The sequence below is a fragment of the Blastococcus sp. OS1-29 genome (assembly GCF_057628075.1).
Genome location: NZ_JBXXJK010000005.1, coordinates 1 through 54,882 on the forward strand (window position 1 = coordinate 1; position 54,882 = coordinate 54,882).

The following is a 54,882-nucleotide window of genomic DNA, read 5'->3' on the forward strand; positions in this document are numbered from 1 at the left end:
CGCCAGCGTTCGTCCTGAGCCAGGATCAAACTCTCCGTAGATGATTTGATCGCGGCTGAGAACCAAGAGTTGGCACTCTCGATTTCAATCAACCAAAGGAATCCCCACCCCAACCACAAGTGACCAGGGCGCGGGGTTATTACTTGGCACTGACTTTCGGCACGCTGTTGAGTTCTCAAAGAGCGGACGCGCAGAAAACCCACCCTCACGGGCTTCGTCCCTGGCTGGATGTCCAACACTACGCCGGTTTCCAGCACCACCCGCAGGCGATGTGGTCCGGCGACCCTCCCGGGCCGCGCGGCGCATGGAGAACCATACACGATCCGGAGGGGGTCGTGCAGGGGGGTCCGTCAGAGCCCCAGGAAGCCCTCGATCCCCACCGTGAGGCCCGGGCGCCGACCGATCTCCCGGACGGCCAGCAGCACCCCCGGCATGAAGGAGGCACGGTCGAAGGAGTCGTGCCGCAGGGTGAGGGTCTCCCCCGCGGCCCCCATCAGCACCTCCTGGTGCGCCACGAGACCGGTGAGCCGGACGGCGTGCACCGGGACGCCTTCGACGTCCGCACCGCGGGCGCCGGGCAGCGCGTCCGTCGTCGCGTCCGGCGCCGGCGGCATGCCGGCGGCGCGTCGGGAAGCCGCCACCAGCCGCGCGGTGCGCGCGGCAGTGCCCGACGGGGCGTCGACCTTGTTGGGATGGTGCAGCTCGACGATCTCCACCGATGGGAAGAAGCGGGCCGCCTCCTGCGCGAACTTCATCAGCAGCACAGCGCCGATGCCGAAGTTGGGCGCGATCACCACGCCGACGTCGGGCTTGGGCTCCAGCCACTCGGCGATGGTGGCGAGCTTCGCCTCGTCGAACCCCGTCGTCCCGACGACGCAGTCGATGTTGTTGTCGATGCAGAAGCGGATGTTCTCCATGACGACGTCGGGCCGGGTGAAGTCGACGACGACCTGGGCCCCCGCGTTCGCGAGGTCGAAGAGCCAGTCCCCGTCGTCCACCATCGCGACCAGCTCGAGGTCGTCGGCCGCGTTGACCGCCTTGACCACCTCGGTGCCCATGCGTCCGCGGGCGCCGAGCACCCCGACGTTGAGAAGCGCGGGCGCCGGCTGCTGGCCAGGGACGGAGGTGCTGGTCACCCGGTCAGGCTAGGCGGTCGGGACGGCGGGGGACGCGGCGGGCGAGCCACTGCCACACGAGCAGGCCGACCAGCACCCCCACCATGTCGGCGAGCCAGTCGCCGATGGCGGCGTCCCGGCCGATCAGGCCCTGGATCACCTCGCTGGCAGCGGCGTAGAGCACCAGGACCGTTGCCAGCACGCCACGGCCGACCCCGGCCCAGCGCCCGGTGAGCGCCAGGGCGGCGAACAGCGAGGCGTGCACCAGCTTGTCGATCCCGTACGGCGCCGGCGGCACGTCCGAGGCCGGCGCGAACAGCACGGCGAAAGACACCAGGACGGCGACGGCGAACGCGCCTCGCGAGAACGGCGCATGCACCCCGAGATCCGGTCGCACGTCAGAGCCGATCGAGGTCGGACTCGCGATACGGCCCGACGACGGCGAGGCAGAACTCCTGCGCGAACAGCTCGGTGGCCACCGCGCGCACCTGGTCCTCGTCGACGGCGTCCAGCCGGCGCAGCACCTCGCGCACCGGCTCGTACGTGCCGAACGACAGCTCGCTCTTGCCCAGCCGGCTCATCCGGGACCCGGTGTCCTCGAGCCCGAGCACCATCCCGCCCTTGAGCTGCCCGCGGCCGCGGGCCACCTCCTCGGCGGTGATGCCGTCGGCGGCCACGCGGGCCAGCTCCTCGCGAATCAGTCGCAGGACCTCGGGAACCCGCTTCTTGGAGCAACCTGCGTACACGGAGAAGGCACCGGCACCGGCGTAGTGGGACAGCGCCGAGCCGACGCTGTAGACGAGGCCGCGCTTCTCCCGGATCTCCTGGAACAGCCGCGAGCTCATCCCGCCGCCGACGGCGGTGTCGAGCACCGCCGCCGCATACCGCCGCTCGTCCAGGCGGCCCATCGCCGGAGTGCCCAGCAGCAGGTGCGTCTGCTCCGTACGCCGCGAGATCAGGCCGGCCGGACGGGCGGGACGCTGCGGCGCGCCGTCCCCCAGCCGGAGCGGTGCGGGGCGGCCCTCGCCGTCCAGGCGATCGCCGAAGGCGGCGGTGACGAAGTCGAGCACCTGGGCGTGGTCGACGCGTCCGGCCGCGGTGACCACGATGGAGGGCATCGCGTAGCGGCTGCGGTACCAGCCGTCGACGTCGTCACGGGTGAGCGATTCGATCGACTCGACGGTCCCGAGCACGGACCGGCCGAGGGGGGTGTTCCCGAAGAGCGTCTCGGAGAACAGGTCGTGCACGGCGTCCGAGGGCTCGTCGTCGCGCATCGCGATCTCCTCGAGCACCACCGTCCGCTCGGACTCGAGATCGGCCGGGGTGTTGCACGCCTCGGTCACCAGGTCCGACAGCAGCGTCACCGCGAGCGGGAGGTCGCTGGCGAGCACGTTGGCGTAGTAGCAGGTGTGCTCCTTGGCGGTGAAGGCGTTCATCTCACCGCCGACCGCGTCCATCGCCGTCGCGATCTCGAGCGCGCTGCGGGTCGTCGTCCCCTTGAACAGCAGGTGCTCGAGGAAGTGCGACGACCCGGCCACGGCCGGGTGCTCGTCGCGCGAGCCGACCCCCACCCAGATGCCGAGGGTCGCCGAGAGGACGCCGGGCATTGTCTCGGTCAGGACGCGGAGGCCACCGGGGAGTTCGGTGCGTTCGACCCGGCCGCCGACCTCGTCGAGGTCGAGCAGCTGGGTGGTCCCGACGGGAACCGGGGCGGGTGCATCAGCACCCGCCCCGGCTCCCGTGATGTCAGGCGTTGTCACTCACCAGCGGGAGCATCAGCGGCCTCGGCCGGAGCGGCCGCGGCGGCGTCACCCTCGGCGACGGGGACGAGGCTGATCTTGCCGCGGGCGTCGATGTCGGTGATCTCCACCTGCATCTTGTCGCCGACGTTGGCCACGTCCTCGACCTTGCCGATGCGCTTGCCGCCACCGAGCTTGCTGATGTGCACCAGGCCGTCGCGGCCGGGCAGCAGGGAGACGAAGGCGCCGAACGGCGTGGTCTTGACGACCGTGCCGAGGAAGCGCTCGCCGACCTTCGGCAGCGTCGGGTTGGCGATGGCGTTGATCCGGTCCACCGCGGCCTGGGCCGAGGGGCCGTCGGAGGCGCCGACGTAGATCGTGCCGTCGTCCTCGATGGTGATGTCCGCGCCGGTCTCGTCCTGGATCGCGTTGATCATCTGGCCCTTGGGGCCGATGACCGCGCCGATCTTGTCGACCGGGATGCGCACCGTGGTCACGCGCGGGGCGTAGGGGCTCATCTCGTCGGGGCCGTCGATGGCCTCGCCCATGACGTCGAGGATGTGCAGCCGGGCCGCGCGGGCCTGGGTCAGCGCACCGGCGAGCACGTCGGAGGGGATGCCGTCGAGCTTCGTGTCCAGCTGGAGGGCCGTGACGAAGTCCTTGGTGCCGGCGACCTTGAAGTCCATGTCACCGAACGCGTCCTCGGCGCCGAGGATGTCCGTGAGGGCGACGTACTCGGTCTTGCCGTCGACCTCGTCGGACACCAGGCCCATGGCGATGCCGGCGACGGGCGCCTTCAGCGGCACACCGGCGTTGAGCAGGGCCAGCGTCGAGGCGCAGACCGAACCCATGGACGTCGAGCCGTTGGAGCCCAGCGCCTCCGACACCTGGCGGATCGCGTAGGGGAACTCCTCGCGGTTGGGCAGCACCGGCACGAGCGCCCGCTCGGCGAGCGCGCCGTGGCCGATCTCGCGGCGCTTGGGCGAACCCACGCGGCCGGTCTCACCGGTGGAGTACGGCGGGAAGTTGTAGTTGTGCATGTAGCGCTTGCGCGTCACCGGCGACAGCGTGTCCAGCTGCTGCTCCATGCGCAGCATGTTCAGCGTGGTGACACCCAGGATCTGGGTCTCGCCGCGCTCGAACAGCGCCGAGCCGTGCACGCGCGGGACGACCTCGACCTCGGCCGACAGCGGCCGGATGTCGGTCAGGCCGCGGCCGTCGATGCGGACCTTGTCGCGCAGGATCCGCTGGCGGACGACCTTCTTGGTCAGCGCGCGGAAGGCACCGGAGATCTCCTTCTCGCGGCCCTCGAACTGGCCGGCCAGGGCGGCCTTGACCTCGTCCTTGAGCGCGTCCGTGGCGTCCTCGCGCTCGTGCTTGCCGGCGATCTGCTGCGCCTGGGCCAGCTTGTCGCCGACCTGGGCCTCGACGGCGGCATAGACGTCGTCCTGGTAGTCGAGGAAGCGGGGGAACTCGGCGACCGGCTTGGCGGCCTTCGCAGCCAGCGCGGCCTGGGCGTCGCACAGCGCCTTGATGAAGGGCTTGGCGGCCTCGAGACCCTGGGCCACGACCTCCTCGGTCGGCGCGGTCGCGCCGCCGGCGATGAGCTCGATGGTCTTCTCGGTGGCCTCGGCCTCGACCATCATGATCGCGACGTCGCCGTCGGGCAGGACCCGGCCGGCCACGACCATGTCGAAGACGGCGTCCTCGAGCTCGGACTCGGTCGGGAAGCCGACCCACTGGCCGTTGATCAGCGCCACGCGGGTGCCGCCGACCGGGCCCGAGAACGGCAGGCCCGACAGCTGGGTGGACGCCGAGGCGCCGTTGATGGCCAGCACGTCGTAGAGGTGCTGCGGGTCCAGCGACATGACCGTGATGACCACCTGCACCTCGTTGCGCAGGCCCTTGGCGAAGGTCGGGCGCAGCGGGCGGTCGATCAGGCGGCAGGTGAGGATCGCGTCCTCCGACGGCCGGCCCTCGCGGCGGAAGAACGAGCCGGGGATGCGCCCGGCGGCGTACATCCGCTCCTCGACGTCCACGGTGAGCGGGAAGAAGTCGAACTGCTCCTTGGGCTGGCGGCCGGCCGTGGTGGCCGACAGCAGCATGGTGTCGCCGTGGGTGACGACGACGGAGCCGGCGGCCTGCTTGGCGAGGCGGCCGGTCTCGAAGGTGATCGAACGGCTGCCGAAGCTGCCGTTGTCGATGACCGCGGTGGCGGTGGTGACGCCGTCCTCGGGGTCGTACTCGGCCGTGATCGGGCCGGTGGTGGTGGGTGCGGACATGTGTCCTTCTCTCTTCTTTGTCGCATCGGCCTCGTGCCGGTCTGCGACTCCTCTGACGGCTTCCTGCCGTCCTGCGTCCGGGGCGACCGGTGCTCGATCGAAGCCCTCGGGACGCCGATGCTGCCCGAGGGCCACTACCGAGGACCGGCCCTCGAGGGACGCGTCCGGCGGCGGGCCGGTCTCGCGCGACGGGTGCCGCACGAGGAAGGGGACCGGCCCCGGGATGTCCCGGGAGCGGCCCCCTCGACGTACTAGCGGCGCAGGCCGAGTCGCTCGATGAGCGAGCGGTACCGAGTGATGTCGGTCTTCGCCAGGTAGTTCAGCAGGCGGCGACGACGCCCGACCAGCAGGAGCAGGCCCCGCCGGCTGTGGTGGTCGTGCTTGTGCATCTTGAGGTGCTCGGTCAGGTCGCTGATCCGACGGGTCAGCATCGCGACCTGCACCTCGGGCGAGCCGGTGTCGTTCTCGACCGTGGCGTACTCGGTCATGATCTGCTTCTTGAGAGCGCTTTCGAGCGCCATGGTTCGCCTCCGGGGCGGGTCACGTGTGGCCCCCGGTTTGAACCACGGGGGCAGCCTGCACACACGTCGGTTCCCCGACGTCGGGATCAAGGTTACATGCCCAGGATCACGCGGGTGTCGGAGACGTCCTTCCCCATCGCCTCGAGCAGCCCGTCCAGGTTCGCGAACGCTGCCATCGGGCGCAGCCGCCGGACGAACTCCACGCCCACGTGCTCGCCGTAGAGGTCACCGTCGTAGTCGAGGACGAACGCCTCCACGGTCCGCCGGCTGCCGCCGAAGGTCGGGTTGCTGCCGACGGAGATCGCCGCGGGGAACCGCTCCCGGCTCGCCCCGCTCCGCGGGTCGCGGGTGACCAGGCGCCCGGCGTAGACGCCGTCGGCCGGGATCGCGGTGAACGGAGGGCTCTCGACGTTCGCCGTCGGATAGCCCATCTCCCGGCCCCGACGGTCACCACGGACGACGATGCCGTCGACGCGGTGCGGTCGGCCCAGCGCGCGGGCCGCCGAGTCCATGTCACCGGCCGCCACGCAGGCGCGCACGTAGGTCGACGAGATGGTCACGTCGCCGCCGTCCGCGGCGTCCTCGGCCAGCGCGATCCCCTCGACGGCGAAGCCGAACCGCCGCCCCTCCGAGCGGAGAGTCTCGACCGTGCCGGCCGCCTTGTGCCCGTAGGTGAAGTTCTCCCCGACCACGACCTGCGCGGCGTGCAACTGCTCGACCAGGACCGAGTGGGTGAACGTCTCCGGGGAGAGCCGGCTGAACTCCTCGGTGAACGGCAGCACGCACATGGCGTCCACGCCGAGCTCGGCGACCAGTTCGGCCTTGCGGTCCAGCGAGGTGAGGATCGCGGGATGCGAACCCGGCCGCACGACCTCCGCCGGGTGCGGGTCGAAGGTGAGCAGCAGACACGGACGGCGCATCGCCCGGGCCCGCGAGACAGCCGTGCCGATCAGCTGCTGGTGCCCGCGGTGGACGCCGTCGTACATGCCGACGGTGACCACCGTCCGCCCGAGGTCCCCCGGGGTGGCCTCCAGCCCCCGCCAGCGCAGCACGGATCGCTCAGACGACCTGGTGCAGCCAGCCGTGGGCATCGGCGACCCGCCCGTGCTGGATGTCCAGGAGCGACTCCCGGAGCTTCATCGTCAGCTCGCCGGGCGTGCCGTCGCCGACGACGAAGTTCCCCGTGCGGGCCTTCACCTCGCCGACCGGGGTGATGACCGCAGCGGTGCCGCAGGCGAACGTCTCGGTGACCGTGCCGTCGGCGACCCCGGCCCGCCACTCGTCGACGCTGAACAGCCGCTCGGTGACGATGTGCCCCATCTCGCGGGCCATGGCGATCAGCGAGTCGCGGGTGATGCCGGGGAGCAGGGTGCCGGTCAGCGCGGGGGTGACCAGCTCGGCGTCGTCACCGGAGCCGAGCACGAAGAACAGGTTCATCCCGCCCATCTCCTCGACGTAGCGCTTCTCCACCGCGTCGAGCCAGACGACCTGGTCGCAGCCGGCCGCGATGGCCTGCTCCTGCGCGAGCAGGCTGGCGGCGTAGTTGCCCGCGCACTTGATGTCGCCGGTGCCGCCGGGGGCCGCCCGGATGTAGTCCTCGGACAGGTAGACCGAGACCGGCTGGACGCCGCGCGGGAAGTAGGCCCCGGCGGGGCTCGCGATGATCAGGAACAGGTACTCGTGCGCCGGCCGGACGCCGAGGAACGGCTCGCTGGCCAACTGGTACGGGCGGATGTAGAGCGTCTGGTCGGGACCGGTCGGCACCCAGTCGCGGTCGGCGTCGACCAGCGCGTCGACTGCGGCCAGGAACGCCTCCTCCGGCACCGGCGGCATGGCCAGCCGCTTGGCCCCCCGGGCGAAGCGGGCCGCGTTGGCCTCGGGCCGGAAGGTCGCGACGCTGCCGTCTGGCTGCGCGTAGGCCTTGAGACCCTCGAAGATCGACTGCGCGTAGTGCAGCGTCGCGGTGCTGGGGTCCAGCTGCAGCGGGGCGTAGGCGGTCAGCCGGGCGTCGTACCAGCCCTCCCCGGCCCGGTAGCGCGCCACGAACATGTGGTCGGTGAAGTACCGGCCGAAGCCGGGGTCGGCCAGCATCTCGGCGCGCTCGGCCCCGGAGCGACCGGTGACGTCCTCCACCACGAGCGGCACACCCTCGGTGAACATCCGGGAGGAGGTACGGCTGTCGGCGAGCGTGTCGGTCATGGCTCCCACCTGCGAGTGCGACGAACCGGCCCCGGGCGCGGGGCCGCTGCCCGCCACAGTAGCCGCCGTTCGTAGGACGTCCTGCTAACCGGTGTGCGGTCCGGCGGACTCGAGCACCTCGTAGGACCAGAGATGGGTCGACGGCGCGGCCGCGGGCGCCAGGGTGTCCCCTCCCCCCTCGTGGGCGCGGTCGAAGTCCTGCCCGGACTGCCACGACCGGTAGGCGCCCTCGCTGCTCCAGCGCGTGTAGACGAGGTACTGATCGGTGCCCTCCAGCGGGCGGAGCAGCTCGAACCACTCGAAGCCCGGGGTCTTCTCGACGGCGCCGGCGCGCCCCCGGAAGCGCTCCTCGAAGCGGGCCTGCTGCTCCGGGGGGACCGACACGGCGTTGATCTTGACGACACTCATGCCGGTGCCGTGCCCGGCACGGGCGCGGGTCAATCACGCGATGGGGCACGCTGGAGGCGTGAGCACGCACCGCACCGCCGATCTCGGCTTCGCCCGGCTGGATCTCGACCGCGCCCGGCGCACGGGTACGCCGGAGGTCGTCTACGCCGCCGGGAAGACGCCCCAGCAGACCGTGGCGTGCCTCGAGGCGCTGCGCGAGGGTGGGTCCGCGCTCGCCTGGGCGACCCGCGTGGACGAGGCGACTGCGGCGGCGATCCAGGACCGGTGGCCCGACGCCGTCCTCGATGCCGAGGCCCGCTGCGCCTTCGTGGGCGCGATCCCCGCGCCCGTCGGCAGCGTCCTGGTGCTCACCGCGGGCACGTCGGACGGCGCGGTCGCCGCGGAGGTCGCCGCCACGCTGGCGGCCAGCGGTGTCGGCTGCCGGCGGGTGGACGACGTCGGCGTCGCGGGCGTGCACCGCGTGCTGGCCGTCGCCCCCGACATCGCCGACGCCGACGTGGTGGTGGTCGTCGCCGGGATGGACGGCGCGCTGCCGAGCGTCGTCGCCGGCCTCACCGACCGGCTGGTCGTGGCCGTGCCGACGTCGGTCGGCTACGGCGCCGCGTTCGAGGGGCTGGCCGCCCTGCTGACCATGCTGACCGCCTGCGCGCCCGGCGTGCTCGTGGTGAACATCGACAACGGGTTCGGCGCGGGCGTGGCCGCGGCCCGGATCGTCCGGTCCGCCGCGGACTAGCGGCTGGTGGTCGGCGGCTACCGCCGGCGCACCTTCACGTCGTCCATGCAGGTCGCCGTCGACCGCAGGTTGCGGTAGCTCAGCCCGGCACCCTCCAGGTACTCGACCGCCGCCAGCTCGCCCGCCGTGCGCGCGACGTCCTCCTCACCGGCCCCCTCGTCCACGCGGACGACCACCCTGTGCTGGAAGGCGTCGAGCCGCTGGTCGTAGGTCAGCGTCCCCTCGTCGACGAAGGTCGCGACGAGCATGTCGTGCTCCGCCGCCTCGCTCCGCAGCCGCGCGCGGGTGCTGTCGTCCAGCCCGTCGAAGCGGCCACGGACGGTCACGCGGTACGTGCGGTCTGCCATGCCGAGCAGCGTAGGGATCCCCGGCGTCGGCGACCAGCGAATTGCGTCAGCGGTAGCGGACGGGGTCGGGCAGCAGCTCGTTCATCGATCCGGACCGGAAACCGCGCGCGTCCACCTCGACGCGCGCGAAGCCCGCCACGGCCTCGAGCAGCTCCGGCCGGGCGACCAGATCGGCGACCAGGGACACGTCGACCTCCACCCGCGCGGTGTCACCGCCCAGGTCGCGGACGCGGAGGTTGCGCACCGGCAGCCCGGCGGCGGTCATCGCGGTCCGCAGTCCGGCCTCCGCCTGCTCGACCCGGGCCAGGCCCTCGGCGGACACCGGGACGCCGTAGGCGATCCGGCTGGCCAGGCAGGCGGCGGCCGGCTTGTCGGCCAGGGGCAGATCCCAGCGGCGGGCCGCGGCGCGGACGTCGTCCTTCGTCATCCCGGCGCGGGCCAGTGGCGCCCAGGCGCCCCTCGCCGCGGCGGCCGCGATACCGGGCCGGAAGCCGGCGCGCAGGTCGTCGGCGTTGGTGCCGGTGACGACGTCGGCGATGCCGAGCCGGGCGGCCAGCGGGGTCAGGACGTCGACCAGCTCGGTCTTGCAGAACGCGCACCGGTTGCCGGCGTTGGCGACGTAGCCCGGGCGGGACAGCTCGTCAGTGCGCGGGAACTCGTGGCGCACCCCGAGCGCGGATCCGAACACCGCCGCACCGTCGCGCTCGGACGCCGGCAGGCTGGGCGAGACCGCCGTCGCGGCCACGACCCGCTCGGCACCCATCGCCCGCACCGCGGCGGCGAGCACCACGCCGGAGTCCACGCCCCCGGAGAACGCGACGAGCACCCCCGGGAGCGCCGCGAACTGCCCCGCCAGGGCGTCGAGTCGGTCGTCCAGCGTGCTCATGTAGGGCAGGCTCTCACGCCGCCGGGAAACCGACGGCGACCCGTGCGGTGCTGCCGGCGTCCTCGAGGAGCGCGACCAACCGGCCGGCGCTGTCCAGCGCGGCGTGCGGCCCCGGGGCGCCCGACGCCGGGATGCGCTGCCCGTAGAAGAGCGCGCGGGCCTCCTCGTCGGTGACCGCGCGCGTCGGGAAGACCGTGGCGGCCGCCTCGGCCAGGGGCAGGAAGCCGGTGCCGCCGTCGGCCAGCAGGGCCGCCCCGGCCTCCTCGACGGGTGCCGCCCGGGCGACCGCGAAGGGGCCGGACGTCGTCCGCCGGAGTGCGGTGAGGTGACCGCCGACGCCGAGGGCGGCGCCGGCGTCGCGGGCGATGGCACGGATGTACGTGCCGGCGGTGCAGGCCACGGTGACGTCGACGTCGACCAGGTCCGGCGTCGGTCGCTCGATCCGGTGGACGTCGAGCCGGTGCACGGTGACCGACCGCGGCGCCAGCGCCACCGCCTCGCCGGCCCGCACGCGGTCGTAGGAGCGCCGTCCGTCGACCTTGACCGCGCTCACGGACGAGGGCACCTGCTGCAGCGCGCCGGTCTGGGCGGCGAGCCCCATGCGGATCGCGTCGTCGCCCAGGTGCGCGGTAGAAGTGGTGGTCAGCACCTCGCCCTCGCGGTCGTCGGTGACCGTGGACTGCCCGAACCGGATGGTCGCCTCGTAGGTCTTGTCGTGCCCGCCCACGTAGCCCAGCAGCCGAGTGGCCGCGCCGACGCCCAGGATCAGCAGCCCGGTGGCCATCGGGTCGAGGGTGCCGGCGTGGCCGACCTTGCGCACCGACAGCACCCGGCGGGCGCGGGCCACGACGTCGTGCGAGGTCATGCCGCCGGGCTTGTCGACCAGCAGCAGACCGGGCGGGACGTCGGCGTCGGGCTTGCGGGGGCTCACCCGGTAACTGTCACAGGCGCCGCGAGCCAGCGATCACCCGCCACCCGGACGAGCGTGCCGACCAGGCGCAGCCCGATGAACAGGCACAGCCCCGTCCACACGCCTTCCAGTCCCCAGTGCAACGGCCCGGCCAGCAACGACAGGGGCAGGAAGCCGACGACGGCCGCCCCGATCGTGAGCGTGCGCAGGTAGCCGACGTCCCCGGCGCCCATGAGGACGCCGTCGAGCGCGAAGACCACGCCGGCGAGCGGCTGCATGCCGGCCAGGAACCACCAGACCACCTCGGCCTGGCCGAGGACGACGGCGTCGCTGGTGAACACCGGCAGCAGCACGTCGCGGAACGCGAGCAGGGCCCCCGCCACCACCAGCCCGGTGCCCAGCCCCCAGAGGGCGACCCGGCGGGCGGTGGCCCGGGCCTGGTCCGCGTGGCCCGCACCCAGGGCATGGCCGACCAGGGTCTGGGCGGCGATCGCGTAGGCGTCGAGCACCAGCGCCAGAAAGAAGAACAACTGCAGGGCGATCTGGTGGGCGCCGCGCGACGCGGTGCCGGCTCGCGCGGCGACCCCGGCCGCCACCAGGAAGGACAGCTGCAGCACCGCGGCGCGCAGCAGCAGGTCGCGGCCGATGACGAGCTGGGTGCGGACGGCGGCCCAGCGCGGCCGCCACGCGACGTCCTCGCGGGCCAGGGCACGGACGAACAGGGCCGCGGTCACCCCCTGACCGGCCACGTTCGCGACGGCCGACCCCGCCAGGCCGAGTCCCGCGGGGAACACCAGCAGCGGGCACAGCACGAGGCTGACCACGCTGCCGGCCAGCACGTACCGCACCGGTCGCCGCAGCTCCTGCACCCCGCGCAGCCAGCCGTTCCCGGCAAGTGACACGAGCAGCAGCGGCGCGCCGCAGCCGGCGATCCGCAGCCACTGTTCCCCCGCCGCGGCGACCGGTCCGGCGCCACCGGCGAGGAGGCGGGTGAGCGGGCCGGCGAGCAGCTGGAAGAAGACCAGGACGACGAGCCCGAGACCGACCGCCAGCCAGGTGGCCTGCACGCCCTCGGCGACCGCCCCCGCGCGGTCACCGGCGCCGGCCCGCCGGGCGGCACGCGCCGTCGTCCCGTAGGCCAGGAAGTTCAGCAGGGCCGCGGCCCAGGCCAGCAGCCCGCCCCCGACGGCGAGTCCACCGAGGGCGACGGTGCCGAGGTGGCCCACCACGGCGGTGTCGACCAGCAGGTACAGCGGCTCCGCTGCAAGGACGACGAGCGCCGGCACGGCCAGCGCGAGGACGGAGGGCGCGCGGGTCACTCGCTCAACGCTGCGCGCAGGGCCTCGATCGTCTTCTCCCGGTCGAGGTAGGAGCTGTAACCGGCGGCCAGGGTGTGCCCACCGCCGCCGAGCGTCATGGCGACCCGGGCGAGGTCGCTGCCGCCGCGGGAGCGCAGGGACACCGACCAGGACCCGTCGTCCTGGCCCTTGAGCACGCACGCGACGTCGGCCTCCTGCGTCGAGCGGACGACGTCGACCAGGGCCTCGAGCTGCTCGCCGGGCAGCCCGTACTCCGCCGCCTCGGCGGTGCTCGACCAGGTCCAGACCAGGCCGCCGTCGCCGACCTCGGGCTCGAGGACGGCGCGACCCGTGACCGCCGAGAGCAGGCCGAGCCAGCCGAACGGTGCGGTGTCGAACAGGCGGCGACTGATCTGGGAGTGGTCGATGCCGGTCGAGAGCAGCCGGGCGGCGAGTTCGTGGGTCTCGGGCCGGGTGTTGCCGAAGCGGAAGGAGCCGGTGTCGGCGGAGAGTCCCGCGTAGAGGCAGGTGGCCAGCTGCTCGTCGATGCCCACGCCGAGATCGTCCAGCAGCCCCGCGACCAGGGTGACGGTCGCCGGGGCCGCACCGTCGATCAGCTGGACGTCGCCGAAGCCGGGGTTGCTGGCGTGGTGGTCGACGACGACCGACACGCCGGCGTCGTCGAGCAATGCCGCGAGCTCGCCGAGCCGGCCCGCCGAGGCGGCGTCCAGGCTGACGAACACGTCCGGGGACGACGGCACCTCCGACGAGGGCACCAGCCCCTCGGCCCCCGGCAGCCAGCCGAGCGACGCCGGGAGGGTGAACGGGTTCGGGAACGTGGTCAGCACGCGGGCGCCCCGGCGCCGGAGACCCTCGGCGAGTGCCAGCGTGCTGCCGAGCGCGTCGGCGTCGGGCTGCACGTGCCCGGACAGGACGACCGTGGCGCGGGCGTCGGCCGCCTCGGCCAGCACCGAGGCGGCCGTGCGGGACCGGGGCGCGATGCCGCGCCGCGACGAGACGGTCACGGAGCCGGCGGAGCGTCGCGCTCCTCCGTCACGCTCCCTCCGCCGACCGGGAACGTCGTTCCGTCCGACGGCTCGTCGGCGGCGACGCTGGGCGCCTCGCCGATCTCGCCGTCCTTGCCGCCGTGGGTCGGGTCGCCGGCGTCGGGTGCGGCGTGGCCGCCCAGCTGGGGCAGCCCCGGCTCGTTCGGATCCGGGTCGACTTCAGTCACAGTGCACTCCTGCTCCGGACGGCGGTGTCGTCAGCACTGTCATCGGCAGGATGGGGCACAACCGTGTCGAGGTCCGCCAGATCGTCGTCCCCGTCGTCCTCGGCCGGCTTGCGGTACGGGTCGGCCTCGCCGGCGTACTGCGCGCCCTCTCGGGCCCGGGCGAGCTCCGCGTCGGCGTGCCGGGCCCGCTCGAGGGCCTCCTCGAGCTCCCGCGCGGTGTCCGGGACGATGTCGGCGATGAAGGTCAGCGTGGGCACGAACTTGATGCCGGTCTGCTTGCCGACCGTGGCCCGGAGGATGCCGGTCGCACTGGCCAGCGCGGCCGCCGAGTCGGCGATCTGGGTCTCGTCCCCGTAGACGGTGTAGAAGACGGTCGCCTCGCGGAGGTCACCGGTGACCTTGGCGTCGGTCACGGTGACCATGCCCAGCCGGGGGTCCTTGATCTGCATCTCGATCGCCTCGGAGACGATCTGCCGGATGCGCACCGCCAGCTTGCGTGCGCGGGCCGGGTCAGCCATGGGACCTCCTCGATAGGGCGTCCGAAGACGCCAGGTGGACAGTGGTCGGTACTAGTCGTCGCTGTCGCTGAAGAGCTGACGATGCGTCGACAGCAGCGTCACCTCCGGTCGCTCGGCCAGCAACCGCTCGCAGGCATTCAGGATGTCGCCCACCTGTCCGGCGTCGCCGGCGACCGCGGCGACGCCGACCACCGCGCGCCGGTGCAGGTCCTGGTCACCGACCTCGGCCGCGGACACCGCGAAGCGGCGCCGGAGCTCGGCCACGATCGGCCGGACGAGGGCCCGCTTGCCCTTGAGCGAGTGGACGTCGCCCAGCAACAGGTCGGCGGTGAGCGTGCCCGTGAACACAGCCCTCCGTCCCCGTTCGGTCGACGTCCTCCCTCACCGTTCGGGGTCCTCCCTCACCGTCGACGGCGAGGGAGGACCCCTGATGATCAGGGAACCTGATCATCAGGGGACCCCGGCGGCGATCAGGTGCGCGGGATCTCGCGCATCTCGAAGGTCTCGATCACGTCGTCGACCTTGATGTCGTTGAACGACCCCAGTCCGATACCGCACTCGTAGCCCTCGCGGACCTCGGTCGCGTCGTCCTTGAAGCGGCGGAGGGACTCCACCGTCAGGTTGTCTGCGACCACGGCACCGTCACGCATGAGCCGTGCCTTCGAGTTGCGGACGATCGTGCCGCTGCGGACCAGCGAACCGGCGACGTTGCCGATCTTCGGCACCCGGAAGACCTCGCGGACCTCCGCCGTGCCGAGCTGGACCTCCTCGTAGACGGGCTTGAGCATGCCCTTGAGGGCGGCCTCGATCTCGTCGATGGCCTGGTAGAGGACCGTGTAGTACCGGACGTCCACCCCCTCGCGGTTGGCGAGCTCGGTGGCCTGCCCCTCGGCCCGGACGTTGAAGCCCAGGACGATGACGTCGTCGGCCAGCGCCAGGTCGATGTCGCTCTTGGTGATGCCACCGACGCCGCGGTGGATGACCCGCAGCGAGATGTCGTCGCTCACCTCGATCTTCATCAGCGCCTCTTCGAGCGCCTCGACGGTGCCCGAGTTGTCGCCCTTGATGATCAGGTTGAGCTGGCGGGTCTCCTTGAGCGCGGCGTCGAGGTCCTCGAGGCTGATCCGCTTGCGCATGGAGGCGTTCTGCGCGCTGCGGATACGGGCCTGGCGGCGGTCGGCGATCTGCCGGGCCACCCGGTCCTCCTCGACGACCAGGAAGGTGTCGCCGGCACGCGGCACCGAGGTGAGGCCGACGACCTGGACCGGCCGCGACGGCAGGGCCTCCTTGAGCTTGTTGCCGTGCTCGTCGAGCAGCGACCGGACGCGTCCGTAGGCGTCGCCGGCCACGAGCGAGTCGCCCTGGCGCAGCGTGCCGCGCTGGACGAGCACCGTGGCGACGGGGCCCCGGCCCTTGTCCAGCTTGGCGTCGATGACCACACCCTGCGGGTCCTGCTCGGTGTTCGCGCGCAGGTCCAGCGAGGCGTCCGCGGTCAGCAGGATCGCCGTGAGGAGCTCGTCGAGACCCTGGCGCGTGGTCGCGGAGACGTCGACGAACATCGTGTCGCCGCCGTACTCCTCGGCCACCAGCCCGTACTCGGTGAGCTGCTGCCGGATCTTGGCGGGGTTGGCCCCCTCCTTGTCGATCTTGTTGACCGCCACCACGATCGGCACCTCGGCGGCCTGGGCGTGGTTGAGCGCCTCGACCGTCTGGGGCATGACGCCGTCGTCGGCCGCGACGACCAGGACGACGATGTCGGTGACCTTCGCGCCTCGGGCCCGCATCGCGGTGAACGACTCGTGACCCGGGGTGTCGATGAAGGTGATCGGACGCTCGTTGTGCTCCAGCTCGGTGACGATCTGGTAGGCGCCGATGTGCTGGGTGATGCCGCCGGCCTCGCGTGACACGACGTTCGTGTGCCGCAGCGCGTCCAACAGCTTCGTCTTGCCGTGGTCGACGTGACCCATGACGGTCACCACCGGCGGACGGGACTCCCAGTCGCCCTCCTCGCCCTCTTCGTCGCCGAAGGTGAGGTCGAAGTCCTCGAGCAGCTCGCGGTCCTCGTCCTCCGGGCTCACCACCTGGATGACCCAGCCGATCTCGGCACCGAGCAACTGCAACGTCTCGTCGTTGACCGACTGCGTGGCGGTGACCATCTCGCCCAGGTGGAACAACGCCGTGACCAGCGCCGCCGGCTGTGCGTTGATGCGCTCGGCGAGGTCGGTCAGCGAGGCGCCACGCGGGAGCCGGACGGTCTGCCCGTTGCCGCGGGGCAGCTGCACGCCGCCCATCGACGGCGCCGCCATGGAGTCGAACTCCTGACGCCGCTGCTTCTTGCTCTTGCGGCCACGGACCGGGCCACGACCGCCGGGGCGGCCGAACGCGCCGGCAGTGCCGGCACCCGAGCCACCACGGCCACGGCCACGGCCACCGCCGCCACCACGGAAACCACCGCCGGCGGGCGCACCCGCACCGGGCGCTCCGCCACCGCCGCCGGGACGGAAACCACCGCCACCGCCGGCACCGCCGGGACCACCCGGACGGCCACGGCCACCGGGGCCACCGGGGCCGCCACCGGGACGACCGCCACCAGCCGGCCGCGGCGGCATCATGCCGGGCGACGGGCGCTGCGGCATCATGCCGGGGTTGGGACGCGGGCCGCCAGGACCGGCGGCCGGACGGGGACCGCCGGCACCGGGCGCCGGGCGGGGACCGCCGGGACCGGGACGGGGACCGCCGGCACCGGGCGCCGGACGCGGTGCACCCGGAGCCGGGCGCGCACCAGGGGCGGCCGGGCCCGGACGGGGACCGGTCCCGGCGCCGGGGGCGGCGGCAGCCGGAGGCGCGGCCGGACGCGGGGAGCTGAACGGGTTGTTACCCGGCCGCGGCGCGGGCCGGGGACCGGGACGCGGACCCGCGCCGGCAGGCGCGGAGCCACCGGCCGGACCCGGACGCGGGGCAGCTGGACGCGGGGTCGCGGGCTGCGCGGGCGCGACGGGCGCGCTCGCCGCCGGGGCCTGCGGAGCCGGGGCTACCGGCGCCGGAGCCGCGGGTGCCGGAGCCGCGGGTGCCGGAGCGGCGGGCGCCACCGGGGCGGCCGGCGCGGCGGCGACCGGCGCAGCCGGGGCCTCCGCGGCGGGAGCCGGCGCGCTGGGACGCGCGGGGGCCTTCGTGGCGGGGGCGGCCGCACCGTTACCGGCGGCGCCGAGAGCCTCCCGGAGCCGACGGGCCACGGGGGCCTCGACGGTCGAGGACGCGGACTTCACGAACTCGCCCTGCTCCTTGAGCGTGGCGAGCACGGTCTTGCTGTCGACACCGAACTCCTTGGCGAGTTCGTGTACGCGGGCTTTGCCTGGCACGGGTCTCCTCATGGGTGAGGCCGGCGGCTTGCCCGCTCGACCTCGTCGTTAGTTGTGCATGGTCATCGTGGGAACTTCACGGCTGACTCATCCGACGGTGTCCTGTCGACGTGCGGACCGGCCTCGTGCCGATCCGACTGGGAACTGCAGTTACTCGCCCTCCCCGGCCCGCGCTCCGGGTACCTCCGAGGAGATACCGAGGACGTGGTCCCGGAGCGGACCGACCTCCAGCGGGGCACCGCCGCCTCCAGGGAGACGCAGCGCCCGGACGAAGGCCCGGCGTCGCTCCGCAGCGTGCAGGCACTCCCGGGAGGGATGTACCGACGCCCCCCTTCCGGGGAGCCGCCGCCGAGGATCCGGGACCAGGGCCCCGGACCGGACGACGACACGCAGCAGATCGTTGACCGGAGCGCGCTTCCGGCACCCCACACAGGTGCGCACCGGAATAGACGTTTCGGCCACCCTGCACTCTAGCGCGTGGCAGGGCCGGGATGTTCCGCGCGTCGGGGTGGCGGTCGGTGGGACGGCGGCCGGCCCGGCTCGGATCCGGCCGGGAGACCGGACCGCAGGGGTGCCCGGCCGACCCCCGGTGAGGGCGTCGCGGCCTCGTCGTCGGCCTGCGCGTCGCTGCGGATGTCGATCCGGCACCCGGTGAGGCGCGCGGCCAGCCGTGCGTTCTGGCCTTCCTTCCCGATGGCCAGCGACAGCTGGTAGTCGGGGACGACGACCCGCACCGCCTTGGCCTGCGGGTCGACGACCGTGGCGCTCGTGACCCGGGCGGGACTGAGTGCCTGGGCGACGAAGGTGGCTGCGTCGTCGGACCAGTCGACGATGTCGATCTTCTCGCCGTGCAGCTCGCTCATGACGTTGCGCACGCGCTGTCCCATGGGCCCGATGCAGGAGCCCTTGGCGTTGAGCCCCGGCACGGAGGTGCGCACGGCGATCTTCGACCGGTGTCCGGCCTCGCGGGCGACCGCGACGATCTCGACGCTGCCGTCGGCGATCTCGGGCACTTCGAGCGCGAACAGCTTCCGGACCAGGTTCGGGTGGGTGCGCGAGACGGTGACCTGCGGGCCGCGGAAGGTGCGGGCGACCGAGACCACGTAGGCCTTGATCCGCCTGCCGTGCGTGTACTCCTCGCCGGGGACCTGCTCGGCCTGCGGGAGCACCGCCTCCACCTTGCCGATGTCGATGAGCACGGTGCCCTGGACGTTGCGGCGGTCGTGCGCCTGCACGATGCCGCTGACGATGTCGCCCTCCTTGCCCGCGTACTCGCCGAAGGTCTGCTCGTGCTCGGCGTCGCGCAGCCGCTGGACGATGACCTGCTTGGCGGTGCTGGCCGCGATCCGGCCGAAGTCGGTCGGGGTGTCGTCCCACTCGCGGACGACCTCGCCGTCGGGTCCCAGCTCCTGGGCGAGGACGGCGACCTCGCCGCTCTTCCGGTCGACGTGGACGCGCACGTGCTTGGCCGCGCCGTCGGCGTGCCGGTAGGCCGTGACGAGGGCGGACTCGATCGCCTCGAGCACGGTGTCGGCGGGGATGCCGCGCTCCCGTTCCACCGCCTTCAGCGCGGTGACGTCGATGTTCACTGTCCTCCTCCTGAGGGGATGGCCTCGTCGGCGTCGTCCGCGTGGTCGTCGTCGGGCAGGTCGTCGCCGGCCTCGGGCCGGCCGAACTCGACCTGGACCCGGCCCGGTCCGAGCTGCGCCCACGGGACGTGCCGCGGGGTCGGCGGCTTCTTCTTCGCGCCCGGCTTGCCCTTGGCCTCGACGGCGAGGACGACGCCGGCGTCGTCCACGTCCGTCACACGTCCGGTCACCTCGTCCCCGGCGACGGCGACCGTGACCAGCCGGCCCACGTTGCGCCGCCAGTGCCGATGCTCGGTCAGGGGACGGTCGACGCCGGGACTGGTCACCTCGAGCACGTAGGGGCGGCCCATGCCGTCGTCGTTCGCGTCGAGCACCTCGGAGACGGCCTTGCTCACCTCGGCGATGTCGTCGAGCGTGACGCCCTGGTCGCGGTCGACGACGACACGGACGACGCTGCGCCGGCCGGCCGGCGTGACGACGAGCTCCTCGAGGTCGTACCCGACCCGATCGACGACGGGCGCGATCCAGCCGGTCAGCCGCGCGGTGGCGGGGTCGGCCTTCTGGGTGCCGCGGGAGCCGGACACTGCTTCCTCCTCCAGCTCGATGCGGTGCGCATGCCCCTCTCAGCACGGCCTCCGTGCTGGTCCAGGGGAAGTGATCAGGCTACCGCGCACGGATGGGAGGACTGGCGACGGCCGGTGGGACGAACGAGGCGCACGTGCCGCGCCGCACGACGCGCTGGGACGACCGGGGCGCACATACGGCTCACCGCCGTCCGGGCTGCGAGGATGGGGGCGATGTCCCCCACGTCCCTCCCTCCCCCGCCCGGGTTCTCCCGGCGCACCCTCTTGGCGGCCTCCGCGGGGCTGGCGCTGCTGGTCGCCGGCTGCTCGTCCCCGCCGGCCGACGAGCGGGAGCAGGTCACCAGCAAGCAGGCGGACGAGCTCGCCGCCCAGGTCGCGGCGCAGCAGGCGCTGGTCGGCGCGTTCGCGGCCGCCGGTGCCGCGGACCCCGCCCTGGCCGCCGAGGTGGCCGAGCTCGCGTCCCAGGCCGACGCCCAGCTCACCCGGCTCAAGGCGGCCTCACCCGGCAGCACCCCCAGCGCCGCGGCGGTTCCGCCGCCGGCGGCCCCCGAGGCGCGGGGGTGGCTGCGCGCCCAGGTCGCCGCGACCGCGGACTCGCACGCGACCGCGGCCGTCGACCAGTCGGGGGCCCGCGCGGCGCTGCTCGGATCGATCGCCGCGGGCCTGCGCGGCCAGGACGGAAGACTGGCGTGACCCGAGATGGCTGACGACACCGCTCCGGGCGCCCTCGACCAGCGCACCGAGAACGCAGCGCTGAGCGACGCGCTGGCCGCCGAGCACGCTGCGGTCTGGGGGTACGGCGTGGTCGGGGCGGCGCTCGGCGAGCGCGCACGACCGCAGGCGGCCGCCGCGGAGGCGGCGCACCGCGGCGTCCGGGACCAGGTGAGCGCGCTGCTCGCCGGTCGCAAGGCGGACGTCGTCGACGCCAAGGGCGCCTACGCGCTGCCGTTCCCGGTGCTGTCGGAGGTCGACGCTGCCGCGCTGGCGGTCGTGCTCGAGGACGGCGTCGCGAAGGCGTGGGTCCGCGTGCTCGACCAGGCGGCCGAGCGCTCGACCCGAGAGCTGGCCGTCGGGACGCTGGGTGCCACCGAGGTCCGGGCCGTCGGCTGGCGGGTCGCCGCCGGCAAGACGCCGGTCACCACCCCCTTCCCCGGGCTGCCGGACTAGCAGGGTTCAGAGCGCGCCGAGGAACGCGCTGGTGACAGCGACCGCCGTGCTGCTGGACTGTCCGCCCTCGACGAGCACGGCGAACGCGATGTCGCCCTGCGTGCCGCCGAGCCGGTAGCCCATGAACCACCCGTGTGAGTCCGGCGGCGTCTTGCTGCCGAACTCCGCGGTCCCCGTCTTCCCGTAGACCTCTCCGCGGCCGGCGAGGGCCTTCGCGGTCCCGGAGAGCACGACCTCCCGCATCATCGACCGGAGCGGATCCAGCACCTGTGGCTGCGGACCCGTGGGGGCGGGGCCGGCCGGGTCGGCGCCGACCACCTCCACGGGCGCCGCCGGCTTCCCGCTCCCGATCCCGGCGGCCACCAGCGCGAGCTGCGCGGGGCTCATCAGCACCTCGCCCTGCCCGATCGCGTCAGCGGCCTTCGTCGTCCCGGTGCTGGTCTCGGGCACCTTCCCGCCGAAGATGCCGACCGGCAGCTTCCAGTCGCTGCCGACGCCGTAGGACTTCGCCGCCGCGCTGAGCGCGCCGTCGGGCAGGTCCATGGCCTGCTGGATGAAGGTCGTGTTGCAGGACTGGGCGAACGCCGTGCGCAGCGGCACCGTGCCGAGGTCGAACTGGTCCTCGTTCTCGAACTCCCGACCGTCGACGACCGTCGTCCCGGGGCAGGCCACCGGCGAATCGGGCGTGAGGGTGCCGGCCGTCAGCAGCGCCGTCGCCGTCATGGTCTTCATGCTCGAGCCCGGCGGGAACTGGCCGTGCAGGGCGTTCCCCGGGTCGGCCGCCAGGTTGGAGGACACGGCGAGGATCTCGCCGGTTCCCGGCCGGACCGCCACCAGGTGGGTGGGGAGGGTCTGGCCGGCGACCGCGGCATCGGCGGCGTTCTGCACGGCGGGGACCAGCGGGGTCTGCACCGGCGTGCCGGCCTTCGGGGCGACCGAGGCGATCTGCCGCCCGGCGTCCGCTGTCTTCTCGTCGGTGCTCGTGACGGTGACGGTGAAGCCCGGCGTCCCGGTCAGCTGCTCCTGGAAGGCCCGCTGCAGCCCCGACAGGCCGAGCTGGTCGCCCTCGGCGTACCGCGGCGAGCCGTTCTCCTCCGTCTCCTTGATGACCTCGGCGGTGGCGGCGCCGACCCGTCCCAGCAGGGCCACGGCGAACCGGGACGACGGCGCCAGCAGCCGGGCCGAGGTCGGGAAGACGGCGCCGGGGAGGTCGAAGACCTGGGCCCTGATCTTCTCGAAGTCCGGACGCCGCAGCGTGATCACCGGGACGAACTGGCCCGGCTTGGCCTTCTGCACGTCAGCGGTGATCTGGTCGGCGGCGACGTCGGTGGCGGCGGACAGCGCGCTCGCGAGCGCAGGGAGGTCGGTGACCTGTGCCGGGTCCACGCCCACGTTGACCACCTCGGTCGGCGTGAACAGGGGGGCACCCGATGCGTCGGTGATCGCGGCGCGGTCGGGAAGGCTGCGGTCGAGCACCAGGTGCTGACCCTTGCCCAGTTCCGGATGCACCAGGGTCGGTTCGGCGACGACCTGCCACCCGTTCTTGCCCTCGCGCAGGTCGAGGGTGGCGTCGTAGGTCCAGTCCGGGGCAGCCGCGAGGTCCCAGGTCGCCTTCCAGGCGACGGTGGCCTTCGCGTCCTGGACGGCGACCTTCCCGACCTTCGCCGACAGCGAGGCGTGCGGCAGGTCCTTCGCCGTCTGCTCCAGCAGCGCGGTGACCGCGCCGGGATCGGTGCTCGCCTTGGCCGCGGTCTGGGCATGACCGCCCGCCCAGTCGTGCAGGAAGGCCTGGGCGGCCGCCTTCACGTCGTCCTCGGCGCTGCCCGAGCACCCCGCGAGCAAGGGAACGGCGAGCAGGACGGATGTCAGCGCGGCGGCAGCCCGGCGAGAACGCACGGCGACAGGAGTACCAGAAAGAGGACCCCGTCCCTCGCACGCCTCGCTGCGCTCGCCGCGAGCCTCCGGACGGGGCCGTCAGAACAAGACGCTGGCGTAGCGCCCGACTTCCCGGAATCCGACCCGGCGATAGGCGGCGCGGGCGGTCTCGTTGAAGTCGTTGACGTAGAGGCTGACGACCGGGGCGACGGACGTGCGCGCGTACTCGACCACGGCGGCGGTGCCCGCCGTCCCGATACCCATGCCGCGGAACGCCGGGGCCACCCAGACCCCCTGGATCTGGCAGGCGGCGCGGGAGACGGCCCCGATCTCCGCCTTGAACCGCACCTCGCCGTCCTCGATCCAGGCCAGCGAGTGGCCGGCCCGCACCAGCTCGGTCACGCGGGCGCGGTACCCGGCACCGCCGTCGATCCGGAGCGGGCTGACCCCGACCTCCTCGGTGAACATCGCGATGGCGGCCGGCAGCAGGGTCTCCAGCTCGGCGGCCCGGACGGGGCGCACCCGCGGGTCGGGGGGGACCGACGGCGGCCCGGCGATGGCCATCAGCGGCTGCCGGGGCCGGTGGTCGCGGGCGGGGCCCCAGTGCGGGGCGAGGAGCTCCCAGAGGGGCGCGACGGAGGCGGCGGGCCCGACGATGGTGGAGCAGCGCCGGCCGGCACGGCGGGCCCGCTCGGCGAACGCGCCGGCCGCGGCACGCTCGGCACCCGGAGCGGCGAACGGGATCAGGTTCGCGCCCGCGAGGCACACCGCGTCCAGGTCGCGGCCGGCGCCGAATCCCCACAGGGGGGCGCCGAGCGCGGCCGCGGCGGAGCCGGCCGTCTCGACGCGGCCGGCGAGGACGCACGCCGCCACCGGATCGAGCGCCAGCAGCCGGTGCACGGCGGCCTCGTCGGTCTCGTCGAGGAGCCGCGCGGTCGGGGTTCGCAGCACGGAGGGCGCCCGCGGGTCAGCTGACGCTGACGACGGGCGACCCGCTCGGGGTACCTGCGGACACCTGCTCCTCGGCTATCCGCATGGCCTCCTCGATCAGCGTCTCGACGATCTGCGACTCCGGCACGGTCTTGATGACCTCCCCGCGGACGAAGATCTGGCCCTTGCCGTTGCCCGACGCGACGCCGAGGTCGGCCTCCCGCGCCTCCCCCGGGCCGTTGACGACGCAGCCCATCACGGCGACGCGCAGCGGCACCTCCATGCCCTCCAGGCCGGCGGTGACCTCCTCGGCGAGCTTGTAGACGTCGACCTGGGCGCGGCCGCACGACGGGCAGCTGACGATCTCCAGGCCACGCTGGCGCAGGTTCAGCGACTCGAGGATCTGGGTGCCGACCTTCACCTCCTCCACCGGGGGGGCGGAGAGGGAGACGCGGATCGTGTCGCCGATGCCCTGCGACAGCAGTGCGCCGAAGGCCACGGCGGACTTGATCGTGCCCTGGAACGCCGGTCCTGCCTCGGTGACACCGAGGTGCAGCGGGTAGTCGCACTGCGCCGCGAGCAGTTCGTAGGCGCGCACCATGACCACCGGGTCGTTGTGCTTGACCGAGATCTTGATGTCGCGGAAGTCGTGCTCCTCGAACAGCGAGCACTCCCAGAGCGCGGACTCGACCAGCGCCTCCGGTGTCGCCTTGCCGTACTTGGCCAGCAGTCGCTTGTCCAGCGAGCCGGCGTTCACGCCGATCCGGATCGGGATGCCGGCGCCCTTGGCCGCCTTCGCGATCTCGCCGACCTTGTCGTCGAACTTCTTGATGTTGCCCGGATTCACCCGGACGGCGGCGCAGCCGGCGTCGATCGCGGCGAACACGTAGCGCGGCTGGAAGTGGATGTCGGCGATCACCGGGATCTGCGACTTCCTGGCGATCGCCGGCAGCGCCTCGGCGTCGTCGGTGTCCGGAACGGCCACGCGCACGATCTGGCACCCGGCCGCGGTGAGTTCGGCGATCTGCTGCAGGGTGGCGTTGATGTCGGCGGTCTTGGTCGTCGTCATCGACTGGACGCTGACCGGGAAGTCGCTGCCGACCCCGACGCCGCCCACGTCGAGCTGACGGGTCTTCCGGCGGGGCGCGAGGACGGGTGGAGGTGCAGCCGGCATGCCGAGGCTGACGGGGATCGCCATGACAGCCAGTATCCCCCGCGGGGGCATCCGTGCCGGTGAGCTCCCTGTGTGCCTCCTCATCATGCGTAGGGGGCGGCCTCCTCGACCAGCGCGTCGAGCACCACCTGGACGGCGCGGCGGGCCGCCCGGTCGGGCCGCAGCAGCGCCTCCACGAAGCGGCCGGCGCGCAGGTCGGCGAGGGGGACGAGGGCCAGCCGCCCCTCGGCCCGCTCCCGCGTCGTGTGCCGGGGCAGCAGCGCGATGCCGTGGCCGCGGGCGACCAGCGTCTCCATCAGCGGGAGGTGCATGGTGCGCCGCACGACCCGCGCCGGCGATCCGGCCTGCGCCGCGATGGCCGACAGCACCCGGTCGATGGGATAGCCGGTCGGCGGCGTGATCCACTCCTCGCCGATGACGTCCTGCGGGGTCACTCGCGCCCGTCCGGCGAGCGGGTGGCCGAGCGGCAGGGCCACGTCGAGCGGCTCCCGCATCAGGGGCCGGACGACGATCCGCGGCCGGCTCGGTGCGACGACGTCGTCCGACCGGTGTGCCACGACCACGTCGTAGTCGTCGGTCAGCGCGGCGAAGTCGTCCTGCGAGACGTCCTCGTCGAACATCTCCAGGTCGACGCCGGGAAAGGCCGCGAGCCGGTCGAGCAGCCCGGGCACCAGCAGCTCCCCCGCGGAGGGGAACAAGGCCAGCCGGACGGTGCCGACGACGTCTCCTCGGTAGTTCTGCCATTCGGTCTCCGCGGCCGCCAGCGCAGTCGACACCGAGACGGCGATGGCGGCGAGCGCCTGACCCGCGTCGGTCAGGCGAACGCCCCGTCCCACGCGCTCCACCAGGACGACACCCAGCCGGCGCTGCAGGACCTTGAGCTGCTGCGACACGGCGGACGGCGTCAGGTTCGTCGCGCGGGCCACCGCCGTGACCGAGCCACGCTCGGCGAGTTCGCGGAGCACCGACAGGTGTCCGAGATCGACGCGGTCCCAGAGCGCCGGCGCCGGATCCATGAAGGAAAGCTACAAGATGCCTTCACGAGCTTGCGCTTGTCCTTCACGAAGCGGCGGCCGAGGCTGGGATCGTGCCCATGCGTGACCGGCTGCTCGCCTGCTTCGTCGCCGTCTGCTGGGGGCTCAACTTCCCCGCGACCGCGCTCGCGCTCGAGCACTTCCCCCCGCTGTTCATGGTCTTCCTGCGGTTCTCCCTGGTGTCGCTGCCCGCACTCCTGATCGTGCCGCGGCCGGCGGTGCGCCTGCGCTGGCTGGTCGGCGTCGGCGTCGGCATCGGGATCCTGCAGTTCGCCTTTCTCTACCTGGGCATGGCGGCGGGGATGCCGAGCGGCCTGGCGTCCCTGGTGCTCCAGGCATCGGCCCCGTTCACGGTGCTGCTCGGCGGGATCTGGCTGCACGAGCACCTCTCGCTCCGGCAGTTCGCCGGCGTCGCGATCGCGGTGGGCGGACTGGCCGTCATCGCCGTCCACCGTGCCCAGACGGCGGCCTGGCTGCCCGTCGTCCTGACGCTCTGCGGCGCCCTCGGCTGGGCGATCGGCAACGTCTGCAGCCGGCAGGCGAAGGCTTCGAACGCACTGCACCTCACGCTGTGGTCGGCGACCGTCCCGCCCCTGCCGATGCTCGCCCTCGCGCTCGGAGTCGAGGGGCCGCGGCGCATCGGGCACTCGCTCGCGACGGCGTTCACCGTCGACGCCCTGCCCGCCGTCCTCGGGCTGCTCTACGTGGTCGTCGTCGCGACGCTCATCGGCTACGGGATCTGGAACTCGCTGCTGGCCCGGCACCCCTCGAACGTGGTGGCGCCGTTCTCCATGCTCGTGCCGGTCGTAGGAGTGCTCGCCTCGTGGCTGGCGTTCGACGAGGCCCCGGACCTGGTCGAGTTGGTCGCCGGGGTCCTCGTGGTGTTCGGCGTGCTGTTCGCCGCCCGGAAGCCTCAGCCGAGGGTGATCGGGTTGACGATGTCGGCGATGAACAACAGCGCCGACAGCGCCAGGAACAGCCCCGCGACCACGTAGGCGACCGGCATCAGCCGGGCGATGTCGAACGGGCCGGGATCGGGCCGCCCGCGCACCCGGGCGACCGAGGCGCGCAGCCGCTCGTACAGCGCCCCTGCCACGTGGCCGCCGTCCAGCGGGTAGATCGGCAGCAGGTTGAACAGGAACAGCACCAGGTTCACGCCGGCGAGCAGCTGGAAGAAGTAGCTGACCTTCTCGGTGGTCGTGAACTTCGCGAAGGAGAACACCTCGCCGGAGATCCGGCTCACCCCGACCACGCCGATCGGACCCTGCGGGTCGCGTTGCTCACCGAGGAAGGCGGCGCCGAACAGCTGCGGCACCCGTTCGGGCATCTGCACGAGCTTGTCCACCGACCGGACGATCGTGGACCCGAGGAACCCGGGGACGGCGGTGACGGACTGCCGCACGTAGTCCTGCGCGGGACTGATCCCGACGAACCCGACGCTGATCGTCTTCGTGCCGTCGGGTCCGGCGTAGACCTTGTTCTCGATCGGGGTGACCGTGAGGTCCTGCCGCTGCCCCTTCCGTTCGATCGTGAACGTGACAGGGGTGTTGGCACTGCGCCGGATCGCCGCCTGCACCTGGTCCCAGCCGTCGGTGGGCCGCTGGGAGATCCGCTTGCCGTCCAGCGCCATGATCGTGTCGCCGGCCTTCAGCCCCGCCTTCGCGGCCGGGCTCTCCTCCGGCAGCGCGCAGCCGGCCGCGCCTGACTCGCAGCGCTGCCCGGCCGTGGTGATCGGCACCGAGCAGGGGTCGGGCGCGGTGGCGCTCTCCGCGCCCGCCGGGATCACGCAGCCCGGCACGGAGCCCAGCGTCGTCGTCGTCTCCGGGACACCGAAGCCGACGAGGACGACGGTGAAGAACACGACCGCGAGGACGAGATTGTGGAACGGCCCCGCGAACATCACGATGACCCGCTGCCACCACGGCTTCTTGTAGAAGACCCGGTCGCTGTCGGTGGGCAGGACGTCGTTGAGCGCCTGGCCGCGCACCTCGGCGATGAAGCTGCGCATGCGGGTCGCGCGCTTGCTCTCGCCCTCCTCCGCCGGCGGGATCATGCCGACGATGCGGATGTACCCGCCGAGCGGGATCGCCTTGATGCCGTACTCGGTCTCGCCGCGCTTGCGCGAGAACACCGTCGGTCCGAAGCCGACCATGAACTGCGGCACGCGCATCCCGAACCTGCGGGCCCACATGAAGTGCCCGAGCTCGTGGAAGCCGATCGAGAACAGCAGGCCGAGCGCGAAGGCGACGATCCCGAGGGTGGTGAGAAGGATCCCGCTCAGCTTCGGCCTCCGGAGATGGTGCCCCGGGCGTGCTCCCGGGCCCACTTCTCCGCGGCCAGCACGTCCTCGACACAGGTCGGTGCGCCGAGGTCCGGCGCGTCGTCGAGGGTACGCGCGACGAGATCCACGATGCCCCGGAACGACAGGCGACCCGCCACGAACGCGGCGACCGCTTCCTCGTTGGCCGCGTTGAACAGGGCCGGCACGACGCCCCCCGCCTCACCCGCCAGCCGGGCCAGCCGCACGGCGGGGAACGCGACGTCGTCCAGCGGCATGAACTCCCAGGTGCTGGCGGTCGTCCAGTCCAGCGCCGGCTGCACCACGGGGAGCCGATCGGGCCAGGCCAGCGCGAGGGCGATCGGCAGCCGCATGTCCGGCGGGCTGGCCTGGGCGATCGTCGCGCCGTCGACGAAGGTGACCATCGAGTGCACGATCGACTGCGGGTGCACCACCACGTCGATGTCGGCGTAGGGGACGTCGAAGAGCAGGTGCGCCTCGATCAGCTCCAGGCCCTTGTTCACCAGGGTGGCCGAGTTGATGGTGACGACCGGGCCCATGTCCCAGGTGGGGTGCGCCAGGGCGTCCGCGACCGTCACGTCGGCGAGGTCGTCGGCCGCGCGGCCCCGGAAGGGCCCGCCGCTCGCGGTGAGCACCAGGCGCGCCACCTCGCCGCGCGCCCCGCCGCGCAGGCACTGCGCCAGGGCCGAGTGCTCGGAGTCGACCGGCACCAGCTGCCCGGGAGCGGCGGCGGCCGTGACCAGGTCTCCGCCGGCGACGAGGGACTCCTTGTTCGCCAGCGCCACCGTCCGGCCGGCCTTCAGCGCCGACAACGTCGGCCCCAGCCCGATCGAGCCGGTGATGCCGTTGAGGACGACGTCCGCAGGGCGGGCGGCCAGCTCCTCGGCCGCGCGTGGACCCGCGAGGATCTCCGGCAGGGCGTACTCCCCCTTCGCCCAGCCGTGCTTCGTCGCCGCGGCGTAGAACGCGAGCTGGAGGTCCTGGGCGGCGGTGGCGCGGGCCACGGCCACCGTGCGGACGCCGAGCGCGAGCGCCTGCTCTGCCAGCCCGGCGACATCGGCCCCGCCCGCGGCGAGCCCGGTGATCCGGAGCCGGTCCGGATTCTGCTGCGCCACGGCGATGGCCTGGCGGCCGATGGAGCCGGTCGAGCCCAGGACGGTGACCTCGCGAACGCTGCTCACGGCTGCATCCTCCCCGATGCCGCCGCGCCGTCCTCCCTCGTGCGGTGATCGGGGGCCCCTACTGCCAGAATGTGCGACGTGAGTGACACGCAGCGGGTCAACCAGCCTGGTCGCGAAGAGGGCGTCGTCCGCACCGACGAGCACCCCGTCGAGCACGAGCGCCCCGAGGAGTGGGGCTGGCACGGCGAGACGGGCAAGTGGGGACGTCGGCTGACGATCATCCCGATCGTCTTCCTGGTGGCGATGGTCTTCGGCAACCACCAGGGCAAGCTCGAGGACTTCTGGCTGGTCGGGTTCGCGGCGCTGATGGTGCTGCTGCTCGTCGTGGACGCGCGTCGGCGCAAGAACGCGTGGCGTAGCCGCTGACCCTCGGCTCTCCCTGCGCGGCCATCACCCGGCCGGGCGTTCTCTGGAGCGCCGTCCGGGCGTGACCTCAGCGGACCGGTAAACAGTCCCGGCCAGGTTCGGAACCTCCGGACCCGCTCGAGACGGAGATCCGATGTCCCGCCCGCTCACCGTTCTCCTCACGGCTGCCGCTTTCGCCGCGGTCCAGCTGGCGGCGGCTCCCGACGCATCCGCAGACCTCGCCGCGACCCTGTCGCCGACGACGGTGCAGCCTGGCGGATCGTTCACCGTCTCCGGCACCGGCTGCTGGGACCCCGACTTCGACCCCTCCCGCAACGCGCCATATGAGTGGACCGTTGGCATCAGCTCGTGGGCGCAGGCGCCGCCCCTGCAGATGGACGCTGCCACCGGCGGCGCCTGGTCGATCACCATGCAGGTACCCCTGTCGGCGGTGCCGGGCATGAGCTTCTCGGTTGAACCCTCGTGCCGGATCTCGAACGGCAGCAGCCTGCAGTACCCGAAACTGTTGGTGACCGTGCCGCCGCTCACGCCGATCCCGACCCCGGTCGTCCGGCCGGCCCCCACCGCGCCGACGGCCGCACCGCGGATTCCCTCCTCGACCGCCCCGCGCACTCCGGCACCGCCCGCGTCCGTCGCTGCGACGACCACGGCCGCAGCTCCGACGACCACGGCCGCTCCCGTTCCCCCGAACGCCGCCCCCGGCTGCGGGGACTGCGCGAGGCTGACCGGCGACGCGGCAGTGACGGCCGGGCAGGCACTGACCCTGAGGTACGCCGGGTTCCAGCCCGGCGAGCAGGTCACGGTCGTGCTGCGATCGACGCCGGTCGAGCTGGGCACCGTCACGGCAGACCCCTCCGGCCTGGTCACCGCAGACGTGCGGATCCCAGCCTCCGCCGAGCCGGGGTCGCACACGCTGACCTGTCCGGGACGGTCAGCAGTGATCTCGTCGTCGCCTTCCGCCTCGCCGCCCCGCAGCGGCGCGACACGGCCGTCGCCTCCGACAGCGCTACTCCGACTCTGCCCCTGGTGCTCGGCGGCTCAGCGCTCGTCCTGGTGCTGGGCGCCGGCGGATACGTCGTCCGCCGACGCCGCACGGTGCGCACGGATCAGGAGACGCCGACGCCGATCGCCGCACCGATCGCGTAGGTGATGCCGGCCGCCGCCGCGCCGAACAGCAGCTGCCGCAGCCCCGCGTACCACCAGGGCCGCGGAGTGAAGCGCGACGAGAGCGCCCCGGCGACCAGCAGTCCGACGCCGCCGAACACCAGGGCCATCCACAGCAGCGAGACGCCGAAGAGGTAGGGCAGCAGCGGAAGCAGCGCCCCGGTGCCGAACGTGACGAAGGACGACACCGCCGCCACCCAGGGCGACGGCTTGTCCTCAGGGTTGAGGCCCAGCTCCGCCACCACGTGCAGGCGCAGCGCGACCTCCGGGTCACGCGAGAGCTGGCCGGCGACCTGGGCGGCCAGGTGCTCGTCGACGCCCCGGACCCGCAGCATCTCGGTGAGCTCGGCCAGCTCGCCGTCGGGGTTGCGCTGCAGCTCGCGGCGCTCCTTCTCCACCTCGAGGTCGAGCTGCTCGTTCTGGGTCTTCACCGACGTGTACTCGCCCAGCGACATCGAGATCGCCCCGGCGACCAGGCTGGCCACGCCGGCCAGCACGATCCCGCGCGGCGCGACACCGCCGCCGCCCACACCGGCGACCAGGGCGGTGTTCGTGACCAGCCCGTCCATGGCGCCGAAGACGGCCGCGCGCAGCCACCCGCCCGAGACGTCGGAGTGGCTGTGGTCGTGGGCCTCCGCCTGGGATGCGGTCACCTCGGTCACTGGTCCTCCTCCGCGCCGAGTTCGACCGGTGGCTCGATCGACGGCACCGGCAGCGCGACGCTGGGCACGCTCACGCTGTCCGCCGCGGCCAGCTGCCCGCAGGCGCCGTCGATGTCCTGCCCGCGGGTGTCGCGCACGGTCGTCGCCACGCCCGCGGCACGCAGGCGGCCCACGAACTCGCGCTGCGCCGGCAGGGGGCTGGCGTCCCAGGGGCTGCCCGGCGTGGGGTTGAGGGGGATGAGGTTCACGTGCGCCAGCCTGCCCGCCAGGAGCTTGCCGAGGAGGTCGGCGCGCTCGGGCTGGTCGTTGACGTCGCGGATCAGCGCGTACTCGACGGAGTAGCGGCGGCCGGTGCGGGCCGCGTAGGCATCGGCGGCCTCGACGACCTCGCCCACCTTCCAGCGGGTGTTGATCGGCACCAGGGTGTCGCGCAGCTCGTCGTCCGGGGCGTGCAGGCTGACCGCGAGGGTGACGTTGCGCCCCTCCTCGGTGAGCCGCCGGATCGCCGGCACGAGGCCAACCGTCGACACGGTGACCGAGCGCTGCGACAAACCGAGACCGTGCGGCGCGGGCGTGAGCAGCGCGTCGAGGGTCTTGCGCACGCGCGCGTAGTTCGCCAGCGGCTCGCCCATCCCCATGAAGACGACGTTGGACAGCCGCCCCGGGCCGCCGTCGAGCTCGCCGTTCGCCATCGCGGCCGCGGCGGCGACCGCCTGGCCGATGATCTCGGCGGCCGACAGGTTGCGGGTCAGGCCTTGCTGGCCGGTGGCGCAGAACGGGCAGGCCATCCCGCAGCCCGCCTGGGAGGAGATGCAGACGGTGGCGCGGCCGGGGTAGCGCATGAGCACGCTCTCGACCAGCGCGCCGTCGTGCAGCCGCCAGAGGGTCTTGCGGGTGCGGCCGTTGTCGGCCGTCTGGTGCCGGACGACGGTCAGCAGCCCCGGCAGCAACGCCTCGGTGAGCGTCGCGCGGGCCGCGGCCGGCAGGTCGGTCATCTGGGCCGGATCGGTGACGCCGCGGAAGAAGTGCCGGGTCAGCTGGTCGGCCCGGAAGGCCGGCTGGCCCAGCTCGGCGACCGCCGCGCGGGCCTCCTCGCGGGTGAGATCGGCGAGATGGCGGGGCGGCGTTCCCCGGCGCGGGGCGTCGAAGACGAGCGGAAGGGCAGTCATGGCGTCGTCCATCGTCCCACTCCCAGGGGAAGCGACCCCCATTCCGAGGCGAAGCTCACCTGCCGGTGCCAGGCTGCACCCCATGAGCCGGCTGGACGACGTCGACCTGACGCAGCGCCTGAGCAAGAAGGAGTACAAGAAGGACCTCGCCGATGCCCAGGAACGGATGGTGCACCTGCGCCTGCTGCTGGGCGGCCAGATCGGGCCGCAGGAGCTGGGACCGCCGCTGTGCGTGGTGTTCGAGGGCTGGGACGCCTCGGGGAAGGGCGGAGCCATCCAGCGGCTGGTCAGCGAGATCGACCCCCGGCACGTCCGGGTGGCCCAGTTCGCCGCTCCCACGCGCGACGAGAAGCGGCACCACTTCCTCTGGCGGTTCTGGCCGAAGCTGCCCGGCTGGGGCGGCATGGCCGTGCTCGACCGCAGCTGGTACGGCCGGGTCCTGGTGGAGCGCGTGGAGGGTTTCGCGACCGAGGAGGAGTGGGAGCGGGCCTACGCGGAGATCGTCGACTTCGAGAGCAGCCTCGTGGCCGAGGGGATGATCCTGGTCAAGTTCTGGATGCACGTCTCTCGGGAGGAGCAGCTCCGGCGGTTCGAGAAGCGCCGGGACGACCCGTACAAGACGTGGAAGCTCACCGACGAGGACTGGCGCAACCGCGAGAAGCGGGACGCCTACGCCGACGCCGTCGAGGACATGCTGGACCGGACCGAGCGACCCGGCGCGCCCTGGCACGTGGTCGCCGGCGACGACAAGCGCTGGGCCCGCGTCGACGTCGTCCGCACCGTGGCGCGGGCGATGGAGCAGGCCCTGATCGACCGCGGCATCGACCCGGACCCGCCCCTGTCCTAACCCGAGGCCCCCAGGTCGGCGTGCTGGCGGATCCAGGCGTGCATGGCGATGCCCGCGGCCACGCCCGCGTTGATCGACCGGGTCGAGCCGAACTGCGCGATGGACACGGTGAGCGCCGCCGCGTGCTTCGCCTCCGGGGTCAGCCCCGGGCCCTCCTGCCCGAACAGCAGCACGCAGCGCTCGGGGAGGGCGGCGGTGTCCAGCGGGACGGCGCCCGGGTGGTTGTCCACGGCGACGATCGGCAGGTGCTCGGCCGTGGTGAACGCGGCCAGCCCGGCGACGTCCGCGTGGTGGCGCACGTGCTGATACCTGTCGGTGACCATCGCTCCCCGCCGGTTCCACCGCCGCCGTCCGACGATGTGCACCTCGGCGGCGAGGAACGCGTTCGCGGTCCGCACGACCGTGCCGATGTTCAGGTCGTGGCCGAAGTTCTCGATGGCCACGTGGAACGGATGCCGCCGCTGGTCGAGGTCGGCGACGATCGCGGCCAGGGTCCAGTAGCGGTAGCGGTCGACGACGTTGCGCCGGTCGCCGTCGGCCAGCAGGGCGGGGTCGTAGCGCGGGTCCCGCGGCCACGGGCCCACCCACGGACCGACGCCGACGCTCTCGCCCCACTCGGTCGGGCCGGCCGATTCGTCGGGGGTCACAGCCAGTCGATCCGGCCGCCGTGCGGCGCGGTGACCGCGACCGGCCGCCCGTCGACCGACAACACGAAGGACTCCGGCCCCGCCAGGTGGCGATCGATGCCGGGCACGATGCCGGCGGACTCCTGGGCGATCCACCGCACGCCGAGGGAAGACACCAGGCCGGCGAACTCCTCGCGGCGGGCGCGCCGCAGGTACGCGAGGACGGCGGTGTGGAACACCACCGGCGTGCATCCGGCGGGCAGCAGGCGCAGCGCCTCCGGGAGCCGGTCGATCAGGTCGCCGGTGAGGACGGTGGCCGGCTCCCGGGCGGCGATGCCGGCCGCGGCGTCGAGCCGCTCGAGCCGCGACCGGGCATTCGGCCCGGGCCACACCAGCGCCCGCAACCACGCCCGGTCGTCGGGGTCGGCCGGGTCGAGCGGGTTCTGGTCGATGCCGACCCGTGCGGCGACCACCGGCAACCGGTCGGGCACCGGGATCGCGCCGGTCGTCGACGTCGTCAGGTGGACGGCGCTGCGCGGGCCGACGGTGCGGCCGTCGAACTCGTAGCTGTAGCGGTCGGGATAGAGGCAGAGGCCGGCCGAGGAGCCGACCTCGACCAGACCCACCGGGCCCTCCACGTCGGCGAGCGCCGTGACGAGCGCGGCGCAGCGGGCGGGCTCGTTGGTCTGGGTGAACCGGGTGAGCATCGTCTCGCGGATGCGGTCCCCGTCGTCCCGGATCGCCGCGCGCAGCTGATCCGGGTCGGCCGGTGGGCCGTCGAGGAACGCGATCGCGCCGAACAGCAGCATCGGCTGCTGGCGGCCCCGCGGGAGTGCGACCAGGAAGTCGAGGATGTCGTCGTCTTCGGCCACAGCCGCCGAGAGCTCGGCGTACAGCGGGGAGGGCGCGGCTGCCGCGGCAGTCACGAAGCTGCGGAACTCCCCCGCGATCCGGGTCCGGTCGTCGTCGGCCATGCAGGCAGGATCGCAGGGTGTCTCCCGACGTCCTCGTGCACCTCATCGAGCCGGCCGCGTGGCGGACGGCGCTGGCAGAGGGCGCGGTGCGGCCGCCGTCCCTGGCCTCCGTCGGTTTCGTGCACCTCTCCACCCCCGAGCAGGTGCACCTGCCCGCCGAGCGGCTGTACCCGGGTCGCCGCGACCTGGCGCTGCTGGTCGTGGATCCCGCGCGGCTGACCGATCCCGTCCGGTTCGAGGACGGCGTGCCGGCCGACCCCGGAGGAATGCGGTTCCCGCACCTCTACGGGCCGCTGCCGACGTCCGCCGTCACCGCCGTGGTGCCCTACCGGCCGCCGGCACCGTGTGCGCTGCCGGCGCCCGACGACCTGCTCGCCCGCGCCCTGTCGTTCGACACGTCGCTGCCGATCCGCCGGGCCGTGGGGGTGGGCGACGTCCCGGGGGGCGTCGCCGTCCTGGACCCCGACGTCGTCCACTCCAAGGACAACAACCGGCTGCTGTTCACCTCCCCGGTGGACGCCGACACCGTGGAGACGTCGGCCGAGGAGGTGGGCGGCAACGCCGGGTGGCCGCACCGGGCGGCCGGCCTGCTGTGGCCCGCGGCCGACGACGTCGCCGCCGAGCTGCGCGGCCGCGGCTGGACCACCACGGCGCTGCTGCAGATGGGCCGGCCGGCCGCCCGGACCGAGGGCGGGGAGCGGGTCGAGCTGGTGGAGGAGCGCGACGTGCATCGGTTCTGGGCCGAGTCCTGGCGGCGCGACCTGCCCGCTCGCCCCGACCGCGAGCGCGTGATCGCCGACCTGATCGGGCGGGAGCGCCTCAACGACCGGGTGCTCGCCGTGACGAACCTCGTGGTGCGCGAGGAGGGCCGGGTCGTGGCCTCCGGACAGATTCGCGTCGACGGGGCGACGGCGGCGGTGGACTCGGTGCTGACCGGTCCGGCCGCACGCGGCCGCGGGCACGCCGACGCGGTGCTCGCCCGCGCGGTCGACCTCGCCGCCCGCGCGGGGTGCGACCTCGTCGTCCTGGAGGCGGCGGCCGACGACTGGCCGCGGCACTGGTACGCCCGGCGCGGGTTCGTCGAACTGGGCACGACCTGGGCGGTGGACCGCCCGGCCTAGACCGGCGCGAGCAGCGAGAGCAGCAGGTAGGCGACGGCGGCCGACGGCAGCAGCGAGTCCAGCCGGTCCATGAGACCGCCGTGCCCGGGCAGCAGGTGACCCATGTCCTTGATGCCCAGGTCGCGCTTGATCAGCGACTCCCCCAGGTCACCCACGGTCGCCGAGACCGCGAGGGCGGCGCCGAACAGCAGCCCGCCCCACCACGGCCCGTCCAGTGCCAGGGCGACGATCGGAGTGGCCACGATCATGCAGGCGGTGACCGATCCGCCGAAGCCCTCCCACGACTTCTTGGGGCTGATCGACGGCGCCATGGGGTGCTTGCCGATGAGCACGCCGGCCGCGTAGCCACCGACGTCGCTGGCCACCACCGTCGCGATGAACGCCAGCACGCGGGTCACGCCGTCGCCGGGCACCAGCAGCAGGACGGCGAAACCCCCCAGCAGCGGCACGTAGACCGCCACGAGGACCCCGGCCGACGCGTCCTTCAGATAGCCGACCGGCCCGTCGGCGAGCCGCCACACGACGACGGCGAGCACCGTGAGCAGGAACCCGACCACCAGGCCGGTCGCACCGCGGGTCCAGGCCAGGCCCTCCATCGCGACGGTGCCGACCAGCAGCGGGACCAGCGGCGCACGGAACCGGCCGGCGCCGAGAGCGCGGGTCAGCTCGACGACGCCGACCAGCATCGCCACGGTCACGACGCCGACGAAGGCGGGACGCCACAGCAGGAGGGAGGCGACGATCACCGCGCCGAGGCTGAGCCCGACCCCGATCGCCGCACCCAGGTTGCGTCCCGCGCGCCCGGGCGGCTGCTCGGTCGTGGGCACGTCGGCAGGATCCTCCGGGAAGGCCTCGTCCGGGGCGATCATCGGCTGCTCACCCGACCGCAGCGTCGCCGGCGAGGGACGGGCCCCCGTGAGCGCGACCGGGCCGGTCTCGTCGTCCCCCGGCCCCGGCCGGCCACCGAGGGTGGACGGCCGGCCGCCGCGCACCCCGAGAGGCAGTCGCTCGGTGCCCCGGTCGGGGGATCCGGGGCGGTCGGGGGCGGAGGAAGGCGTCATGGGCGGTGTCATCGGGAGCGAACCGTCGAGGGTCAGACCTCGAGGAGCTCGGTCTCCTTGTTCTTCACCGCGTCGTCGATGCTGTGGGTGTGCTGTGCGGTGAGGTCGTCGAGCTCCTTCTCCGCGCGCCGGACGTCGTCCTCACCCGACTCGCCGTCCCTGACCAGGCGGTCGAGCTCCTCCTTCGCGCGGCGCCGGATGTTGCGGATGGCGACCTTGGCGTCCTCGCCCTTGGCCCGGGCCATCTTCACGAGGTCGCGGCGACGCTCCTCGGTGAGCTGCGGGAAGACGACCCGGAGCACCTGGCCGTCGTTGGTCGGGTTCACCCCGAGGTCGCTGTCGCGGATGGCCCGCTCGATGGCGGACATCTGCGTGGCGTCGTAGGGCTTGATGACGGCCATGCGCGCCTCGGGCACGGTGATCGACGCCATCTGCGGCACCGGCGTCATCGCACCGTAGTAGTCCACGACGATCTTGTTGAACATCGAGGGCGCCGCCCGGCCGGTGCGTACCGAGCCGAGGTCCTCGCGGGCGACCGACAGAGCCTTGTCCATCCGCTCCTCGGCATCGAGCAGGGTGTCGTCGATCACTGGGTGTTCCCTCCTAGAGCCGGTTCAGGCCGGCTGACTGATCAGCGTGCCGATCTTCTCACCTGCGACCGCTCGGGCGATGTTGCCGTCACGCAGGAGGTTGAACACCACGATCGGCATCTGGTTGTCCATGCACAGGCTGATGGCCGTCGCGTCGGCCACCTTGAGCTGCTTCGCGAGCACGGTCGCGTAGTCCAGGTCGTCGTACATGACCGCCGCCGGATTGGTGCGCGGGTCGTCGTCGTAGACGCCGTCGACCCCGTTCTTGCCCATGAGCAGCACCTGGCACTCGATCTCCAGGGCGCGCTGGGCGGCGACGGTGTCGGTGGAGAAGTACGGCATGCCGGCGCCGGCACCGAATATGACCAGGCGGCCCTTCTCCAGGTGCCGGATGGCCTTGCGCGGGATGTAGGGCTCGGCGACCTGGCCCATGGTGATCGCCGACTGCACCCGGGTCTCCAGGCCCGCCTTCTCGCAGAAGTCCTGCAGGGCCAGGCAGTTCATGACCGTGCCGAGCATGCCCATGTAGTCGGCCTTGGTGCGGTCCATGCCGGCCTGGCTGAGCTCCGCGCCGCGGAAGAAGTTGCCGCCACCCATCACCACGGCGACCTGCGTGCCCTTGGCCACCACCTCGGCCAGCTGCTCGGCGATGCCGCGGACGATGTCGGCGTCGACGCCGACGTTGCCGCCGCCGAACGTCTCGCCGGAGAGCTTCAGCAGCACCCGGTGGTACCCGCTCCCGTCGGCCGGCTGGAAGGCGGTCGGTGCGGACAGCGGCGGTGTGGTGTCGGTCAACGCGTCATCCCTCGTTCGACATCGGTGAGTTGATCCTGCCGCACACACGAACGGCTCCGCTCCCAGAGTCGGGAGCGGAGCCGTTCATGACGTGCTGTGCCTCAGGCCTGGCCGACCTCGAAGCGGGCGAACCGCTCCACGGTGAGGCCGGCGTCGTCGGCAACCTGCTTGACCGTGCGCTTGGGCTCGGTGATCGAGGGCTGCTCGAGCAGGACGAAGTCCTTGTAGAAGGAGTTCACCCGGCCCTCGACGATCTTGCTGATCGCCTGCTCCGGCTTGCCCTCCTCCTTCGCGGTCTGCTCGGCCACGCGACGCTCGGTCTCGACGGCCTCCGCCGGGACCTCCTCACGGGTGAGGAAGCGCGGGCGGGCCGCGGCGATGTGCATCGCCAGGCTGCGCGCGGCGTCCTCGCTGCCACCGGAGTACTGCACCGCGACGCCGATGGCCGGGGGCAGGTCGGTGGCCCGCTTGTGCAGGTAGGTGGCCGTCGTGCCCTCGAAGGCGACGAAGCGGCTCAGCACGAGCTTCTCGCCGATGCGGGCGGACTCGCCCTCGACCAGCGCGGCGACGGTCTGGCCGTCCACCTCGGTGGCCAGCAGCGCCTCGGCGTCGGCCGGCTTGGACTGCAGCGCAATGTCGAGCAGACGCTCGGCGAGCGTGACGAAGTCGGCGTTCTTCGCGACGAAGTCGGTCTCGCAGTCGAGCTCGAGCAGCGCGCCGTCCTTGCTGACGACGATGCCGTTGGTCGTGGAGCGCTCGAGGCGCTTGCCGACGTCCTTGGCGCCCTTGACGCGCAGGAACTCGACGGCCTTGTCGTAGTCGCCGTCGGCCTCGGTCAGGGCCTTCTTGCAGTCCATCATGCCGGCGCCGGTGGCGTCGCGGAGACGCTTGACGTCGGCTGCGGTGAACTCAGCCATGTCACTTCCTCTAGGTCTGGGGTGGTGCGAGAGAACGTGGTGCGGACGTGCCGGGGCGCCGTCCCCGCGACGAGCGGGGACGGCGCCGTCGGATCAGAGGTCCGGTGCGGGCTCGCCGGCGGAGGGCAGACCGCCGGGAGCGACCTCCTCCGCGGTGACCGTGGGCGGGTACTGCGGGGTCTCCGGCAGGGTGGCCGGGTCGACCGGGGCGTCGGCTGCAGGAGCCGCGGCGGCGTCCCCACCGGTCAGGAGCTCGCGCTCCCAGTCGGCCAGGGGCTCGTCGCCACCGATGACCGGCTCGGCGCCGGCCTCACCGCGACCGGCGTCGGCCTGCGCGGCGGAGCGGGCCATGAGGCCCTCGGCGACGGCGTCGGCCACCACGCGGGTCAGGACGGCGATGCTGCGGATCGCGTCGTCGTTGCCCGGGATCTTGTAGTCGACCTCGTCGGGGTCGCAGTTGGTGTCCAGGATCGCGACGACCGGGATGTTCAGCTTGCGGGCCTCGCCGACGGCGATGTGCTCCTTCTTGGTGTCCACGATCCAGATGGCGCTGGGCACCTTCTTCATGTCGCGGATACCGCCGAGGGAGCGCTCGAGCTTGGCCTTCTCGCGGGAGAGGACCAGCTGCTCCTTCTTGGAGAGGCTGACCAGCGCACCGGTCTGCTCGAGGTCCTCGAGCTCCTTGAGGCGCTCCAGCCGCTTGAACACGGTCTGGAAGTTGGTGAGCATGCCGCCCAGCCAGCGCTGGTTGACGTAGGGCATGCCCACGCGCGTGGCCTGCTCGGCGACGACTTCCTGCGCCTGACGCTTGGTGCCGACGAACAGGATCGAGCCGCCGTGGGCGACCGTCTGCTTGACGAACTCGTAGGCGTTGTCGATGTACCCCAGCGTCTGCTGCAGGTCGATGATGTAGATGCCGTTGCGCTCGGTGAAGATGAAGCGCTTCATCTTCGGGTTCCAGCGACGGGTCTGGTGCCCGAAGTGGACGCCGCTGTCGAGCAGCTGCTTCATGCTGACGACTGCCATGGTCGCCTTCCTGGTTGCGCGCGGCCCGGGGGCCACGCTCTCTCGGTTTGCCGCGGGCACCGGGTGGTGCTTCGCCCTGGTGTCCGGCCGCGCCACACAACCCGGCGGTTTCCCGTCGGGACCGAGGTGGCGGCTGTCCCGCGCTAGCGGGCAGAGGACACGCGAAGTCGACCCGTCGAGACGGGCCGCACGGACAAGCATACGCGAGGTCCGCACCGGGTTTTCCCCAGCCGTCCGGGCATCCACAGATCTGCGGTGTCCGCACCTCGGGCACGCGGCGGCGCCCAGGATCGGAGCGTGCGCACCCGCGTCCTGCTGCTCCTCCTGGCCCTGGCGACGGTCGCTGCGCCGGTACCGGCGGGCGCCTCGCCGGCCGTCCCCGAACCGGCCGTCCCGTGGGGCGCGCCGCTGACCGGCGACCTCGAGGTCACCCGCCCGTTCCAGCGTCCGCCCGGTCCCTACGCCGCGGGACACCGCGGGGTCGACCTGGGCGGTGCCGCCGGCTCGCTCGTGCTGACCGCGGGCGACGGGACCGTGGTGTTCGCCGGCATGGTCGCCGGCCGGCCGGTGGTCAGCGTCGACCACACCGGCGGCCTGCGGACGACGTACGAGCCGGTGCGCCCCTCGGTGGCCGCCGGACAGCAGGTGGCCCGCGGTTCCCCGATCGGGATCCTGGAGGCCGGTCATTCCGGGTGCCCGCGCGAGGCCTGTCTGCACTGGGGCCTGCGCCGGGGCGAGACCTATCTGGACCCGATGCTCCTGGTCCGCCCCGTACGGATCCGTCTCCTGCCGCTCCGATGAGCGGTTGCACGGCTGGCTAGCCTGCGGCCATGGTCCTCGCCGAGCCGGCCCCCGCGCGGTGGCCGGACGCCGCCAGCGGTCGCGGGCACTACGAGAGCTACTACCTGCGGGCGGTGGACCCGACCGGGAGCCGAGGCATGTGGATCCGGTACACGGTCTCGGTCGCTCCGGGCGGGCCACCGGAGGGCCAGCTGTGGTTCACCCTGTTCGACCGGGGCTCCCCCGCGCCGCGCGCCGTCCGGGTCGGCGCGGGGCCAGCGACGACGACGCCGGGCGCGTGGATCCGGCTGGGCGACAGCACGTTCGGCCCAGCCGGGATCGAGGGGCGGGCCGGCTCGATGTCGTGGTCCCTGCGCACCCACGACGCGGAGCCCGCGCTGGAGCACCTTCCGCGCGACTGGATGTACCGGGCACGGCTGCCGCGCACGAAACTGCTGTCCCTGTCCCCCGCGACGGTGTTCGACGGCCGCGTCGAGGTGGACGGGGAGTCCGTCGCCGTGGACGGGTGGCACGGGATGGTGGGGCACAACTGGGGCGAGCAGCACGCCGAGCAGTGGATCTGGCTGCACGGTCTCGGATTCGAGGGCGCCGCGACGCATACCTGGCTGGACGTCGCGGTGGCGCGGGTGCGGATCGGCCCGCTGCTCACGCCGTGGGTCGCCAATGGCGCCGTGTCCGTGGGTGGGGAACGGATCCGCGTGGGCGGCCTCGGCCGTCCGGTCGCTGTGGACGCGGCCCCGGACCGGTGCCGGCTGCGCATCCCCGCCGCCGGGGCCACCGTGAGCGCCACGGTCTCCGCGCCGTCCGCGGCCTTCGTCGAGTGGGACTACGCCGACCCGACGCCGGGCCACCCTGCGCATCGGGTGCTCAACTGCTCGGTGGCGGATCTGTCGGTGACCGTCGACCGCCGGCACGGAGCGCCGACGGAGCTCCGGACAGCCGGGCAGGCCGCGTACGAATGGGGGCGCCCGGCCTGACGCGGGTTCAGGCGGCGCGCGCGGCTCGCCAGAGCGTCCACCGGTCCTGCTCGACCATCGGGCCCTCGGGGATCCGGCGCCGCAGTCCCCCGACCAGGTCGGCCAGTTCGGCGTCGCTGAGTTCGTGCAGGATCGACCGCCCGGTGCGCGACGCGATCTCGGCGAGGTAGTCCTCTCGGTCGGCGTAGCGGCGGCGGATCTCCCACAGCGTCGTCGTCGTCACGTCGTCGAAGCCGGCAGCGGCGAGCGCTGCGCCGACCCGGCGCGTGTCCGGACGGCGCCCGTTCTCGACATCGAGCAGCCGCGGGAAGAGATCGAAGAGCCAGCCGCGGGGATGGCCGGTGGACCCGGGCTGGGCGACGTCGTCGGGAGTGCGGTCCTGGAGCAGCAGGATCCCGCCGGGCCGGAGGATCCGGTATGCCTCCACGGCGACCGCGCGGAGGTCGAGCACGTGATGGATCAGGGCGCGCTCGAAGACGATGTCTGCGCTTCCGCGCGCGAGGCCGGTGTCGGCTGCGTCCCCCAGGCGGAACGACACCCCCGCCAGATGGCCGTGGCTCTCCCGGGCGGTGTCGAGGATCGGCGCGCTCGAGTCGACGCCGGTGACCCTCGCGGCACCCAGGTCGTGCCAGGCGCGGAGGTAGGTCCCTCCCCCGCAGCCGATGTCCACGACGTGCGCGCCGACCGGATCCACTCGCGCTGTGACCGCGTCCCGCCAGGAGGCGTCGGCCTCGCGGTCGGAGTAGCTCCGCCGGTTGGCCACGTCACCGAAGTCGATCGGCATGAGACCTTCCCGCCTCGGTGGCGCCGGATGCTCTCCACGCCCTCGCCCTGCCGAGCACCTGCTGGACCACGTCGGTCTTGGCGTCGGCGTAATGGTTCATGTCGGACCACGGTCGCCGAGCCAGATCGCGCTTCACGGCGGCGTACAGCGTCCGATCGGCCTCGTCGACCCGCAGCCAGTCCCGGAGGTCCAGGTAGTCCGTGATCGCCTGGTCGCCTGAGGAGTAGACGTGGACGTGGACATCCCGGTCGGGCGTGCGGAACATGCGATGACGCGCCTCACGGACGCGCAGCACGAAGCCGGCGTCCACCAGCGCGGTCACGTACGACGGCTCGTCGTCCACGTCCGCCACGACGACGAGCACGTCGATGATCGGCTTCGCGGCGAGGCCCGGCACAGAGGTGCTGCCGATGTGCTCGACCGCGAGGGCCGCATCCTCGAGCGCCGCCCCGATACGAGCCTCGAGCTCGGCGAACCGTGACGGCCACGCGGAGTCGTAGTCCGAGACGACCGGCGTGAACGGCTCCCGGCCACCGATCAGGACGGAGTCGAGGTAGCGATCGAGCTCGGCGCCCGTCGGGTCACCCACCTCAGGCGATGTCGGCGAGCTTCGTGCGGAGCTGGAGCACGGCCTTGGTGTGCATCTGGCAGATCCGGCTCTCCGTGACGCCGAGGACCCGGCCGATGTCGGCGAGCGTGAGGCCCTCGAAGTAGTAGAGGCTGACGACGACCTTCTCCCGCTCCGGGAGCTGCTCGACCGCGCGGGCGAGCAGCTGGCGCGCCTCGCCGTGCTCGGCCATCGCCTGGGGGTCCAGGGCGCTGGAGTCCTGCAGCGTGTCGCCGAGCCGGGGGGAGCCGCCGCCGTCGTCGTCGGTGAGGAGCTCGTCGAGCGCGACGACGTTGACCAGGGACAGCTGACCGAGGAACTTGCGCATCTCCTCGACGTCCATGTCCAGGATGTCGGCGACCTCCTCGTCGGTCGGGGTGCGCTGCAGCTTGGCCTCGAGCTCGGCGACCGCCCGCTCGTAGGACCGGGCCTTCATGCGCACCGACCGCGGGATCCAGTCGGTGTGACGCAGTTCGTCGATGATCGCGCCACGGATGCGGGCCATCGCGTAGCTCTCGAACTTCACCTCGCGGGTCGGCTCGTAGCGGGTGATCGCGTCGATGAGCCCGAAGGTGCCGTAGGAGACCAGGTCGGCCTGCTCGACGTGCGCGGGCAGGCCGCTGCCGACCCGGCCGGCCACGTACTTGACGAGCGGGGCGTAGTGGAGGATCAGCCGATCCCGCAGCCCCGGGTCACGGTGGGCCACGTACTCGTTCCACAGCTCTGCGAGCAGGGCATCGGCATCCTCACGGCTCTCGTCGAACTCGTCGATCCGGTGGATGGTGGCCTCAGGCACGGTCGCCCTCCTCGATGCTGCCGCTGCGTCGTGCTCGCTGGTCGTACCCGCCTCTGGCCACGCGGCCACCCTCTCAGGCACGGGGGTGGGCCTGCGCATGGACCGCACGGAGGCGTTCGACCGTCACATGCGTGTAGATCTGGGTCGTCGCGAGGCTAGCGTGGCCCAGCAACTCCTGGACCGACCGGAGGTCGGCGCCGCCCTCCAGCACGTGGGTGGCCGCCGAGTGCCGCAGCCCGTGCGGGCCGACGTCGGGGGCGCCGGGGGCCGCCGCGACCGCCTTGTGCACGACGCGCCGCGCCTCGCGGGCGTCGAGCCGGTGCCCGCGGGCACCGAGGAGCAGGGCGGGTCCCGAGTCCGAGGTGGCCAGGGCGGTCCGCCCGCGGGTCAGCCAGGCGTCGATCGCCTGCTCGGCCGGAATGCCGTAGGGCACGCTGCGTTCCTTGCGCCCCTTGCCCAGGACCCGGAGCAGGCGACGTCCGCGGTCGACGTCGTCGACGTCGAGGCCGACGAGCTCGCTCACGCGGATGCCGCTGGCGTACAGCAGCTCGACGACGACGGCGTTCCGGAGCCCGATGGGGTCGTCGGCGCCGGCCACGGCATCGACCACGGCCCGCGCCTGATCCGGGGCGAGGACGTCGGGCAGTGGACGGTGGGCCTTCGGGCTGACCAGCCGCAGCCCCACGTCGTCGGGCGTGAGTCCTGCCCGGCGCAGGTAGGCGGTGAAGGAGCGGGCCGACGCCGCGTGGCGGGCGGTGGTGGCGCGGCTGTGCCCGCGGGTGCGGCCCTGCGCGAGCCAGCCGCGCAGGGCCGCGAGGTCGAGGTCGTGCACCTGTTCGCCGCCGCGGCGTACGAGGTGGTCGAGCAGCCACACCGCGTCGGTGACGTACCCGCGGACCGTGTGCTCGGACAGGTCGCGCTGGGTGCGCAAGTGCTCTTCGTACCCGGCCAGGGCCTCGGCCAGCGCAGGGGGCAGCGCCGCCCGTGCATCTGCTGTCCCCGCGGTCACCCCGGAACCGTGCGGTGGCCCGCCCGGCCCGTCAAGCCGCCGCGCCGCGACCGAGCCGCCAGCCGCTACCCGTCCACTGGACGAGGTCGGCCAGCTCGAGTGCCGGGAGCACCCTCAGCACCTCGAGCACGTCGCAGCCGGCGATGGTTGCGAGCCGTTCGGGACTGACCCCGGTGCGCACCGGGCAGGCGTCGAGCACGCGGGTGGCGAGGTCGGAGAGCCCGTCCCGCGGACCGGTGGGCTTGTCCGGGGGCTCGGCGAGGTCGGTCCCGATCCCGCCGACGGCCTCGATGACGTGCGCGGCCGACGCGACGAGAACCGCTCCTGCCTCCTCGTCCCGCAGCAGTTCATGGCAGCCCACCGACATCGCGCTGGTCACGGGGCCCGGGACGACCATGACCCGGCGACCGAGCCGCGAGGCACGCTTCGCCGTGGCCTGCGCGCCCGACCTCGCGGCCGCCTCCACCACGACCGTGCCCCGGGTGAGCGCCGCGATCAGCCGGTTGCGCACCAGGAACCGGTGGCGCAGCGGCGCGCATCCCGGCGGCCATTCACTGACCAGCAGCCCGGTCTCGGCGATGCGGCTGAACAGCGCCCCGTGCGCGGCCGGATAGGGCCGGTCCACGCCGCAGGCCAGCACGGCCAGCGTCGGCACCTCGGCAGCCAGCGCGCCACGGTGCGCGGCGGCGTCGATGCCGAAGGCACCGCCGGAGACGACCGTCCAGCCGCGCTCCCCCAGCTGGAAGCCGAGCTCACCCGCCACGTGCTCGCCGTAGGCCGTCGACGCCCGCGATCCGACCACCGCAACGGACCTGTCCACGAGCTGGTCCAGCCGCGCGGGCCCACGGACCCACAGCGCGACCGGAGGGACCGGGGCCAGGGTGCGGCCCGGCTGGTGGCGGTGATCGGCGGGCTCGCGGCTCGTCGCGAGCGTGAGGGCATGCAGCGGTAGCGCCGGCCACTCGTCGTCCTCGGGAATCACCAGCCGCGCCCCGACACGCTCTGCCCGCGCGAGGTCGGCGAGGCTCTCGTCCTGGTCTGCCCGGGGCCCGACGATCGCACGGATGCGTTCGGGGGCCGACCCTGCCCGCAGTCGCCGGACCGCATCGACGGGCCCGACGTCCTCGATGTAGCGCCAGAAGTCGATGGTGCCGGGCTCGGCGACACGGCTCAGCCACGCCCGAGCCCGCCGCGCGGCGGCCACCGTTCCCGTCTCCAGAACCTCGTCGAGGCTCATGCCGCGGCCCGCTGCAGCCGCATGCCGAGAGCCTCGGCCACGTCGTCGGCGTCCGGCACGGCGCGGCCGGCCAGATCCGCGACCGTCCAGGCAACCCGGAGAACCCGGTCGAACCCGCGCACCGAGAGCGCCCCGCGTTCCAGCGCCCGTTCCGCCAGGCGCAGCGACATCCGGGGCACCACCCAGCGCTCCCGGAGCAACCGCCCCGGGACCTGGCTGTTCAGCGTCAGTCCGGTGCCGCCCAGCCGTCCGGCCGCCGCGGCGCGGGCCTCCGCGACCCGCCGGGCCACGACCTCGGTGGTCTCCGGTGGTTCGAGGGCGTCCAGCCAGCCCGCACGGGTGACGGCCGGGAGGTCGACGCGCAGATCGATCCGGTCGAGGAGCGGGCCGGACAGCCGGGCCTGGTAGCGCCGCCGCTCGAGGGCGCTGCACGTGCACGCGATGTCGCCGGCGGCGGACGCACACGGGCACGGGTTGGAAGCCAGCACGAGCTGCGCCCGGCAGGGGAACGTCGCTGAGCCCGACGCCCGGTGGATGGTCACCGAGCCGCGTTCGAGGGGCTGGCGCAGCGTGTCGAGGACCGCGCGGGGGAATTCAGGCGCTTCGTCCATGAACAGCACACCGCGGTGTGCCCGGCAGAGAGCGCCGGGCCGGATCTGCCCCGATCCCCCGCCGATCAGCGAGGCCATGGAGGCCGAGTGGTGCGGCGCCTCGAACGGGCTGCGCTGCAGCAGCGGAGCGTCTGGGGGCAGGGTGCCGGCCACCGAGTGGATGGCGGTGACCTCGAGCGCCGCCTGCTCGTCCAGGGGCGGCAGCAGGCCCGGCAGCCGCTCGGCCAGCATGGTCTTGCCCGCACCCGGCGGACCGGTCAGGAACAGGTGATGACCTCCGGCGGCGGCGATCTCGACCGCGCGCCGGCCCGCCGCCTGTCCGACGACGTCGCCGAGGTCGGGGACCGGTGGCTCGGCCGGCAGCGGTCCGCGGACGTGCGGGGTGATCGAGGTCGTGCCGGCCAGGTGGGCGACCACTTCGGCCAGCGTGGTCGCGGGCAGCACCTGCACACGCTCGACCAATGCCGCCTCATCGGCATTGGCCGCGGGCACCACGACCTGTCGGTGCCCCGCACGCGCGGCGGCGAGGACCGCGGGCAGCACGCCGCGGATTCCTCGGACGGTGCCGTCGAGCCCCAACTCCCCCAGCAGCACGAGCCGGTCGACCGAGCGATCGGGCACCGTTCCTGAGGCCGCCAGGACAGCGGCGGCCAGGGCGAGGTCGAAGCCGCTCCCCTGCTTCGGCATCGACGCCGGTGACAGGCCGATCGTGATCCGGCGCTGAGACGGGAACGTCGCACCGGCGTTCACCACGGCCGCGCGGACGCGGTCGACCGACTGACGCACCACGGCGTCCGGGAGACCCACCAGCGCCACTCCGGGCATCCCGTTGGCCATGTCGACCTCCACCTCGACCATCGCGCCGACGACGCCCGCGAGGCCCACCGACCAGGTGCGCGCCAGCGTCACGAGAACGCCCCCCGCAGGTGGGTCACCAGAGCCGGCCGGCCGGGGCGCACCAGGACACCGACCACGTCGAACCTGAGATCCGGCGCGTGCTCGTCGTGCGCCGCCAGCCAGCGCTGGGCCAGCGTGCGCAGCCTGCGCTGCTTGGTGAGGGTCACTGCCTCCACCGGAAACCCGAACCCGGTCCCCCGCCGAGCCTTGACCTCGCAGAAGACGAGCGCGTCGGCATCGCGGGCGACGAGGTCGAGTTCGCCCTCCCGGCAGCGCCAGTTGCGGTCGAGCACCCGCAGGCCGACATCGGTGAGGTAGGTGGCGGCGATGTGCTCGCCGAGGGAGCCGAGCTCGAGAGTGGTGGACACGCCACCGACCGTTCGCCCCGGCGGGCCGCTACGACAGCTCCCGGGGGAAGCTGTGGACGGGGACCACCCCTGTGGACGGAATGCCCCTCGACCGACCGGCAGGAGGCCAGAGTGATCCTCGTGGTGGGCGCAACCGGGCAGGTCGGGAGCCTCGTGGTGCGGCGGCTGCGGGCGGAGGGCCGGTCGGTGCGCGCGATGGTGCGCGACCCGGCGACGGCGACCGACCTGGCCGCTCTGGGCGCCGAACTGGTCGTTGCGGACCTGACCCGGCCCGAGACCCTGGACGCCGCGCTGGCCGGGGTCGACTCGGTCGTGGCCACGGCGAACGCCGTCGCCCCCATCCACCGCACGGACAGCGCTGCGGCCCTCGACGCCGGATACGCCGAGCTGATCGAGCGCGCCGAGCGATCCGGCGTCCGCCGGTTCGTGTTCATGAGCGTGCCGGAGACACCGCTGGACGAGCGCGTGCCGGTCGCCGCGATGAAGCGGCGGGTCGAGCGCTTGCTGGGCGAGTCCGGCCTGTCGTGGCTTTCTCTGCGGACACCACCGTTCACCGAGGTCTGGCTGGCTCTCGTCGGCAGCGAGCTCCCGCTGCGCGGCGAGGAGCGGAGCACGCTGACGCGGCCCTATCCCACGCTCCGCTGGTTCCGTGGGGTCACCGGTCGTACCGTCGAGCGGCGCGGGATCATGGTCGTCCCCGGACCCGCCACCGCCCGGCAGGCATTCCTGTCGGTGCACGACGCGGCCACGGCGCTCACGGCGGCGCTACGACCGGACACCGGCGAGGGCCCCGTCGACCTCGGCGGCCCCGAGGTCCTCTCGTGGACCGACGTCGCCGCGATCTACCAAAGGGTGCTCGGTCGTCGGGTCCGGGTCATCAGCCAGCCAGCGCGCGCCTTCGCCGTTCTGCAGCGGTTGTTCATGCCCGTGGCGCCGTCCCTGGCGGGCGTCATGGGCCTGAACCGGCTGATCGCGACGTCCCAGACCGACTGGGACACCGCAGGGACCGCAGCCCGCCTGGGCCTAGGGCCGCTCCGGACGGTCGAGCAGATCCTCCGCGAGAAGTCGGTCCTGCCGCCGATCAGGTGATGCGCGGGTTCTCCGGCAGCTCGAGGTCGGGCTTGTCCAGCTCCTCGACGTTGACGTCCTTGAACGTCAGGACGCGCACGTTGCGGACGAACCGCGCCGGGCGGTACATGTCCCAGACCCACGCGTCGGAGAGCTTCAGCTCGAAGTAGACCTCTCCCCCCGCCTCGCGCACCTGAAGGTCGACCGAGTTGGCGAGGTAGAAGCGCCGCTCGGTCTCCACCACGTACGTGAACTGCCGCACGATGTCGCGGTACTCGCGATAGAGCTGCAGCTCCATCTCGGTCTCGTACTTCTCGAGATCCTCGGTGCTCATCGAACGTCTCCGGGCACTGGGCTCATGAGGTCATCATCGACCATGGCGACTTCGGCTGTGACCTGGAGTCCCCGCGCGGCGTAGGAGTCCCGCGCACTGCGGACGTTCACGAAGCGCATCCGGTGCTCCGGGCAGGGCCCGTGCCGTTGCAGAGCCGCGCTGTGGACGTCGGTGATGTAGCCCTTGTGGCCGGCGAAGTCGTACTCCGGCCACCGCTCGTGCAGCTCCATCATCATCCGGTCGCGGCTCACCTTGGCCAGCACGGACGCCGCGGCGACGCAGGCGGCGACGCGGTCGCCCTTCCAGACGGCCAGCCCGGGCTGGGCCAGGCCGGACACGGGGAAGCCGTCGGTGAGGACGTAGTCCGGCCCGGGCTCGAGCGCGGAGACCGCCCGGCGCAGCGCCTCGATGTTCGTGACGTGCATGCCGCGGGCGTCGAGATCGGCCACCGGGATGACCACCACGGACCAGGCCACCGCGCGCTCGACGACCTCGCTGTAGACGCGTTCCCGGGCCGCGGCGGTGAGCAGCTTGGAGTCGGCCAGGCCGGGCACGCGGCCGCGCCGCCCGGACGGCAGGACGCAGGCGGCGGCGACGAGCGGGCCCGCACAGGCCCCACGGCCGGCCTCGTCCGCCCCGGCGACGGCGGCGAACCCGCGGCGGCGCAGCGAGCGCTCCATGTCCCAGAGCGCGTCGGGGCGGTCGTCGTCGGCAATCGTGCGACGGGTGCGGGAAGGGGCAGTGCTGACCATCGGCACCGACCCTACGACGCACTCCGGGCCGGTCTCCCCGAGGGGAGACCGGCCCGGTGTGCCGGAGATGGTGGTGCGGACCGATCAGATGTCGGCGGCGTCCAGACCCGAGTGGTCCAGCTCGACGGCGCGGGCGGCCGAGAGGCTGTGCCCGCAGGTGCAGCCGGGCTGGCGGTTGGACAGCACCAGGGAGACCGCGTGGGCCCGGTCGCGGGCACCCAGCTTGCGCAGGATGGCCTTGACGTGGGACTTGACGGTGTCCTCGCTGATGAACAGGTTGCGGCCGATCTGACGGTTGGACTGCCCCTGGAGCAGCTCGTCCAGCACGTCGGACTCGCGGCGGGTCAGCGGCACCTCCGGCGCGAACGGCTTGGCGGCCGGCACGTCCGAGGGCTCGACCCGGCGGATCTGCGGGTCGACGACGGTCCGGCCCGCACGAGCGGCCAGGATCGCCCAGCCGAGCAGGGTCGGCGAGGTGTTGATCATGAGGTAGCCGCGGATGCCCGCAGCGATCGCCTCGTTCACGATGGCCGGGTCCTCGGACGTGGCCAGCGCGACGATCGCGACTCGGGGGAAGCGGCGCCGCAGGTCGCGGCAGGCGTTCAGGGTGGCGGCGCGGCCGCTGCCCAGCTCGACCACGACCGCGTCGGGTCGGGCCGACTCGACCAGCGTGAGGGCCCGACGCAGCTCGCCGGGCGTACCCACCGACTGCATGCCGGCCGTCTCGTTGATCATGCTGACCAGACCGCGACGCAGGACGGGCGCGTCAGCGAGGAGCAGCACGCGGGTGACCCCGCGGGCGGTGCTCGCCATAGGTGCAGACACAACTGACTCCGTTTCACTCTCCGGGAACTTGCAATGTCTCCATCGGAAGGGTGAAACGATTGCTTGAACACTTTTCTTACATTTTTTTCATTGCTATCTGCGCGCCGGATTCATTTCCGTCCCAGTCACATGAGAAACGCCGAGTGGCATTCAGTGGTCGCCGGAACGGCGCCGGCGACGCCAGGCGACGAGGGGAACGGCCCCGACCAGCCCCACGGCGGCGGGGACGGCGCCGGCTGCCGCGGCCTCGGTCCCCTGGATGTCCGGCGCATGCAGCAGCCCGAAACGACTCACCGGCCAGACGATGACGGCGGCCTTCCCGATGACGTCGTCCACCCCGATCGTGCCGCTGTACTTGTCGCCGTTGTGCATTCGGGAATCGGCCGATGCCGAACGGTGGTCACCCATCACCCACAGCCGCCCCTCGGGCACGGTCACCGGGCCGAAGGCGCGGGACTCGATCGGGGTGTTCTCGAAGATGTAGGGCTCGTCGAGCGGCTTCCCGTCGACCGTCACGCGCCCCTCGGCGTCGCAGCACTGCACCGTCTGGCCGGCCGTGGCGATCACCCGCTTCACGAAGTCGTCCTCGCTCGGCGGTGCGACCCCCACGGTGCGCCCGAGCCACAGCATCGCCGCGGAGAACCAGTTGCTCGGCTCGGCGACCGACACCTCCGGCGTCCAGGTGTCCGGGCCCTTGAAGACGACGATCTCGCCGGGCTCGGGCTTCCCGAACCAGTACGGGACCTTGTTGACCAGCACCCGGTCGCCGGTGCAGCCCGCACAACCGTGCAGGGTCTGCTCCATCGACCCGGACGGGATGAAGAATGCCTGCACGAAGAACGTCTTGACGACCAGGGCCAGGACGAACGCGATCAGGAGGAGCACGGGCAGCTCGCGCAGCAGCGAACCCTTCTTCGCCGCACCGCGCCGGCGCGACCGGCGCGAGGAAGCGCCGTCGGCGGCGGCCCCAGGCTGCTTCGCGGGTTCGTCACCTGGAACGACGTCGGCGGGCCCCCCGGGCCGATCACTGCTCATCACGAGCAATGTACGGCGCGGGAGGCCCGCCGCGACGACTGCCGGTCTCGACCGGCCGGTCAGCGTGTCAGCGCGCGATGATGTCGCGCTTCTCCTTGATCTTGGCGGCCTTGCCGCGCAGCTCGCGGAGGTAGTACAGCTTCGCCCGGCGGACGTCACCGCGGGTCACGACCTCGATCTTCTCGACGACCGGGGTGTGCACCGGGAAGGTGCGCTCGACGCCGACGCCGAAGCTGACCTTGCGGACGGTGAAGGTCTCGCGGATGCCGCCACCCTGGCGACGGATCACGACGCCCTGGAAGACCTGGATGCGCGAGCGGTTGCCCTCGACGACCCGCACGTGCACCTTCACGGAGTCCCCGGGGCGGAAGTCGGGGATGTCGCCGCGCAACGAGTCGGCGTCGAGTGCGTCCAGGGTGTTCATCTCGGCAGTCCTCAGTCCTAGTGCAGTGGCTCTATCGGTGCAGACAGCGGAGTGACCGGCCGTCCGAATCAGTGGCTGCTACTCCATGGCGGAGCCGCCGTCGGCGGGAGCCCACGGTCTGCAGCAGCTCTCTACTGTGCCACATCTTCAGGAGACGATGCGCGGCGGCCCCGCAGAGGGTCCTCCGAGCAGCTCCTCCAGGCGGTCGGCCAGTTGGGCGGGCACGAACGACTCCGCGGACGCGGCGATCTCCGCGGCCGACCACCAGCGGTGCGGCTGGTCCTCGTACGCCTCGATCTCGGTCTGCCCGGTGACGTCGACCTCGTGGACGACGTCCCGCAGCACGAAGTAGGTCTCCCGGTGGTCCATCGGGACCCCGAGCAGCGGCGCGACGGCGCGACGCAGCCAGACCGGGCCCTCGAGCGCGGCCGGCTCGACGACGAGGCCGATCTCCTCCGCCAGCTCCCGCACCGCCGCCTCGCGCAGCGCCTCCCCCGGCTCGACCTGACCGCCCGGCGTGTACCAGTAGAGGACAGGTCCCGGCGGGCTGTCGAGGTCGACGAGCCGGGCGCCGAACAGCAGCACGCGACCGGTGGGGTCGAGCACGACCACCCGGGCGGCCGGCCGCAGCGGAAGCCGCTCAGCCATCACCGTCGAGCAACGCGCGATCGACGTCGTTGAGCACGATCCGCTCGAGCAGGTCGGGACGCCGGGACGCGGTGCGGCGCAGGGACTCCGCCCGCCGCCACCGGGCGATCGAGGCGTGGTCGCCGGAGAGCAGCACCGCAGGCACCTCGTGCCCCCGCCAGGACGCCGGCCGCGTGTAGGACGGGCCCTCGAGCAGCCCGTCGGCGTGCGAGTCGAACTCGACCGACTCGCTGTTGCCCACGACCCCGGGCAGCAGGCGGGTGACGGCCTCCACCATCACGAGGACGGCGGACTCCCCGCCGGCCAGCACGTAGTCACCGATCGAGACCTCCGACACCGGCCCCGCATCCGCGGCCCAGTCGGCCACCCGCTGGTCGATGCCCTCGTACCGGCCGCAGGCGAAGACCAACCCGGGCTCCGCGGCCCACTGGGCGGCGAGCGCCTGCGTGAACGGCTGGCCGGCGGGGGTGGGGACCACCAGCCGGGTGCCCGGCGGGCGGACGGCCTCCAGCGCGCGACCCCACGGTTCGGGGCGCATGACCATGCCGGGCCCCCCGCCGTAGGGGGAGTCGTCGACCGTGCGGTGCACGTCGTCGGTCCACTGGCGCAGGTCGTGCACGCCGATGCGGACCAGGCCGCGCTCGGCGGCCTTGCCGAGCAGCGACTGGCCCAGCGGCGCCAGGTACTCGGGGAAAATGGTGACGACCTGGATGTCGAAACTCACAGGTCGAGCAGCCCCTCGGGCGGGTCCACGACGACGAAGCCGCCGGCGAGGTCGACCGACGGCACCAGGGCCGACACGAACGGGACCAGGAGCTCGGGGCCGTCGGGACGGCGGATCACCAGCAGGTCCTGGGCCTCATGGCGGACGGCGACGACCTCACCGAGCGTCGAGCCGTCGGTCAGGCGCGCGGCGAGCCCGACCAGCTGGTGGTCGTAGAAGGACTCCGGGTCCTCGATCTCCGGCAGCGCGGCCACCGGGACGAGCAGGAGCGTGTTGCGCAGCGTG

61 protein-coding genes and 1 pseudogene (1 of these 62 only partly in view) are annotated in these 54,882 nt (G+C 73.0%); 10 read left to right on the top strand and 52 right to left on the bottom strand.

Features of this window, described 5'->3' with window-relative positions:
* Positions 1–350 precede the first annotated feature (350 nt).
* The 8 genes from dapB to AC2H4J_RS13585 form a co-directional block, all read right to left on the bottom strand.
* On the bottom strand, positions 351–1,136 hold the full coding sequence (dapB, locus tag AC2H4J_RS13550) for a 4-hydroxy-tetrahydrodipicolinate reductase (RefSeq protein ID WP_487465396.1): 786 nt from the start codon (positions 1,134–1,136) through the stop codon (positions 351–353).
* 4 nt (positions 1,137–1,140) lie between these two features.
* Positions 1,141–1,512 carry a VanZ family protein gene (locus AC2H4J_RS13555; RefSeq protein WP_487465397.1) on the bottom strand — a complete coding sequence of 124 codons (372 nt, stop codon included), beginning with the start codon at positions 1,510–1,512 and terminating at the stop codon, positions 1,141–1,143.
* A gap of 1 nt (position 1,513) precedes the next feature.
* Complete coding sequence (locus AC2H4J_RS13560) at positions 1,514–2,875, bottom strand: M16 family metallopeptidase (RefSeq protein ID WP_487465398.1); 1,362 nt, start codon at positions 2,873–2,875, stop codon at positions 1,514–1,516.
* Positions 2,872–5,136 carry a polyribonucleotide nucleotidyltransferase gene (locus AC2H4J_RS13565; protein WP_487465399.1) on the bottom strand — a complete coding sequence of 755 codons (2,265 nt, stop codon included), beginning with the start codon at positions 5,134–5,136 and terminating at the stop codon, positions 2,872–2,874. Before AC2H4J_RS13565 ends, AC2H4J_RS13560 begins: the two co-directional genes overlap by 4 nt.
* 251 nt (positions 5,137–5,387) lie before the next feature.
* A complete protein-coding gene (gene rpsO / locus AC2H4J_RS13570; RefSeq protein WP_487465400.1) occupies positions 5,388–5,657 on the bottom strand; it encodes a 30S ribosomal protein S15 in 270 nt (89 codons plus the stop codon).
* A gap of 92 nt (positions 5,658–5,749) precedes the next feature.
* Positions 5,750–6,709, bottom strand: coding sequence for a bifunctional riboflavin kinase/FAD synthetase (locus tag AC2H4J_RS13575; RefSeq protein WP_487465401.1), 960 nt, complete (start codon positions 6,707–6,709; stop codon positions 5,750–5,752).
* Between the two features lie 7 nt (positions 6,710–6,716).
* Complete coding sequence (locus AC2H4J_RS13580) at positions 6,717–7,856, bottom strand: branched-chain amino acid aminotransferase (protein ID WP_487465402.1); 1,140 nt, start codon at positions 7,854–7,856, stop codon at positions 6,717–6,719.
* Between the two features lie 84 nt (positions 7,857–7,940).
* Positions 7,941–8,264 carry an antibiotic biosynthesis monooxygenase family protein gene (locus AC2H4J_RS13585; RefSeq protein WP_487465403.1) on the bottom strand — a complete coding sequence of 108 codons (324 nt, stop codon included), beginning with the start codon at positions 8,262–8,264 and terminating at the stop codon, positions 7,941–7,943.
* Positions 8,265–8,322: 58 nt separating this feature from the next.
* Here AC2H4J_RS13585 and larB point away from each other — a divergent pair, with 58 nt between their 5' ends.
* Positions 8,323–8,997, top strand: coding sequence for a nickel pincer cofactor biosynthesis protein LarB (gene larB / locus AC2H4J_RS13590; protein ID WP_487465404.1), 675 nt, complete (start codon positions 8,323–8,325; stop codon positions 8,995–8,997).
* A gap of 17 nt (positions 8,998–9,014) precedes the next feature.
* Here the strand turns inward: larB and AC2H4J_RS13595 are convergent, their stop codons facing one another.
* From AC2H4J_RS13595 to rimP, 13 genes and pseudogenes are all read right to left on the bottom strand, one after another.
* The gene (locus AC2H4J_RS13595) at positions 9,015–9,344 is read right to left on the bottom strand and encodes a DUF6204 family protein (protein ID WP_487465405.1); all 330 of its coding nucleotides are present in this window, start codon (positions 9,342–9,344) and stop codon (positions 9,015–9,017) included.
* Between the two features lie 46 nt (positions 9,345–9,390).
* Positions 9,391–10,230: an ATP-dependent sacrificial sulfur transferase LarE gene (gene larE, locus AC2H4J_RS13600; RefSeq protein ID WP_487465406.1), complete on the bottom strand. Its 840-nt coding sequence runs from the start codon at positions 10,228–10,230 to the stop codon at positions 9,391–9,393.
* Positions 10,231–10,243: 13 nt separating this feature from the next.
* On the bottom strand, positions 10,244–11,161 hold the full coding sequence (gene truB / locus AC2H4J_RS13605) for a tRNA pseudouridine(55) synthase TruB (RefSeq protein WP_487465407.1): 918 nt from the start codon (positions 11,159–11,161) through the stop codon (positions 10,244–10,246).
* Positions 11,158–12,459, bottom strand: coding sequence for an MATE family efflux transporter (locus AC2H4J_RS13610; protein WP_487465408.1), 1,302 nt, complete (start codon positions 12,457–12,459; stop codon positions 11,158–11,160). Before AC2H4J_RS13610 ends, truB begins: the two co-directional genes overlap by 4 nt.
* Positions 12,456–13,463 carry a DHH family phosphoesterase gene (locus AC2H4J_RS13615; RefSeq protein WP_487465409.1) on the bottom strand — a complete coding sequence of 336 codons (1,008 nt, stop codon included), beginning with the start codon at positions 13,461–13,463 and terminating at the stop codon, positions 12,456–12,458. Before AC2H4J_RS13615 ends, AC2H4J_RS13610 begins: the two co-directional genes overlap by 4 nt.
* Positions 13,460–13,672: a hypothetical protein gene (locus AC2H4J_RS13620; RefSeq protein ID WP_487465410.1), complete on the bottom strand. Its 213-nt coding sequence runs from the start codon at positions 13,670–13,672 to the stop codon at positions 13,460–13,462. The genes AC2H4J_RS13615 and AC2H4J_RS13620 overlap by 4 nt, the downstream gene beginning before the upstream one ends.
* The gene (rbfA, locus tag AC2H4J_RS13625) at positions 13,669–14,190 is read right to left on the bottom strand and encodes a 30S ribosome-binding factor RbfA (protein WP_487465411.1); all 522 of its coding nucleotides are present in this window, start codon (positions 14,188–14,190) and stop codon (positions 13,669–13,671) included. The genes AC2H4J_RS13620 and rbfA overlap by 4 nt, the downstream gene beginning before the upstream one ends.
* A 51-nt stretch (positions 14,191–14,241) precedes the next feature.
* Positions 14,242–14,538 (bottom strand): DUF503 domain-containing protein, encoded by a 297-nt coding sequence (locus tag AC2H4J_RS13630; RefSeq protein WP_487465412.1) that lies wholly within the window; start codon positions 14,536–14,538, stop codon positions 14,242–14,244.
* Between the two features lie 122 nt (positions 14,539–14,660).
* A complete protein-coding gene (infB, locus tag AC2H4J_RS13635) occupies positions 14,661–16,496 on the bottom strand; it encodes a translation initiation factor IF-2 (protein ID WP_487465821.1) in 1,836 nt (611 codons plus the stop codon).
* 909 nt (positions 16,497–17,405) lie between these two features.
* Positions 17,406–17,561: pseudogene (locus AC2H4J_RS13640) on the bottom strand (translation initiation factor IF-2 N-terminal domain-containing protein); the annotation flags it as partial.
* Positions 17,562–17,699: 138 nt separating this feature from the next.
* Entirely contained in the window at positions 17,700–18,011 is a 312-nt protein-coding gene (locus AC2H4J_RS13645; RefSeq protein ID WP_487465413.1) for a YlxR family protein, read from the bottom strand.
* An 8-nt stretch (positions 18,012–18,019) separates the two neighbouring features.
* Complete coding sequence (gene nusA / locus AC2H4J_RS13650; protein ID WP_487465414.1) at positions 18,020–19,138, bottom strand: transcription termination factor NusA; 1,119 nt, start codon at positions 19,136–19,138, stop codon at positions 18,020–18,022.
* Entirely contained in the window at positions 19,135–19,722 is a 588-nt protein-coding gene (rimP, locus tag AC2H4J_RS13655) for a ribosome maturation factor RimP (RefSeq protein WP_487465415.1), read from the bottom strand. The genes nusA and rimP overlap by 4 nt, the downstream gene beginning before the upstream one ends.
* Positions 19,723–19,935: 213 nt before the next feature.
* On the opposite strand from rimP, the gene AC2H4J_RS13660 reads away from it, so the two are divergent.
* Together AC2H4J_RS13660 and AC2H4J_RS13665 are read left to right on the top strand one after the other, a co-directional pair.
* On the top strand, positions 19,936–20,415 hold the full coding sequence (locus AC2H4J_RS13660; RefSeq protein ID WP_487465416.1) for a hypothetical protein: 480 nt from the start codon (positions 19,936–19,938) through the stop codon (positions 20,413–20,415).
* Positions 20,416–20,421: 6 nt separating this feature from the next.
* Positions 20,422–20,889 (top strand): ferritin-like domain-containing protein, encoded by a 468-nt coding sequence (locus tag AC2H4J_RS13665; RefSeq protein ID WP_487465417.1) that lies wholly within the window; start codon positions 20,422–20,424, stop codon positions 20,887–20,889.
* A 6-nt stretch (positions 20,890–20,895) separates the two neighbouring features.
* Here AC2H4J_RS13665 and AC2H4J_RS13670 read toward each other — a convergent pair whose 3' ends face one another.
* The 4 genes from AC2H4J_RS13670 to AC2H4J_RS13685 form a co-directional block, all read right to left on the bottom strand.
* On the bottom strand, positions 20,896–22,785 hold the full coding sequence (locus tag AC2H4J_RS13670; protein WP_487465418.1) for a penicillin-binding transpeptidase domain-containing protein: 1,890 nt from the start codon (positions 22,783–22,785) through the stop codon (positions 20,896–20,898).
* A 78-nt stretch (positions 22,786–22,863) separates the two neighbouring features.
* A complete protein-coding gene (locus AC2H4J_RS13675) occupies positions 22,864–23,715 on the bottom strand; it encodes a GNAT family N-acetyltransferase (protein ID WP_487465419.1) in 852 nt (283 codons plus the stop codon).
* A 16-nt stretch (positions 23,716–23,731) separates the two neighbouring features.
* On the bottom strand, positions 23,732–24,892 hold the full coding sequence (gene ispG / locus AC2H4J_RS13680; RefSeq protein ID WP_487465420.1) for a flavodoxin-dependent (E)-4-hydroxy-3-methylbut-2-enyl-diphosphate synthase: 1,161 nt from the start codon (positions 24,890–24,892) through the stop codon (positions 23,732–23,734).
* 59 nt (positions 24,893–24,951) lie between these two features.
* The gene (locus AC2H4J_RS13685; RefSeq protein WP_487465421.1) at positions 24,952–25,884 is read right to left on the bottom strand and encodes a LysR family transcriptional regulator; all 933 of its coding nucleotides are present in this window, start codon (positions 25,882–25,884) and stop codon (positions 24,952–24,954) included.
* A 77-nt stretch (positions 25,885–25,961) separates the two neighbouring features.
* On the opposite strand from AC2H4J_RS13685, the gene AC2H4J_RS13690 reads away from it, so the two are divergent.
* Positions 25,962–26,897: an EamA family transporter gene (locus tag AC2H4J_RS13690; protein ID WP_487465822.1), complete on the top strand. Its 936-nt coding sequence runs from the start codon at positions 25,962–25,964 to the stop codon at positions 26,895–26,897.
* On the opposite strand, the gene AC2H4J_RS13695 is transcribed toward AC2H4J_RS13690, so the two are convergent.
* Positions 26,816–28,228 carry a M50 family metallopeptidase gene (locus tag AC2H4J_RS13695; RefSeq protein WP_487465422.1) on the bottom strand — a complete coding sequence of 471 codons (1,413 nt, stop codon included), beginning with the start codon at positions 28,226–28,228 and terminating at the stop codon, positions 26,816–26,818. The genes AC2H4J_RS13690 and AC2H4J_RS13695 overlap by 82 nt on opposite strands.
* The gene (gene dxr / locus AC2H4J_RS13700) at positions 28,180–29,382 is read right to left on the bottom strand and encodes a 1-deoxy-D-xylulose-5-phosphate reductoisomerase (protein ID WP_487465423.1); all 1,203 of its coding nucleotides are present in this window, start codon (positions 29,380–29,382) and stop codon (positions 28,180–28,182) included. Before dxr ends, AC2H4J_RS13695 begins: the two co-directional genes overlap by 49 nt.
* 69 nt (positions 29,383–29,451) lie before the next feature.
* On the opposite strand from dxr, the gene AC2H4J_RS13705 reads away from it, so the two are divergent.
* On the top strand, positions 29,452–29,748 hold the full coding sequence (locus tag AC2H4J_RS13705) for a DUF2631 domain-containing protein (protein WP_487465424.1): 297 nt from the start codon (positions 29,452–29,454) through the stop codon (positions 29,746–29,748).
* A gap of 24 nt (positions 29,749–29,772) precedes the next feature.
* Here AC2H4J_RS13705 and AC2H4J_RS13710 read toward each other — a convergent pair whose 3' ends face one another.
* The 3 genes from AC2H4J_RS13710 to rlmN form a co-directional block, all read right to left on the bottom strand.
* The gene (locus AC2H4J_RS13710; RefSeq protein ID WP_487465425.1) at positions 29,773–30,396 is read right to left on the bottom strand and encodes a hypothetical protein; all 624 of its coding nucleotides are present in this window, start codon (positions 30,394–30,396) and stop codon (positions 29,773–29,775) included.
* A gap of 458 nt (positions 30,397–30,854) precedes the next feature.
* Positions 30,855–31,574: a VIT1/CCC1 transporter family protein gene (locus AC2H4J_RS13715; protein WP_487465426.1), complete on the bottom strand. Its 720-nt coding sequence runs from the start codon at positions 31,572–31,574 to the stop codon at positions 30,855–30,857.
* Positions 31,571–32,743 (bottom strand): dual-specificity RNA methyltransferase RlmN, encoded by a 1,173-nt coding sequence (gene rlmN, locus AC2H4J_RS13720; protein ID WP_487465427.1) that lies wholly within the window; start codon positions 32,741–32,743, stop codon positions 31,571–31,573. Before rlmN ends, AC2H4J_RS13715 begins: the two co-directional genes overlap by 4 nt.
* Before the next feature lie 82 nt (positions 32,744–32,825).
* Between rlmN and AC2H4J_RS13725 the strand changes: the two genes are divergently transcribed.
* Complete coding sequence (locus AC2H4J_RS13725) at positions 32,826–33,590, top strand: polyphosphate kinase 2 family protein (protein ID WP_487465428.1); 765 nt, start codon at positions 32,826–32,828, stop codon at positions 33,588–33,590.
* On the opposite strand, the gene AC2H4J_RS13730 is transcribed toward AC2H4J_RS13725, so the two are convergent.
* Together AC2H4J_RS13730 and AC2H4J_RS13735 are read right to left on the bottom strand one after the other, a co-directional pair.
* A complete protein-coding gene (locus tag AC2H4J_RS13730) occupies positions 33,587–34,237 on the bottom strand; it encodes a TrmH family RNA methyltransferase (protein WP_487465429.1) in 651 nt (216 codons plus the stop codon). The genes AC2H4J_RS13725 and AC2H4J_RS13730 overlap by 4 nt on opposite strands.
* Positions 34,234–35,190: a DUF2332 domain-containing protein gene (locus tag AC2H4J_RS13735; RefSeq protein ID WP_487465430.1), complete on the bottom strand. Its 957-nt coding sequence runs from the start codon at positions 35,188–35,190 to the stop codon at positions 34,234–34,236. The genes AC2H4J_RS13730 and AC2H4J_RS13735 overlap by 4 nt, the downstream gene beginning before the upstream one ends.
* Positions 35,191–35,207: 17 nt before the next feature.
* On the opposite strand from AC2H4J_RS13735, the gene AC2H4J_RS13740 reads away from it, so the two are divergent.
* Positions 35,208–36,311: a GNAT family N-acetyltransferase gene (locus tag AC2H4J_RS13740; RefSeq protein WP_487465431.1), complete on the top strand. Its 1,104-nt coding sequence runs from the start codon at positions 35,208–35,210 to the stop codon at positions 36,309–36,311.
* Here the strand turns inward: AC2H4J_RS13740 and AC2H4J_RS13745 are convergent.
* The 5 genes from AC2H4J_RS13745 to rpsB all read right to left on the bottom strand — a co-directional run bounded on the left by AC2H4J_RS13745 (position 36,308) and on the right by rpsB (position 40,700).
* Positions 36,308–37,372 (bottom strand): phosphatidate cytidylyltransferase, encoded by a 1,065-nt coding sequence (locus AC2H4J_RS13745; protein WP_487465432.1) that lies wholly within the window; start codon positions 37,370–37,372, stop codon positions 36,308–36,310. The genes AC2H4J_RS13740 and AC2H4J_RS13745 overlap by 4 nt on opposite strands.
* Before the next feature lie 32 nt (positions 37,373–37,404).
* Complete coding sequence (gene frr / locus AC2H4J_RS13750) at positions 37,405–37,962, bottom strand: ribosome recycling factor (RefSeq protein WP_487465433.1); 558 nt, start codon at positions 37,960–37,962, stop codon at positions 37,405–37,407.
* Positions 37,963–37,986: 24 nt separating this feature from the next.
* Positions 37,987–38,757, bottom strand: a complete 771-nt coding sequence (gene pyrH, locus AC2H4J_RS13755; RefSeq protein ID WP_487465434.1) for a UMP kinase — start codon at positions 38,755–38,757, stop codon at positions 37,987–37,989.
* 101 nt (positions 38,758–38,858) lie between these two features.
* Entirely contained in the window at positions 38,859–39,674 is an 816-nt protein-coding gene (gene tsf / locus AC2H4J_RS13760; RefSeq protein WP_487465435.1) for a translation elongation factor Ts, read from the bottom strand.
* 93 nt (positions 39,675–39,767) lie between these two features.
* The gene (rpsB, locus tag AC2H4J_RS13765) at positions 39,768–40,700 is read right to left on the bottom strand and encodes a 30S ribosomal protein S2 (RefSeq protein WP_487465436.1); all 933 of its coding nucleotides are present in this window, start codon (positions 40,698–40,700) and stop codon (positions 39,768–39,770) included.
* A 297-nt stretch (positions 40,701–40,997) separates the two neighbouring features.
* On the opposite strand from rpsB, the gene AC2H4J_RS13770 reads away from it, so the two are divergent.
* Together AC2H4J_RS13770 and AC2H4J_RS13775 are read left to right on the top strand one after the other, a co-directional pair.
* Entirely contained in the window at positions 40,998–41,501 is a 504-nt protein-coding gene (locus AC2H4J_RS13770; protein WP_487465437.1) for a murein hydrolase activator EnvC family protein, read from the top strand.
* A gap of 29 nt (positions 41,502–41,530) precedes the next feature.
* On the top strand, positions 41,531–42,478 hold the full coding sequence (locus AC2H4J_RS13775) for a hypothetical protein (RefSeq protein WP_487465438.1): 948 nt from the start codon (positions 41,531–41,533) through the stop codon (positions 42,476–42,478).
* Positions 42,479–42,485: 7 nt separating this feature from the next.
* Here the strand turns inward: AC2H4J_RS13775 and AC2H4J_RS13780 are convergent, their stop codons facing one another.
* From AC2H4J_RS13780 to AC2H4J_RS13810, 7 genes are all read right to left on the bottom strand, one after another.
* On the bottom strand, positions 42,486–43,262 hold the full coding sequence (locus AC2H4J_RS13780; protein ID WP_487465439.1) for a class I SAM-dependent methyltransferase: 777 nt from the start codon (positions 43,260–43,262) through the stop codon (positions 42,486–42,488).
* Positions 43,243–43,851: a GrpB family protein gene (locus AC2H4J_RS13785; protein ID WP_487465440.1), complete on the bottom strand. Its 609-nt coding sequence runs from the start codon at positions 43,849–43,851 to the stop codon at positions 43,243–43,245. Before AC2H4J_RS13785 ends, AC2H4J_RS13780 begins: the two co-directional genes overlap by 20 nt.
* Before the next feature lies 1 nt (position 43,852).
* Entirely contained in the window at positions 43,853–44,665 is an 813-nt protein-coding gene (gene whiG / locus AC2H4J_RS13790; protein WP_487465441.1) for an RNA polymerase sigma factor WhiG, read from the bottom strand.
* 73 nt (positions 44,666–44,738) lie between these two features.
* Positions 44,739–45,674 carry a tyrosine recombinase XerC gene (locus AC2H4J_RS13795; RefSeq protein WP_487465442.1) on the bottom strand — a complete coding sequence of 312 codons (936 nt, stop codon included), beginning with the start codon at positions 45,672–45,674 and terminating at the stop codon, positions 44,739–44,741.
* A 31-nt stretch (positions 45,675–45,705) separates the two neighbouring features.
* Positions 45,706–46,911 (bottom strand): DNA-processing protein DprA, encoded by a 1,206-nt coding sequence (dprA, locus tag AC2H4J_RS13800; RefSeq protein ID WP_487465443.1) that lies wholly within the window; start codon positions 46,909–46,911, stop codon positions 45,706–45,708.
* Positions 46,908–48,431: a YifB family Mg chelatase-like AAA ATPase gene (locus AC2H4J_RS13805; protein ID WP_487465444.1), complete on the bottom strand. Its 1,524-nt coding sequence runs from the start codon at positions 48,429–48,431 to the stop codon at positions 46,908–46,910. Before AC2H4J_RS13805 ends, dprA begins: the two co-directional genes overlap by 4 nt.
* Positions 48,428–48,787, bottom strand: a complete 360-nt coding sequence (locus AC2H4J_RS13810; protein WP_487465445.1) for a YraN family protein — start codon at positions 48,785–48,787, stop codon at positions 48,428–48,430. The genes AC2H4J_RS13805 and AC2H4J_RS13810 overlap by 4 nt, the downstream gene beginning before the upstream one ends.
* Before the next feature lie 111 nt (positions 48,788–48,898).
* Between AC2H4J_RS13810 and AC2H4J_RS13815 the strand changes: the two genes are divergently transcribed.
* Positions 48,899–49,876: an SDR family oxidoreductase gene (locus AC2H4J_RS13815; protein ID WP_487465446.1), complete on the top strand. Its 978-nt coding sequence runs from the start codon at positions 48,899–48,901 to the stop codon at positions 49,874–49,876.
* On the opposite strand, the gene AC2H4J_RS13820 is transcribed toward AC2H4J_RS13815, so the two are convergent.
* From AC2H4J_RS13820 to rimM, 8 genes are all read right to left on the bottom strand, one after another.
* Positions 49,869–50,189, bottom strand: coding sequence for a DUF2469 domain-containing protein (locus tag AC2H4J_RS13820; protein ID WP_092196408.1), 321 nt, complete (start codon positions 50,187–50,189; stop codon positions 49,869–49,871). The two genes, AC2H4J_RS13815 and AC2H4J_RS13820, sit on opposite strands and share 8 nt — an antisense overlap.
* Positions 50,186–50,941 (bottom strand): ribonuclease HII, encoded by a 756-nt coding sequence (locus tag AC2H4J_RS13825; protein ID WP_487465447.1) that lies wholly within the window; start codon positions 50,939–50,941, stop codon positions 50,186–50,188. Before AC2H4J_RS13825 ends, AC2H4J_RS13820 begins: the two co-directional genes overlap by 4 nt.
* Positions 50,942–51,025: 84 nt before the next feature.
* Positions 51,026–51,754 (bottom strand): LuxR C-terminal-related transcriptional regulator, encoded by a 729-nt coding sequence (locus AC2H4J_RS13830; RefSeq protein ID WP_487465448.1) that lies wholly within the window; start codon positions 51,752–51,754, stop codon positions 51,026–51,028.
* Positions 51,755–51,916: 162 nt separating this feature from the next.
* Positions 51,917–52,801, bottom strand: coding sequence for a signal peptidase I (lepB, locus tag AC2H4J_RS13835; RefSeq protein ID WP_487465449.1), 885 nt, complete (start codon positions 52,799–52,801; stop codon positions 51,917–51,919).
* A 67-nt stretch (positions 52,802–52,868) separates the two neighbouring features.
* On the bottom strand, positions 52,869–53,225 hold the full coding sequence (rplS, locus tag AC2H4J_RS13840) for a 50S ribosomal protein L19 (protein WP_487465450.1): 357 nt from the start codon (positions 53,223–53,225) through the stop codon (positions 52,869–52,871).
* Between the two features lie 147 nt (positions 53,226–53,372).
* Positions 53,373–53,873, bottom strand: a complete 501-nt coding sequence (locus AC2H4J_RS13845) for an NUDIX hydrolase (protein ID WP_487465451.1) — start codon at positions 53,871–53,873, stop codon at positions 53,373–53,375.
* Positions 53,866–54,597, bottom strand: a complete 732-nt coding sequence (gene trmD, locus AC2H4J_RS13850; RefSeq protein WP_487465452.1) for a tRNA (guanosine(37)-N1)-methyltransferase TrmD — start codon at positions 54,595–54,597, stop codon at positions 53,866–53,868. The genes AC2H4J_RS13845 and trmD overlap by 8 nt, the downstream gene beginning before the upstream one ends.
* Positions 54,594–54,882 carry the 3' portion of a ribosome maturation factor RimM gene (rimM, locus tag AC2H4J_RS13855; protein ID WP_487465453.1) on the bottom strand. The gene runs 251 nt beyond the window's last position, so only the last 289 of its 540 coding nucleotides appear in the window; its start codon lies off the right edge, out of view — the gene reads right to left on this strand; the stop codon is at positions 54,594–54,596. The genes trmD and rimM overlap by 4 nt, the downstream gene beginning before the upstream one ends.

What these genes read in the sequence shown, in the direction of transcription:
- ispG (WP_487465420.1), bottom strand. Translation starts at nt 24,892, where the DNA reads ATGGCGATCCCCGTCAGCCTCGGCATGCCGGCTGCACCTCCACCCGTC.
- AC2H4J_RS13820 (WP_092196408.1), bottom strand. Translation starts at nt 50,189, where the DNA reads ATGAGCACCGAGGATCTCGAGAAGTACGAGACCGAGATGGAGCTGCAG.
- AC2H4J_RS13845 (WP_487465451.1), bottom strand. Translation starts at nt 53,873, where the DNA reads ATGGCTGAGCGGCTTCCGCTGCGGCCGGCCGCCCGGGTGGTCGTGCTC.
- dprA (WP_487465443.1), bottom strand. Translation starts at nt 46,911, where the DNA reads ATGAGCCTCGACGAGGTTCTGGAGACGGGAACGGTGGCCGCCGCGCGG.
- AC2H4J_RS13780 (WP_487465439.1), bottom strand. Translation starts at nt 43,262, where the DNA reads ATGCCGATCGACTTCGGTGACGTGGCCAACCGGCGGAGCTACTCCGAC.
- AC2H4J_RS13580 (WP_487465402.1), bottom strand. Translation starts at nt 7,856, where the DNA reads ATGACCGACACGCTCGCCGACAGCCGTACCTCCTCCCGGATGTTCACC.
- AC2H4J_RS13685 (WP_487465421.1), bottom strand. Translation starts at nt 25,884, where the DNA reads ATGGATCCGGCGCCGGCGCTCTGGGACCGCGTCGATCTCGGACACCTG.
- rpsB (WP_487465436.1), bottom strand. Translation starts at nt 40,700, where the DNA reads ATGGCAGTCGTCAGCATGAAGCAGCTGCTCGACAGCGGCGTCCACTTC.
- rpsO (WP_487465400.1), bottom strand. Translation starts at nt 5,657, where the DNA reads ATGGCGCTCGAAAGCGCTCTCAAGAAGCAGATCATGACCGAGTACGCC.
- AC2H4J_RS13565 (WP_487465399.1), bottom strand. Translation starts at nt 5,136, where the DNA reads ATGTCCGCACCCACCACCACCGGCCCGATCACGGCCGAGTACGACCCC.
- AC2H4J_RS13665 (WP_487465417.1), top strand. Translation starts at nt 20,422, where the DNA reads ATGGCTGACGACACCGCTCCGGGCGCCCTCGACCAGCGCACCGAGAAC.
- AC2H4J_RS13830 (WP_487465448.1), bottom strand. Translation starts at nt 51,754, where the DNA reads ATGGCGAGCACCGCCCGCGGGGTCACCCGCGTGCTGCTCCTCGCTGAC.
- rbfA (WP_487465411.1), bottom strand. Translation starts at nt 14,190, where the DNA reads ATGGCTGACCCGGCCCGCGCACGCAAGCTGGCGGTGCGCATCCGGCAG.
- infB (WP_487465821.1), bottom strand. Translation starts at nt 16,496, where the DNA reads ATGGCGGCGCCGTCGATGGGCGGCGTGCAGCTGCCCCGCGGCAACGGG.
- lepB (WP_487465449.1), bottom strand. Translation starts at nt 52,801, where the DNA reads ATGAGCAGTGATCGGCCCGGGGGGCCCGCCGACGTCGTTCCAGGTGAC.
- AC2H4J_RS13745 (WP_487465432.1), bottom strand. Translation starts at nt 37,372, where the DNA reads ATGACGCCTTCCTCCGCCCCCGACCGCCCCGGATCCCCCGACCGGGGC.
- rplS (WP_487465450.1), bottom strand. Translation starts at nt 53,225, where the DNA reads ATGAACACCCTGGACGCACTCGACGCCGACTCGTTGCGCGGCGACATC.
- larE (WP_487465406.1), bottom strand. Translation starts at nt 10,230, where the DNA reads ATGAGCACGCTGGACGACCGACTCGACGCCCTGGCGGGGCAGTTCGCG.
- tsf (WP_487465435.1), bottom strand. Translation starts at nt 39,674, where the DNA reads ATGGCTGAGTTCACCGCAGCCGACGTCAAGCGTCTCCGCGACGCCACC.
- rlmN (WP_487465427.1), bottom strand. Translation starts at nt 32,743, where the DNA reads ATGACTGCCCTTCCGCTCGTCTTCGACGCCCCGCGCCGGGGAACGCCG.
- AC2H4J_RS13705 (WP_487465424.1), top strand. Translation starts at nt 29,452, where the DNA reads ATGTGCGACGTGAGTGACACGCAGCGGGTCAACCAGCCTGGTCGCGAA.
- AC2H4J_RS13585 (WP_487465403.1), bottom strand. Translation starts at nt 8,264, where the DNA reads ATGAGTGTCGTCAAGATCAACGCCGTGTCGGTCCCCCCGGAGCAGCAG.
- AC2H4J_RS13595 (WP_487465405.1), bottom strand. Translation starts at nt 9,344, where the DNA reads ATGGCAGACCGCACGTACCGCGTGACCGTCCGTGGCCGCTTCGACGGG.
- AC2H4J_RS13660 (WP_487465416.1), top strand. Translation starts at nt 19,936, where the DNA reads ATGTCCCCCACGTCCCTCCCTCCCCCGCCCGGGTTCTCCCGGCGCACC.
- AC2H4J_RS13825 (WP_487465447.1), bottom strand. Translation starts at nt 50,941, where the DNA reads ATGGTCAGCACTGCCCCTTCCCGCACCCGTCGCACGATTGCCGACGAC.
- AC2H4J_RS13735 (WP_487465430.1), bottom strand. Translation starts at nt 35,190, where the DNA reads ATGGCCGACGACGACCGGACCCGGATCGCGGGGGAGTTCCGCAGCTTC.
- AC2H4J_RS13690 (WP_487465822.1), top strand. Translation starts at nt 25,962, where the DNA reads ATGCGTGACCGGCTGCTCGCCTGCTTCGTCGCCGTCTGCTGGGGGCTC.
- AC2H4J_RS13725 (WP_487465428.1), top strand. Translation starts at nt 32,826, where the DNA reads ATGAGCCGGCTGGACGACGTCGACCTGACGCAGCGCCTGAGCAAGAAG.
- AC2H4J_RS13775 (WP_487465438.1), top strand. Translation starts at nt 41,531, where the DNA reads ATGGTCCTCGCCGAGCCGGCCCCCGCGCGGTGGCCGGACGCCGCCAGC.